Annotated in this window: 46 protein-coding genes and 1 tRNA gene (1 of these 47 running past the window's edge); 22 read left to right on the forward strand and 25 right to left on the reverse strand. The window is 63.2% G+C overall.

Annotated features, from left to right (window positions below; all coding sequences use genetic code 11):
• Positions 1-139: 139 nt before the first annotated feature.
• Positions 140-967, reverse strand: coding sequence for a MurR/RpiR family transcriptional regulator (locus AC0L2M_RS21975; RefSeq protein WP_287343868.1), 828 nt, complete (start codon positions 965-967; stop codon positions 140-142).
• A 153-nt stretch (positions 968-1,120) separates the two neighbouring features.
• On the opposite strand from AC0L2M_RS21975, the gene AC0L2M_RS21980 reads away from it, so the two are divergent.
• The 12 genes from AC0L2M_RS21980 to AC0L2M_RS22035 all read left to right on the forward strand — a co-directional run bounded on the left by AC0L2M_RS21980 (position 1,121) and on the right by AC0L2M_RS22035 (position 15,576).
• Complete coding sequence (locus AC0L2M_RS21980; protein WP_473535875.1) at positions 1,121-1,942, forward strand: N-formylglutamate amidohydrolase; 822 nt, start codon at positions 1,121-1,123, stop codon at positions 1,940-1,942.
• A 21-nt stretch (positions 1,943-1,963) separates the two neighbouring features.
• Positions 1,964-3,478 carry an amino acid permease gene (locus AC0L2M_RS21985; RefSeq protein WP_473535876.1) on the forward strand — a complete coding sequence of 505 codons (1,515 nt, stop codon included), beginning with the start codon at positions 1,964-1,966 and terminating at the stop codon, positions 3,476-3,478.
• A 95-nt stretch (positions 3,479-3,573) separates the two neighbouring features.
• Positions 3,574-4,944, forward strand: a complete 1,371-nt coding sequence (locus AC0L2M_RS21990; RefSeq protein ID WP_473535877.1) for a glutamine synthetase family protein — start codon at positions 3,574-3,576, stop codon at positions 4,942-4,944.
• A gap of 87 nt (positions 4,945-5,031) precedes the next feature.
• Complete coding sequence (locus AC0L2M_RS21995) at positions 5,032-6,420, forward strand: aldehyde dehydrogenase family protein (RefSeq protein WP_473535878.1); 1,389 nt, start codon at positions 5,032-5,034, stop codon at positions 6,418-6,420.
• A gap of 18 nt (positions 6,421-6,438) precedes the next feature.
• A complete protein-coding gene (locus AC0L2M_RS22000; protein WP_473524638.1) occupies positions 6,439-7,611 on the forward strand; it encodes an iron-containing alcohol dehydrogenase in 1,173 nt (390 codons plus the stop codon).
• A 243-nt stretch (positions 7,612-7,854) separates the two neighbouring features.
• Positions 7,855-8,961 (forward strand): ABC transporter substrate-binding protein, encoded by a 1,107-nt coding sequence (locus AC0L2M_RS22005; RefSeq protein WP_023798107.1) that lies wholly within the window; start codon positions 7,855-7,857, stop codon positions 8,959-8,961.
• A 160-nt stretch (positions 8,962-9,121) separates the two neighbouring features.
• Positions 9,122-10,111: an ABC transporter permease gene (locus AC0L2M_RS22010; RefSeq protein ID WP_027153284.1), complete on the forward strand. Its 990-nt coding sequence runs from the start codon at positions 9,122-9,124 to the stop codon at positions 10,109-10,111.
• Positions 10,108-10,899 carry an ABC transporter permease gene (locus AC0L2M_RS22015; protein WP_023798105.1) on the forward strand — a complete coding sequence of 264 codons (792 nt, stop codon included), beginning with the start codon at positions 10,108-10,110 and terminating at the stop codon, positions 10,897-10,899. The genes AC0L2M_RS22010 and AC0L2M_RS22015 overlap by 4 nt, the downstream gene beginning before the upstream one ends.
• A 31-nt stretch (positions 10,900-10,930) precedes the next feature.
• Complete coding sequence (locus AC0L2M_RS22020) at positions 10,931-11,995, forward strand: ABC transporter ATP-binding protein (protein ID WP_473535879.1); 1,065 nt, start codon at positions 10,931-10,933, stop codon at positions 11,993-11,995.
• Positions 11,996-12,162: 167 nt separating this feature from the next.
• On the forward strand, positions 12,163-13,713 hold the full coding sequence (locus AC0L2M_RS22025) for a cation:proton antiporter (RefSeq protein ID WP_473535880.1): 1,551 nt from the start codon (positions 12,163-12,165) through the stop codon (positions 13,711-13,713).
• 95 nt (positions 13,714-13,808) lie between these two features.
• A complete protein-coding gene (locus tag AC0L2M_RS22030; RefSeq protein ID WP_473535881.1) occupies positions 13,809-14,723 on the forward strand; it encodes an endonuclease/exonuclease/phosphatase family protein in 915 nt (304 codons plus the stop codon).
• Between the two features lie 7 nt (positions 14,724-14,730).
• Positions 14,731-15,576, forward strand: a complete 846-nt coding sequence (locus AC0L2M_RS22035) for an EamA family transporter (RefSeq protein WP_473535882.1) — start codon at positions 14,731-14,733, stop codon at positions 15,574-15,576.
• 98 nt (positions 15,577-15,674) lie between these two features.
• Here AC0L2M_RS22035 and AC0L2M_RS22040 read toward each other — a convergent pair whose 3' ends face one another.
• From AC0L2M_RS22040 to AC0L2M_RS22100, 13 genes are all read right to left on the reverse strand, one after another.
• Positions 15,675-15,989 (reverse strand): Dabb family protein, encoded by a 315-nt coding sequence (locus AC0L2M_RS22040; RefSeq protein ID WP_473535883.1) that lies wholly within the window; start codon positions 15,987-15,989, stop codon positions 15,675-15,677.
• Positions 15,990-15,999: 10 nt separating this feature from the next.
• Complete coding sequence (locus AC0L2M_RS22045; RefSeq protein ID WP_473535884.1) at positions 16,000-17,628, reverse strand: GMC family oxidoreductase; 1,629 nt, start codon at positions 17,626-17,628, stop codon at positions 16,000-16,002.
• A 12-nt stretch (positions 17,629-17,640) separates the two neighbouring features.
• On the reverse strand, positions 17,641-18,402 hold the full coding sequence (locus tag AC0L2M_RS22050; protein ID WP_473535885.1) for a 3-ketoacyl-ACP reductase: 762 nt from the start codon (positions 18,400-18,402) through the stop codon (positions 17,641-17,643).
• Between the two features lie 208 nt (positions 18,403-18,610).
• A complete protein-coding gene (locus AC0L2M_RS22055; RefSeq protein WP_473535886.1) occupies positions 18,611-20,113 on the reverse strand; it encodes a GMC oxidoreductase in 1,503 nt (500 codons plus the stop codon).
• 5 nt (positions 20,114-20,118) lie between these two features.
• The gene (locus AC0L2M_RS22060; RefSeq protein ID WP_473535887.1) at positions 20,119-21,234 is read right to left on the reverse strand and encodes an ABC transporter ATP-binding protein; all 1,116 of its coding nucleotides are present in this window, start codon (positions 21,232-21,234) and stop codon (positions 20,119-20,121) included.
• A gap of 4 nt (positions 21,235-21,238) precedes the next feature.
• Complete coding sequence (locus tag AC0L2M_RS22065) at positions 21,239-22,183, reverse strand: carbohydrate ABC transporter permease (RefSeq protein ID WP_027153273.1); 945 nt, start codon at positions 22,181-22,183, stop codon at positions 21,239-21,241.
• On the reverse strand, positions 22,180-23,136 hold the full coding sequence (locus AC0L2M_RS22070) for a carbohydrate ABC transporter permease (protein WP_473535888.1): 957 nt from the start codon (positions 23,134-23,136) through the stop codon (positions 22,180-22,182). Before AC0L2M_RS22070 ends, AC0L2M_RS22065 begins: the two co-directional genes overlap by 4 nt.
• Before the next feature lie 164 nt (positions 23,137-23,300).
• Positions 23,301-24,554: an ABC transporter substrate-binding protein gene (locus AC0L2M_RS22075; RefSeq protein WP_036262246.1), complete on the reverse strand. Its 1,254-nt coding sequence runs from the start codon at positions 24,552-24,554 to the stop codon at positions 23,301-23,303.
• Between the two features lie 59 nt (positions 24,555-24,613).
• Positions 24,614-26,125, reverse strand: coding sequence for an aldehyde dehydrogenase family protein (locus tag AC0L2M_RS22080; RefSeq protein ID WP_473535889.1), 1,512 nt, complete (start codon positions 26,123-26,125; stop codon positions 24,614-24,616).
• A gap of 20 nt (positions 26,126-26,145) precedes the next feature.
• Positions 26,146-26,922: an enoyl-CoA hydratase/isomerase family protein gene (locus AC0L2M_RS22085; RefSeq protein ID WP_473535890.1), complete on the reverse strand. Its 777-nt coding sequence runs from the start codon at positions 26,920-26,922 to the stop codon at positions 26,146-26,148.
• A complete protein-coding gene (locus AC0L2M_RS22090; protein ID WP_473535891.1) occupies positions 26,915-28,516 on the reverse strand; it encodes an acyl CoA:acetate/3-ketoacid CoA transferase in 1,602 nt (533 codons plus the stop codon). Before AC0L2M_RS22090 ends, AC0L2M_RS22085 begins: the two co-directional genes overlap by 8 nt.
• Entirely contained in the window at positions 28,513-29,529 is a 1,017-nt protein-coding gene (locus AC0L2M_RS22095) for a Gfo/Idh/MocA family protein (protein ID WP_473535892.1), read from the reverse strand. The genes AC0L2M_RS22090 and AC0L2M_RS22095 overlap by 4 nt, the downstream gene beginning before the upstream one ends.
• On the reverse strand, positions 29,526-30,569 hold the full coding sequence (locus AC0L2M_RS22100; RefSeq protein ID WP_023798089.1) for a LacI family DNA-binding transcriptional regulator: 1,044 nt from the start codon (positions 30,567-30,569) through the stop codon (positions 29,526-29,528). Before AC0L2M_RS22100 ends, AC0L2M_RS22095 begins: the two co-directional genes overlap by 4 nt.
• A 240-nt stretch (positions 30,570-30,809) precedes the next feature.
• On the opposite strand from AC0L2M_RS22100, the gene AC0L2M_RS22105 reads away from it, so the two are divergent.
• On the forward strand, positions 30,810-31,955 hold the full coding sequence (locus AC0L2M_RS22105; RefSeq protein WP_473535893.1) for a dihydrodipicolinate synthase family protein: 1,146 nt from the start codon (positions 30,810-30,812) through the stop codon (positions 31,953-31,955).
• A 143-nt stretch (positions 31,956-32,098) separates the two neighbouring features.
• A complete protein-coding gene (gene fcl / locus AC0L2M_RS22110) occupies positions 32,099-33,061 on the forward strand; it encodes a GDP-L-fucose synthase (protein ID WP_473535894.1) in 963 nt (320 codons plus the stop codon).
• 303 nt (positions 33,062-33,364) lie between these two features.
• On the opposite strand, the gene AC0L2M_RS22115 is transcribed toward fcl, so the two are convergent.
• Both AC0L2M_RS22115 and cpdR read right to left on the reverse strand, forming a co-directional pair.
• Positions 33,365-33,439: transfer RNA gene (locus AC0L2M_RS22115), tRNA-Val, on the reverse strand.
• Positions 33,440-33,557: 118 nt separating this feature from the next.
• On the reverse strand, positions 33,558-33,920 hold the full coding sequence (gene cpdR / locus AC0L2M_RS22120) for a cell cycle two-component system response regulator CpdR (protein ID WP_006199474.1): 363 nt from the start codon (positions 33,918-33,920) through the stop codon (positions 33,558-33,560).
• Between the two features lie 160 nt (positions 33,921-34,080).
• Between cpdR and AC0L2M_RS22125 the strand changes: the two genes are divergently transcribed.
• From AC0L2M_RS22125 to AC0L2M_RS22135, 3 genes are all read left to right on the forward strand, one after another.
• Positions 34,081-35,022 (forward strand): N-formylglutamate amidohydrolase, encoded by a 942-nt coding sequence (locus AC0L2M_RS22125; RefSeq protein WP_128173778.1) that lies wholly within the window; start codon positions 34,081-34,083, stop codon positions 35,020-35,022.
• A gap of 468 nt (positions 35,023-35,490) precedes the next feature.
• Positions 35,491-36,264: a histidinol-phosphatase gene (gene hisN, locus AC0L2M_RS22130; RefSeq protein WP_473535895.1), complete on the forward strand. Its 774-nt coding sequence runs from the start codon at positions 35,491-35,493 to the stop codon at positions 36,262-36,264.
• Positions 36,265-36,384: 120 nt separating this feature from the next.
• The gene (locus AC0L2M_RS22135; RefSeq protein ID WP_128187916.1) at positions 36,385-36,927 is read left to right on the forward strand and encodes a DUF1579 family protein; all 543 of its coding nucleotides are present in this window, start codon (positions 36,385-36,387) and stop codon (positions 36,925-36,927) included.
• A gap of 116 nt (positions 36,928-37,043) precedes the next feature.
• Here the strand turns inward: AC0L2M_RS22135 and AC0L2M_RS22140 are convergent, their stop codons facing one another.
• On the reverse strand, positions 37,044-38,018 hold the full coding sequence (locus AC0L2M_RS22140) for an alpha/beta fold hydrolase (RefSeq protein WP_473535896.1): 975 nt from the start codon (positions 38,016-38,018) through the stop codon (positions 37,044-37,046).
• Between the two features lie 550 nt (positions 38,019-38,568).
• Between AC0L2M_RS22140 and AC0L2M_RS22145 the strand changes: the two genes are divergently transcribed.
• The gene (locus AC0L2M_RS22145; protein ID WP_473535897.1) at positions 38,569-39,033 is read left to right on the forward strand and encodes an Hsp20 family protein; all 465 of its coding nucleotides are present in this window, start codon (positions 38,569-38,571) and stop codon (positions 39,031-39,033) included.
• Positions 39,034-39,103: 70 nt separating this feature from the next.
• On the opposite strand, the gene AC0L2M_RS22150 is transcribed toward AC0L2M_RS22145, so the two are convergent.
• Positions 39,104-40,156: a threonine aldolase family protein gene (locus AC0L2M_RS22150; RefSeq protein WP_473535898.1), complete on the reverse strand. Its 1,053-nt coding sequence runs from the start codon at positions 40,154-40,156 to the stop codon at positions 39,104-39,106.
• 573 nt (positions 40,157-40,729) lie between these two features.
• On the opposite strand from AC0L2M_RS22150, the gene gltB reads away from it, so the two are divergent.
• Together gltB and AC0L2M_RS22160 are read left to right on the forward strand one after the other, a co-directional pair.
• Positions 40,730-45,478 (forward strand): glutamate synthase large subunit, encoded by a 4,749-nt coding sequence (gene gltB, locus AC0L2M_RS22155; protein WP_473535899.1) that lies wholly within the window; start codon positions 40,730-40,732, stop codon positions 45,476-45,478.
• Positions 45,479-45,621: 143 nt separating this feature from the next.
• A complete protein-coding gene (locus tag AC0L2M_RS22160) occupies positions 45,622-47,076 on the forward strand; it encodes a glutamate synthase subunit beta (protein WP_473535900.1) in 1,455 nt (484 codons plus the stop codon).
• A 170-nt stretch (positions 47,077-47,246) separates the two neighbouring features.
• On the opposite strand, the gene AC0L2M_RS22165 is transcribed toward AC0L2M_RS22160, so the two are convergent.
• A complete protein-coding gene (locus AC0L2M_RS22165; RefSeq protein ID WP_473535901.1) occupies positions 47,247-48,482 on the reverse strand; it encodes an SGNH/GDSL hydrolase family protein in 1,236 nt (411 codons plus the stop codon).
• Between the two features lie 127 nt (positions 48,483-48,609).
• On the reverse strand, positions 48,610-49,833 hold the full coding sequence (locus tag AC0L2M_RS22170; RefSeq protein ID WP_473535902.1) for a lytic murein transglycosylase: 1,224 nt from the start codon (positions 49,831-49,833) through the stop codon (positions 48,610-48,612).
• Between the two features lie 212 nt (positions 49,834-50,045).
• Here AC0L2M_RS22170 and galU point away from each other — a divergent pair, with 212 nt between their 5' ends.
• Complete coding sequence (galU, locus tag AC0L2M_RS22175) at positions 50,046-50,951, forward strand: UTP--glucose-1-phosphate uridylyltransferase GalU (RefSeq protein WP_023798070.1); 906 nt, start codon at positions 50,046-50,048, stop codon at positions 50,949-50,951.
• 69 nt (positions 50,952-51,020) lie between these two features.
• Here the strand turns inward: galU and AC0L2M_RS22180 are convergent, their stop codons facing one another.
• Positions 51,021-52,751: an outer membrane beta-barrel protein gene (locus tag AC0L2M_RS22180; protein WP_128247071.1), complete on the reverse strand. Its 1,731-nt coding sequence runs from the start codon at positions 52,749-52,751 to the stop codon at positions 51,021-51,023.
• Between the two features lie 162 nt (positions 52,752-52,913).
• On the opposite strand from AC0L2M_RS22180, the gene AC0L2M_RS22185 reads away from it, so the two are divergent.
• Positions 52,914-53,915: a KpsF/GutQ family sugar-phosphate isomerase gene (locus AC0L2M_RS22185; protein WP_023798068.1), complete on the forward strand. Its 1,002-nt coding sequence runs from the start codon at positions 52,914-52,916 to the stop codon at positions 53,913-53,915.
• A gap of 76 nt (positions 53,916-53,991) precedes the next feature.
• Here the strand turns inward: AC0L2M_RS22185 and AC0L2M_RS22190 are convergent, their stop codons facing one another.
• From AC0L2M_RS22190 to AC0L2M_RS22205, 4 genes are all read right to left on the reverse strand, one after another.
• On the reverse strand, positions 53,992-54,462 hold the full coding sequence (locus AC0L2M_RS22190) for an NfeD family protein (protein ID WP_128170927.1): 471 nt from the start codon (positions 54,460-54,462) through the stop codon (positions 53,992-53,994).
• 4 nt (positions 54,463-54,466) lie between these two features.
• Positions 54,467-55,417, reverse strand: coding sequence for an SPFH domain-containing protein (locus AC0L2M_RS22195; RefSeq protein WP_027153246.1), 951 nt, complete (start codon positions 55,415-55,417; stop codon positions 54,467-54,469).
• Positions 55,418-55,566: 149 nt separating this feature from the next.
• Complete coding sequence (gene hemH / locus AC0L2M_RS22200; RefSeq protein WP_128170928.1) at positions 55,567-56,631, reverse strand: ferrochelatase; 1,065 nt, start codon at positions 56,629-56,631, stop codon at positions 55,567-55,569.
• A 136-nt stretch (positions 56,632-56,767) separates the two neighbouring features.
• Positions 56,768-57,671, reverse strand: the end of a protein-coding gene (locus tag AC0L2M_RS22205) for a 5'-nucleotidase C-terminal domain-containing protein (protein ID WP_473535903.1). It continues 1,124 nt past the right edge of the window; only the last 904 of its 2,028 coding nucleotides appear in the window; the start codon falls outside the window, past its right edge; the stop codon is at positions 56,768-56,770.

Consider the following 57,671-nt stretch of genomic DNA (forward strand, 5'->3'; position numbering starts at 1 on the left):
TCACAGGTTCAAATCCTGTCCCCGCAACCAAACAAAAACGGCCCGCATCACGCGGGCCGTTTTGCGTTTGCAGCCTGCTGGCCGCCTTCTCCGGCATGGAAGTGATCATGCGGTCGAGTTCAGGCCGCGTCCCTATTCCCTACCGCAGGCTTTCCAACTCGCGGATGCGTTTGGCGCCGTCGGCCTCGAGCTGCCGGGTGACGGCGCCGATCAGCGTTTCGGCCACGACGAAAAGGGCCGCCGAAGAATCCCAGGCCGAGGGCACGGCGGTGCGCCCGGCGATGACATGGCGGGCAAAGCGGGCGATTGGCGACAGCCACTGGTCGGTGAACAGCACGATCTGCACGCCGCGCTGGTGTGCCGTCTCGGCGAAGCGGACCAGGCTGTCCTGGTAGCGCCTGATGTCGAAGATCACCAGCACGTCGCGCTTGCCCATGTCGATCAGCCGGTCGCGCCAGACGCTTTCCTGTCCGGCGAGGTGAAAGACATTGGGCTGGATGATGGCGAGGTGAGCGGCCATGTAGCGCGCCAGCGGATCGGTGAAGCGGCCGCCAATCAGGAAGGTTTTGCCGCGCCGGTCGGCAAGCTTTGCGACGATGTCGGCAAGTTGCTTGTCGGACAGGTGCCTGAACGTCTCGCGCATGTTGTCGAGCGTCGCCTCCAGCATCGGCGACACCGCGCCGCCGTTCGGCGATGGCGGGTTGAGTGCGCGCGACGCCGGCGACTGCAGTTGCGCCGCCAGTTCGTCCTGCAGCGCCGACTGGAATTCCGGGTAGTTCTGGAAGCCGAGACGGGCGACGAAACGCAGGATCGTCGGCGAGGAGACGCCAGCGGCAGCTGAGAATTCGGCGACCGTCTTCAGGCCGATCAGCGGATAGCTGGCGATCAGCGTCTGCGCTGCGCGGCGCTCGCCCGCCGGCATCGTGCCGATGCGGTCCGAGATCAGTTCGGCAATGCTCGAAATCATCTTTTCCCCATGCCCGGCCGTTTTGCCGAAATCGCATTTGACCCGAAATCGCGTTTGACAAAGCCGGACAAACTGTATGAAATCATCCACAGGGACGCAATGAGGCAAAATACGTAACATACGATACAGCGCTCCCCGGGGACGACAGGATAAATGGAGACAGCACGGCCCGCCAGCCTTGCATCGCCTGAAACCGTAGGGGTGACGAACCCCGGCGGATTGAGCCCTTTCGTGCTGACCTGCGACCACGCCTCCAATTTCCTGCCGCCGGAATTCGGAACGCTCGGCCTTGCTGCCGAAGAACTCTCCCGCCACATCGCCTGGGATCCCGGCGCGCTGCCGGTCGCCCGCCGCATGGCCGCGGCGTTTGACGCGACCCTGGTCGAGACCTGCATTTCGCGCCTTGTCATTGACTGCAACCGGCCACTGGATGCGCCGGACCTGGTGCCCCTGGTCAGCGAGACCACAACCATTCCGGGCAATGCCGGCCTGTCGCAAAAGCAGCGCGCCGCGCGCATCGCCCTGTCCTGGCAACCCTTCCATGATGCGGTCGCTGACATCATCGACAAAAGGCTGGCGCGCGGGCTCGAGACGCGGCTGGTTTCAATCCATTCCTTCAACCCGGTCTACAACGGCAAGAGCCGGCCCTGGCACATCGGCGTCATCCATGACGAGGACCGTCGGCTGGCAGCGCCGCTTGTCACCGCGCTGCAGCGGCTCGCCGGCGTCACGGTCGGCGTCAACGAGCCCTATTCGCCGGCCGACCGCGTCTATTTCACGCTGGAACGGCACGCGCGCCCGCGGGAGCTACCCTGCGCGATGATCGAAATCCGCAACGACGAAATATCCGACGAAGCCGGGCAGCGAAAATGGGCGGATCTGCTCACGGGGATTTTTTCCGATCTCGAGCCGTCATCCGGATCCCAGGGATCTGGCCGGCGCGGGCTCGGCCATCCGGTGGAACCGGTCAACTGACAAGAAGAAGGGGACTTTCAAATGGCAGGCGGTAATACGAAGCAAGTTGGCAGCGTCGCATACGCGAAGCGCGACAAATCTTATTTCGAGGACCGGCAACTGGTGCGTCACGCCAATGTCTGGCATCTGTGGGCGCTCGGCGTCGGCGCCGTCATATCCGGGCATTTTTCGGGCTGGAATTTCGGATTCGGGACAGGCGGCTGGGGCGGCATGCTGGTGGCCGGCATCATCATCGCCATCATGTATGTCGGCCTCGTCTTCTCGATCGCCGAGATGAGCCCGGCTTTGCCGCACACCGGCGCTGCCTACTCCTTCGCCCGGACGGCGATGGGGCCGTGGGGCGGCTTCATCACCGGGCTTTGCGAAAACGTCGAGTATGTGGTGACGCCCGCGGTCATCGCCTTCTTCATCGGCTCCTATATGGGAGGCATCTGGTCGGTCGCCTTTCCCGACTCCAGCGTCTGGCCGCCGCTCTGGTGGCTGGTGACCTATGGGGTGTTCCTGGCGTTGAATATTTTCGGCGTCGCGCTGTCCTTCCGCGTCACGCTGATCGTCACGCTGCTGTCGCTGGCCGTGCTGATTGTCTTCTGGATCAGCGCTATCCCGAGCATGGACTTTTCGCGCTGGGCGTTGAACATCGGCGTCGGTCCGGACGGAGCGGCGATGGAGCTTCCCGAAGGCAATGGCTCGATGTTCCCGTTCGGTTTCTCGGGCGTGCTGGCAACGTTGCCTTTTGCGGTTTGGCTGTTCCTGGCGATCGAGCAGCTTCCGCTGGCGGCGGAAGAATCGGTCGATCCCAAGCGCGACATGCCGCGCGGTATTATCGCCGGCATGCTGACGCTGATGGTCTCGGCCTTCATGATCGTGCTGCTCAACCCGTCGGTCGTCGGCGTTGGTTCGTTCAAGCTCGCGACTTCCGGCGAGCCTCTGCTTGACGGGTTCCGGGCGATTTATGGCGACTCGGGCGCAGTGCTGCTTGGCGTCATCGCGCTGATTGGATTGATCGCAAGCTTCCACACCATCATCTTCGCCATGGGCCGCCAGGTCTATTCGCTGAGCCGCGCCGGCTATTTCCCGTCGGCGCTGTCGGTCACCCACAAATCGTATAAGACGCCGTATGTGGCGATGTTTGCGGGCGCCATCGTCGGCTTCGGCATCATGCTGATCATGTGGTTCGCGCTGGGCGGCGCTACGGCCGGTTCGCTCATCGGCTCGGTGTTGCTGAACATGGCGGTGTTCGGCGCGATGTTCTCCTACATCCTGCAGGCGGTGTCCTTCATCCTGCTGCGCCAGAACCAGCCGAACATGGAACGTCCCTATCGCAGCCCGCTCGGCGTCCCGGGCGCCGTGCTGACGATCATCATCGGCGTGGTCACCCTGCTCTACCAGATTCAGGACGCGAACTTCACCAAGGGCGTGGTCTGGGTGGCGCTGTGGTTCGCCATCGCGATCGTCTATTTCGGGCTGGTCGGCCGTCACAAGCTGATCCTGTCGCCGGAAGAAGAGTTCGCGCTGGAGCACGCGCAGAAAGCCTAACCTGCCTCGGACCTCAAGAAACACCCGGCCGCTTCCTGCGGCCGGGTCCAGAGTTGAACTCTCGAAGCGCCACAAAGGCGGCGGAGCTTGCAAGAATGGCCGGAAATTTCTCGTTAGATCAGTTGAAAAAGGCGGTCTCCAGCGGTGAGGTCGATACGGTGCTGGCGTGCATTGTCGACATGCAGGGGCGGCTGGCGGGAAAGCGATTCCTGGCGCAGTATTTCGTCGATTCCGCGCATGACGAGACGCATGGCTGCAACTATCTCCTGGCCGCCGACATCGATATGGAACCGGTGCCCGGCTACAAGGCGGCGAGCTGGTCGAAGGGTTACGGCGACTTCGTCATGAAGCCCGACCTGTCGACGCTGCGGCGCATTCCATGGCTGGAAAAGACGGCGCTGGTGATCTGCGACGTGCTCGACCACCACACCCATGACGACCTGCCGCATTCGCCGCGCGCCATCCTGAAGAAGCAGGTCAAGCGGCTGAGCGAACGCGGCTATCTCGGCTATTTCGCCTCCGAGCTCGAATTCTATCTGTTCAGCGAAACCTACGATTCCGCCCGCAAGAAGCACTGGCAGGGCCTCGACACAGCCTCGCCCTATATCGGCGACTACCAGATCGGCATCACCACCAAGGAAGAAGGCGTCATGCGCCGGCTGCGCAACGAGATGCAGGCGGCCGGCATTCCGATCGAGAACTCCAAGGGCGAGTGGGGTCCGGGCCAGGAAGAAATCAATGTCCGCTATGCCGAGGCGCTCGAGATGGCCGACCGCCACGTCATCCTGAAGAACGGCGCCAAGGAAATCGCCGAGTCCGAAGGCAAGGCGGTCTCGTTCATGGCCAAGTACAATTACGGGCTGGCCGGCAATTCCAGCCACATCCACAATTCGCTGTGGAGCGCCGACGGCGAGACGCCGCTTTTTTACGACAGAAAGGCCGAATGGACACTGTCGACGCTCGGCCAGCAATGGGCGGCGGGCCAGCTCAAATATGCCAGGGAATTCACCTGGTTCCTGGCGCCCTACGTCAACTCCTACAAGCGCTTCCAGGCCGGCACCTTCGCGCCGACCAAGATCATGTGGAGCGAGGACAACCGCACCGCCGGTTTCCGCCTGTGCGGCGAGGGCACCAAGGGCATCCGCATGGAATGCCGCATCGGCGGCGCCGATCTCAACCCCTATCTCGCCTTCGCCGCGCTGATCGCGGCCGGCCTGGCCGGCATCGACGAAAAGCTTGAACTGCAAAAACCCTTCGTCGGCGATGCCTATCAAGCCTCGCAGCTGCCGGAAATTCCGAAGACCCTGCGTGACGCCACCGAGACGCTGGCAAAATCGGAGATGCTGAAGCAGGCGCTCGGCGACGGCGTGCTCGAGCATTATGTCCATACGGCGCACTGGGAGCAGTTCGAATACGACCGCCGCATTACCGATTGGGAACTGCACAGGGGGTTTGAGCGGTACTAAACTACGCCAGCGTCGCCGTTCAGCTTTGCTGCCGGACGGGCGGGCGGCTCAAAACTGAGATTGTCGTAAATTGCGAGGACCCAAGGAATGACCGAAACGGTCAAGATAAAATCTCCCGTCGATGGTTCGATCTATGCCGAGCGGCCTGTGGCCACGGACCAGGCGATCAATGCGGCGGTCGAGCGGGCCAAGGCGGCGCAGGAGAAATGGGCTGAGACGCCGATCGTCGAGCGCGGCAAGTACATGCTTGCCATGCTGGAAGCGCTGGTCGCCATGACCGACGAGATCGTGCCGGAGATCGCCTGGCAGATGGGCCGCCCGGTGCGCTTTGGCGGCGAGTTCGGCGGCGTCAGGGAACGCACCAGCTACATGGTCGAGATCGCCGAAGCGGCACTCAAGCCGGTGATGGCCTCCAATCCGAAGGACGGGTTTCGCCGCTATGTGAAGAAGGTGCCGCTCGGCGTGGTCCTGGTGATCGCGCCGTGGAACTATCCCTATCTCACCGCCGTCAACACCATCGTGCCGGCGCTGATGGCCGGCAGCGCCGTCATCCTCAAGCATGCGGCGCAGACGCTGCTGGTCGGGGAACGTTTTCAACAGGCGTTCGACAAGGCAGGCCTGCCCAAGGGTCTGTTCCAGAACCTCGTCATGAACCATGCGCAGACCGAAAAACTGCTCGGCTCGGGCAAGATCGACCATGTCAATTTCACCGGCTCGGTTGCCGGCGGCCGCGCCATCGAAAAGGCCGCAGCGGGCACCTTCATGACGCTCGGCCTTGAACTCGGCGGCAAGGATCCGGCCTATGTCCTGGCCGATGCCAAGATGGACCATGCCGTCGCCAACCTGGTCGACGGCGCCTTCTACAATTCCGGCCAGTGCTGCTGCGGCATCGAGCGCGTCTATGTCCACGAGAAGGTCTATGACGAATTCGTCGAAGGCTTCATCGCTGAAACCAGGAACTACGTCGTCGGCAACCCGCTCGACCAGGCGACGACGATGGGGCCGATGGCACAGGCGCGCTTCGCCGACCTGATCCGCGAGCAGAAGGCCGAGGCGCTGCGCAAGGGCGCCAGGGCGCATATCAACATGAAGGTGGCCAATGACGAGCCGGGCTCGCCCTATCTGGCGCCGGAAGTGCTGACCGGGGTCGATCACCAGATGAGCGTCATGCGCGAGGAGAGCTTTGGGCCAATCGTCGGCATCATGAAGGTGCGCAACGACGAGGACGCGATCGCGCTGATGAACGACAGCCCCTACGGTCTGACGGCCTCGATTTGGACCAGCGACACCGAGCATGCGGCGGCGATCGGTGATCGCGTCGAGACCGGCACCGTGTTCATGAACCGCTGCGACTATCTCGATCCGGCGCTGGTCTGGACCGGCGTCAAGGACACCGGCAAGGGCGCGGCGCTGTCGGCCATCGGCTACGACAATCTGACGAGGCCGAAGTCATATCATCTGCGTGAAGCCATCTGATTTTTTTGAAAGACAGAAATGACAAAATTGATTTCCAAATGGAACTATCCGACGACCGTGCGCTTCGGCGCGGGGCGCATCAAGGAATTGCCTGATGTGCTTGAAGCCACCGGCATCAAGCGGCCGCTCTTCGTCACCGATCCGGGGCTGGCCAAACTTCCGGTCGTCGCTTCGACGTTGAAGATCCTCGACGATGCCAAGGTACCCTATGGCGTATTTTCCGAGGTCAAGCCGAACCCGGTGGACTCCAACCTGACCGCCGGCATTGCGGTGTTCAAGAAGGGCAAGCATGACGGCGTCATCGCCTTCGGCGGCGGCTCGGCGCTCGACCTCGGCAAGCTGATCGCCTTCCAGGCCGGCCAGACGCGGCCGGTCTGGGATTTCGAGGATATCGGGGACTGGTGGACGCGCGCCAACTCCGACGCGATCGCACCGATCATCGCCGTGCCGACCACGGCCGGCACCGGCTCGGAGGTCGGCCGCGCCGGCGTCATCACCAATGAAGCGACCCACACCAAGAAGGTGATCTTCCATCCGAAACTTTTGCCGGCCATCGTCATCGCCGATCCGGAACTGTCGGTCGGCATGCCCGGCTTCATCACCGCCGGCACCGGCATGGATGCGCTCGCCCATTGCCTCGAAGCCTATTGCGCGCCGGGCTATCATCCGATGGCCGACGGCATCGCCGTCGAAGGCGTGCGGCTCGTCTTCGAGAACCTGCCGAAGGCCTTCGCCAACGGCAAGGATCTCGTCGCCCGCGCCCACATGATGAGTGCGGCCGCGATGGGCGCTGCCGCCTTCCAGAAGGGGCTGGGCGCCATCCACTCGCTGTCGCATCCGATCGGCGCGCTTTACGACACCCATCACGGCATGACCAACGCCGTGTTCATGCCTTATGTGCTGACCTTCAACCGCGACGCCATCGAGGCGCGCATCGCCCGGCTCGCGGCTTATTGCGGCATCAAGGGCGGCTTCGACGGTTTCGCCAAGACCGTCATCAAGCTGCGCAAGGAATTGGAGGTGCCGCACGCGCTGCCGGGCCTGATCAAGGGGCTCGACATGGACAAGAAGCGCAAGGGCCTGATCGCCGACATGGCAGTGGTCGATCCGACCGCCGGCGGCAACCCTGTCAAGCTGACCAGGAAGGCGGCGCTGACGCTGCTCGAAAATGCCATTGCCGGCACCGCCTGACACAGTATTCGCGCCGGAAACTGATCCGGGAAATTGAGGGCAAAGAAAGGGGGAAAGATGAAAGGTAAGACGGAAACTCGTTAGCCGGAAAAATAGTTGCGAGGCGATTGCTACAGCCGGTTAAAAAGAGTTTACTTTTTCGTACTGCAGGGCATCGCTTTCACAAACCATTCATCGGGCTGTCACACGAAAACGATACCGCATCGCAGGCGTCCAACGGCGTCAGTTCAACGGAGAGAACACATGTTCAAATTCACGGGAAAAGTACTTTCCCTTACGGCCGTCGCCCTGATGGCGACCTCTGCTATCTCGTCGGCGCAGTCAATGGATGAACTGGTCGCCGCCGCCAAGGCGGAAGGCCAACTCACCACCATCGCGCTGCCGCATGACTGGTGCGGCTATGGCGCGGTGATCGCCGGCTTCAAGGCGAAATATCCGGAAATCACCGTCAACGAGCTCAACCCCGATGCCGGCTCCGGAGACGAGATCGAGGCGATCAAGGCCAACAAGGACAATAAGGGCCCGCAGGCGCCCGACGTCATCGACGTCGGCCTGTCCTTCGGCCCGACCGCCAAGGCCGACGGCCTGATCCAACCCTACAAGGTGTCGACCTGGGACACGATCCCCGACAGCGCCAAGGATCCCGAAGGCTACTGGACCGGCGACTATTACGGCGTGCTGGCGATGATGGTGAACAAGGATCTGGTCAAGGAAGTGCCGACTGATTGGGCCGATCTTCTTAAGCCGGAATACGCCAACGCCGTCGCGCTCGCCGGTGATCCACGCGCCTCGAATCAGGCAATCCAGGCGGTCTACGCCGCTGGTCTTTCAAGCGGCGCCGCGGCCGGTGAAGCCGCAGGTACTGCCGGCCTCGAGTTCTTCAAGAAGCTCAATGCCGCCGGCAATTTCGTGCCGGTCATCGGCAAGCCGGCGACGCTTGCACAGGGTCAGACACCGATCCTGATCAACTGGGACTACAACGCGCTTGCCGGCCGCGACACGCTGAAAGGCAATCCGCCGGTCGACGTCGTTGTGCCGAAGACCGGTGTCGTCGCGGGCGTCTACGTGCAGGCGATCAGCGCCTACGCGCCGCATCCGAACGCTGCCAAGCTCTGGCTGGAATATCTCTATTCCGACGAAGGCCAGATCGGCTGGCTGAAGGGCTATTGCCACCCGATCCGCTTCAACGATCTCGCCAAGAACGGCAAAATCCCGGAGGACGTGATGGCCAAGCTGCCGCCGGCCGCATCCTATGAGGCCGCGGTGTTCCCGTCGCTCGATGAGCAGGGCAAGGCCAAGGAAGTCATCACCAAGAACTGGGACGCCGTCGTCGGCGCCAACGTTCAGTAAGGTTGAAAACCGCCGGGCGGCTTCACCGCCGCCCGGTATTCCCGCTAGAGCGACGTGCGTCGGACGCACAAAGTACGCTCTAGAACTCAAGTTTCCGCATCGTGCTTTCCGAAAATCGAGTTCGATTTTCGGGCCGATGCGATAAGACGGTAGCCGGCGCATGACCGATCTCTCGCTTTCCGATCACGCGATTGCCGGGAAGACGGCGCCGCCCAGCGAGGCGCGCGCGTTTCGGCTGCCGACGCAATGGCTGGGCGTGGCGCCGTTCTTCATCTTCGCCATCATGTTCCTGGTCCTGCCCACACTCTATCTGGTGCTTGGCGCCTTCCAGAACGCTGCCGGCACGTTCACCTTCGACAACATTGTCGGTATCTTCGACCCACCCAATCTGTCGAACTACATACAGTGCCAATATGATTCCTGGATCTCCTGGGTCGACGGAAACTGCAGGCTGCCCACTATCCTTGCCGCCTACTGGATCTCGATCAAGATCAGCCTCGCTTCGTCGCTCATCGGGGCATTTGCCGGTCTGGCCATTGCCATTGCCATCGTGCGCGGCGGCCTGCCGAACTGGATACGTTCGGCGACGCTGACCTTTTCCGGCGTGGCTTCGAATTTCGCCGGCGTGCCGCTGGCCTTTGCGTTCCTCGCTACGCTCGGCCGGCTCGGCCTCGCGACGGTGATCCTGAACACCGTGTTCGGCCTCAACATTTACGCCCACGGCTTCAACATCCTGTCGTTCTGGGGCCTGACGCTGACCTATGTCTATTTCCAGATCCCGCTGATGGTGGTCATCATCACGCCGGCGATCGACGGACTGAAGAAGGAATGGGGCGAGGCGGCCGCGACGCTTGGCGCCACCACGGCGCAATACTGGCGCATGGTCGTCATCCCAGTGATATGGCCGAGTTTTCTCGGCACCGTCATCCTGCTGTTTGCCAACGCCTTCGGCGCTATCGCCACCGCCTATGCGCTGACCGGCTCGTCGCTCAACATAATTCCCATCGTGCTTTACGCACAGATCCGCGGCGACGTGCTGCACAACCCGCATCTCGGCTATGCCATTGCCTTCGGCATGATCGTCATCACCGGCCTCGCCAACGTCTTCTACATCTGGTTCCGGACGCGCAGCGAAAGGTGGCTCAAATGAAGAGCGGACGTTTCTGGGCCTGGCTCGTCTTCGCGCTGGGTGCGGCCTATTTCTTCATTCCGCTGATCGCGACCGTGGAATTCTCGATGCGCATGCGGCGCGGGGTCTATTCCTTCGACGCCTACGAGGTCGTGCTAGGCGACCCCCGCTTCCAGGCGACCTTCGGCTATTCGGTGCTTGCCGCCATCTTCACCATCATCCTCGGCGTGCTCATTGTTGTGCCCACCGCCTACTGGATCCGGCTACGGCTGCCGCAACTGAGACCGGTCGTCGAGTTCATCACTCTGCTGCCGCTGGTCATCCCCGCCATCGTCATCGTCTTCGGCTACATCAGAATGTACGGATCGAACTCGCCGCTGCCGTTCCTGGCGAGCGACACGGGCACCAACGCCTTGCTGGTCATCGGCTATGCGACGCTGGCGCTGCCCTATATGTACCGCGCCGTCGACACCGGGCTTCGCACTATCGACGTGCGCACGCTGACGGAAGCGGCGCAGATCCTCGGCGCCGGCTGGGGCACGATCATCGCCCGTGTCATTCTGCCCAATGTGCTGATCGCGGTATTGTCGGGCGCCTTCCTTACCTTCGCTATCGTCCTCGGCGAATTCACCATGGCCAGTCTGCTCAATCGGCCGGCCTTCGGTCCCTACCTGCAGAACATCGGCGCCAATCGCGCCTATGAGCCGGCGGCACTTGCCATCATCGCCTTCGCCATTACCTGGGCGTGCATGTCGCTGATCCAGATCCTGTCGCGTTTTGCGCCGCGATCGGCGAACCGGCCAAACTGACCGAAAAGTACTGACCGAAAGAAAAAAAGCCATGGCCGAGCCATTCCTCTCCATCCAGCATGTGCGAAAATCCTTCGGCGCCACCACCGTCGTCCAGGATTTCAACCTCGACGTCGAGCCGGGCGAATTCGTCTCCTTCCTCGGGCCATCGGGCTGCGGCAAGACGACGGTGCTGCGTATGGTCGCCGGCTTCGAGGAGCCGAGCGCCGGCAAGATCGTCGTCGCCGGCAAGGATATCACCCGGCTCAAACCCAACCAGCGCAATGTCGGCATGGTGTTCCAGGCCTATGCGCTGTTTCCCAACCTGACCGTGGCGCAAAACATCGGCTTCGGGCTGAAGGTCGCCGGCATGCCCAAGGCCGATGCCGACAGGCGCGTTGCCGAGATGCTCGACCTCATCAAGCTGCCGCAGATGGGCGACCGCTATCCCTATCAGCTCTCCGGCGGCCAGCAGCAGCGCATCGCGCTGGCGCGGGCGATTGCGCCAAAGCCGAAGCTGCTGCTGCTCGACGAGCCGTTGTCGGCGCTCGACGCCAAGGTGCGCGTGTCGCTGCGCGAGGAAATCCGCTCGATCCAGAAGAGGCTCGGCATCACCACCATCTTCGTCACCCACGACCAGGAAGAGGCGCTGTCGATCTCCGACCGCATCGCCGTCATGTATGGCGGCAAGGCCGAGCAGGTCGGCACGCCGTTCGAGATCTACAACCGGCCGGCGACCAAGTTCGTCGCCAATTTCGTCGGCACGCTGAACGTGCTCGAAGGCACCGTCACCGATGCAGCCTCGGGCAAGGTGCGCGTCAATTCGCAAGAGGTCTCGCTGCAGGGAAAGCTAAACGGCTCCAAGTCCGGCGACACGCTGTCGTTGGCGCTGCGGCCCGAGGCGATTTCGCTCGGCCGCCATCCCGGCCGCGACTCCAGTCTTTCGGGCGAGATCACCGAAGTGCACTTCCTCGGCTCGGTCATCCGGGTTCGCGTCGGCATCGGCGGCAGCACGGTGTCGCTCGACACGTTCAACAGCCCGGCCTCGCCGCCGCCCGCTGTCGGCGAGAAGGCCGAGATTTCGTTTTCGTCGGGCGACATGCTTGTGCTGCATTAGGGGCGGAGTGAATGGTGAATATTGAATAGCAAGAAGGCGCTTTACGCGCCGAGATTTCTCTGCAAGCGACCATTCACCATTCACCATTCACCATTCACCATTCACCAGCCAAAGCCGTCGCCGTTTTTTTGCCTGCCAATCGCCCGGCTTCACCGCTACGATGAGGCATGGCGCTTTTCGAGCTGACCCTTGTTCTCCTGCTGATCGCCGTCGCGCTGACGGCGTTGTCGCGGCGTCTCCAGGTTCCCTATCCGTCGTTGCTGGCGCTGGCAGGCGCGGGCATCGCCTTCCTGCCGTTTGCGCCGACCATCGAGATCGATCCCGAACTGGCGCTCGCCTTGTTCATCGCGCCGGTGCTTCTCGACGCGGCCTACGACACGTCGCTGCGCGATCTCAATCGCTACAGGCTGCCGCTTGTCCTGCTGGCACTGGGCGCCGTCGTTTTCACCACCGCTGTCGTGGCGTTCGTCGGATGGACAATGGCAAGCCTGCCGATCGCTGCGGCCATTGCCCTTGGCGCGATCGTGGCGCCGCCCGATGCCGTGGCGGCGTCGGCCGTGCTTGTACAGTTCAAGGTGCCGCACCGCGTCACCACGATCCTGCAAGGCGAAAGCCTGCTCAACGACGCCACGGCACTGCTGATATACCGCATGGCGGTTTCCGCAACTGCCGGCTCCATCCTGCTGAGCAGCGCGGTTCCGATGATCTTGCTGTCGACAGTCGGCAGCCTCGCCGCGGGCTATGTGCTCGGCCGATTGTCTCTCGTCACCCTCAGTCGCATCAGAGATCCGGCAAGTGGCACGGTGCTGCAATTTGCCGGGACGTTCGGCGTCTGGATCCTGGCCGACAGGATCGGGCTCTCCGCCATCATAACGATCGTCGTCTATGCCATGACCATCGCACGTACCGCGCCGCGCCGCATGCCGGCCAGAAATCGCGTCAGCTCCTACTCGGTCTGGGAGACGGCGGTGTTCGTGCTCAACGTGCTGGCCTTCGTCCTGATGGGACTTCAGGCACGGTCGATCGTCGGCCGGCTTGCCGAGCAGGGGCAGATCGAAGCGTTCGTCTTCGCCGCAGCCGTGCTGGCTGTCGTCGTCGTCTCGCGCCTCGTTTGGGTGCTGGGATGCGGTGCGATCATGAGGTGGCTTGCCAGCTTCGGTGACGCGGACCGGCAGGCCGAGGCGCCGTCGTTTCGCGGCGGCGTGCTGATCGGCTGGTGCGGCATGCGCGGTCTGGTTACGCTTGCGGCAGCGTTTGCCTTGCCGGCTGACTTTCCCGGCCGCGACCCGATTGTGCTCGCCGCTTTCTCGGTCGTGCTCGGCACCCTGGTGCTGCAAGGCATCAGCCTGAAGCCGCTGCTGCGCTTGCTTCGTCTCGATCCGGACGAAACTGTCGACCGCGAGGTCGCGCAAGCACGCGTCGCCATCATGCAGGCAGCGCTGGACGTGTTGAGCGGCAAGACATCGAATGCCGCGGCCGTGGTCCGCGAGCAATTTGCCGCGCAGCGCGTGATCGCCGAAAATCCTGACGACGCCCAGGCTGCAACCGAGTACGACAGGTTGCGCCTCTATGCCATCAAGAGCCAGCGTGACGCGCTGGAGCAATTGCGCATCGACGGAACGATCGGCGACGAAGCATATCATCGCCTGGAGGAGGAAATCGACTGGTCGGAACTGGCCGCCTCTCCGCCGGGACGTTTCCAGCCGTTGACGACCTAGCTGCGCTATCTGGCCCAAGCGCTCTGCATCCGGCTGCACATTGCAGCCGATCAGCCCAACGGCTACTGCTTTCAGGGAATTGAGCCGGATAAGCAATGAAGCTGGTCAGCTACAACATCCAGTACGGGTTCGGCGGCGACGGTCGCTACGATCTCTCGCGCTGCGCCAAGATCGTGGCTGGCGCCGACATCATCGCCTTGCAGGAGGTGGAACGGCACTGGCTGCGCAGCAACGAGGACGACCAGCCGGAACTTCTTTCGCGACTGCTGCCCGAACATTATTGGGTTTATGGGCCGGCCTTCGACATGGACGCCAGCGAACGGCGTGACGGCCGCATCGTCAACCGTCGGCGGCAATTCGGCACCATGCTCCTGTCCAGGCGGCCGATCGTCTGGTCGCGCCTGCACACGCTGCCGCTGCGCCGCACCGTGCGTCCGCTCAACACCCGCAACGCAGCGCTGGAATGCATGATCCACACCCCTGCCGGTCCGGTGCGGGTGCTATCGCTGCATCTGGCGCATATCGCCGCCGAAGAGCGGCTGGAGCAGATCGACTATCTGCTCGCCGAGCATCGCCGCGCGCCGTCCGACGGCGGCCCGTGGAGCGGTGCCGACGATGAGCCCGTCCGCAACTGGAGCAATGGCGAGCCGGAGCCGGAAAACCCGCTGGCGGCGATCTGGATGGGCGATTTCAACATGCAGCCGGGCAGCGCCGAGTACCGGCGCATCGTCGGCAGCACGCCGTACCATCGCGATGCTGCCTATCTCAACGGTTTTGTCGATGCCGCCGCCGTCGCCAGCGAACCGACGGCGGATTTCCATACCCATGTGAAGACCATCGACGGCATGCTGGCAAAGCGACGGCTCGACCACTGCTTCGTCGGCGGCATGTTGGCGGGACGGGTGCGCTCGGCCAGTGCCGATATCGGCGAAATCGCCTCCGACCATTTTCCGCTGCGGGTCGACATCGACCTGGAAACGCCGTTCGCGACGGGGGCCGAAGGCGCATGAGCCGCCGATGACCTTGTTCGTCTTCTTCGCGGTGCTTGCCGCCGCCGCCATGCACGCGATCTGGAACGCGCTGGTCAAGGTTCATCTCGACCGCTTTTTGTCGATCACGCTGATGACGCTCGGCATGGGCGCCGTGGCGCTTCTGGCGCTGCCTTTCGTCGAGGTGCCGAAAGCGGAAGTGTGGCCGTACATCATCGCCTCGGTGATCTTCCACATGGGTTACAGGACGTTCCTGATAGGCGCCTACAAGGCCGGCGATTTCGCCCAGACCTATCCGCTGGCGCGCGGCACGGCACCGCTGCTGGCTGCACTTGGCGGCATTGTGGTCGTCGCTGAAGTTCCGGCGCCGCTCGCCATTCTCGGCATTGTTCTCTTGTCGGCCGGGACGCTGGTGCTGTCGTTTCGCGGCGGCGCGCATCTGGAAAGGCTGAACCTGCGCGCCGTCGGCTTTGCGCTGGGCACCTCGATCTTCATCGCCGGCTATACGCTGTCCGACGGTAGCGGCGCGCGGCTGGCCGCGACGGCGTCGAGCTATGCCGCATGGCTGTTCGTCTGCGATGCGCTGTGGGCGCTGGTGCTGTGCCTGATCTTCCGCGGACCAAAGGCGCTGCCGGTCCTGGCGCGCGACTGGAAGGCGGGCGTGTACACCGGCGCGCTCAGCGGCGCCGCCTACTGGATCGTGATGTGGGCGATGACCAAGGCGCCGATCGCCTCGGTCGCGGCGCTGCGCGAAACCTCGATCCTGTTCGCCATGATGATCTCGGTGTTTGCGCTCGGCGAGAAGATGACTGCCTGGCGGGGTGCCGCCGTGCTCAGCATCGTTGCCGGCGTCGTCGCGCTGAGGCTTGGATAGGCTAAAGCGCGTCGCGTTCGACCGACCTCACGCGACGCGCTTTAGATTGTTGTTTTATGCATGTCGTAAAACCGCTGCACACTTTTGCGCGACATGCATTAAGCGCCTATCTCGAGGTCGAACACCATCAGCCCGTCGGTTCCGCCTTCAAGCGCCGCGACCAGCCGAGCGCCGGCTCGGCTGTGGGCCTCATGCACCAGATAGGCGTCGCGTGCGGCGGCATCGCTGAAGTCGATGGTGAAGCCGTGCGTGAAGCCGCGCGCGAACGGCTCTGGGCTGGTGTTGGCGCTGAATTCGACCTTGGCCATGCCGTCGATCACCGACCGCAGCGCCTCAAGATCGGCATGGATTGCCGCGCGCTCGTCGTCGGTGACGTCATTGCGGAATCGAACGAAAACACAGTGCCTGATCATTCTTGGAATCTCATGCCGCTTGGTTGGTGGAAAACACGGCCGGCGGCAGCGGGTCGCGGCCAAGGATCAGATCGGCGCCCTTTTCGCCGACCATGATGGTTGGCGCATTGGTGTTGGAGGAGGGGATGCGCGGCATCACCGAAGCGTCGCAGACGCGCAGGCCCTCGATACCACGCAGCCTGAGATCCGGCGTCACCACGCTCATCGCATCATGGCCCATGCGGCAGGTGCCGACAGGGTGGTGGTCGGTCTTGGAACTGCGGCAGGCATAGTCGAACAGCTCGTCGTCGCTGGTGAGTGCCGGTCCCGGCAGCACCTCGCGCAGCACGTAGGGGGCCAGCGCTTTCTGCCGCATGATCTCGCGCGCCAGCCTGAGCCCCTTGATCGACATGTCGCGATCGTAGGGATCGGACCAGTAATTCGGGTCGATCAGCGGGTGGTCGGCCGGGTCGGCGCTGTTCAGCCGCACCGTGCCGCGCGATCGAGGGCGCAGGAAGGCCGAGTTCAGCGTCACGCCCGGATTTTTCAGTTTTTCGACACCGGCCTCGATGCCGGAGCCGAGGCCGAGATGCAGCTGGATATCGGGCGAGGCGGCGGTCGGGTCGGCGTACCAGAAGCCGCCGGTCTCGAACAGGCTGGAGGCAACCGGGCCTTTTTTCAACAGCAGGTATTGCAGGCCGGCCCACACCGTCCGGTGCAGCTTGGCGTAGTTGTCGTAGGTGTGGTCGCCGGTGCATTCGGCAATGACGAACAGGTCGAGATGATCCTGCAGGTTGGAACCGACGCCGGGCAGATCGTGCACCGGCGTCACGCCCACCGACTTCAGATGGTCGGCCGGGCCGATGCCCGACTGCATCAGCAGCTTCGGCGAGCCGATGGCGCCGGACGAGACGATGACTTCGCGCTCGGCGCGCAAGATTTTCTTCTCGCCGCCCGGCCTGTCGACGATCTCGACACCAGTGGCGCGGCCCTTGTCGATGACGATGCGCGTCACCAGCACATCGGTCCTGACGGTCAGGTTTTTTCGCGCGCGGATCGGCCTGAGATAGGCGACCGAGGCGGAGGAGCGTCTCGCGTCCTTCTGCGTCAATTGGTAATAACCGACGCCTTCCTGGGCTACCCCGTTGAAGTCCGGATTGAAGGGAATGCCCATCTCCTGCCCAGCGCGGAAATAAGCCTCGCAGATCGGCAGCGGCGCAATCGGGTTCGACACGCCGAGCGGACCCTGGTCGCCGTGAAAATCGTTGGCGTAGCGCTGGTTGTTCTCGGCCCGCTTGAAATAGGGCAGCACGTCGCGATAGCCCCAGCCGGCAAGGCCCTCTTCGTTCTCCCAGGCGTCGTAGTCGCGGGCATTGCCGCGTGTGTAGATCTGGGCGTTGATGGAGGAGCCGCCGCCGATCACCTTGGCCTGCGTGTATCGGAAGACGCGGTCCTTCATGTGCTTTTGCGGCACGGTCGACCAGCCCCAGGCGGCGATGCCCTTGGTCATCTTGGCGAAACCGGCCGGCATGTGGATCAGCGGGTGCCAGTCCTTGCCGCCCGCTTCGAGCAGCAGCACTGAATTCGATGGCTCTTCGCTCAGCCGGTTAGCCAGCACGCAGCCGGCCGGGCCGGCGCCGACGATGATGTAGTCGGTCATGGCGTCACCTGTTCACAGCCTCGGCACCGACAGCGCACCGTCGACATTGATGATCGAGCCGGTCGAAAAGCCGAGCTTGCCGCCGGCGAGTGCCACTACGGCGGCGCCGACATTGGCGGCTTCGCCCCAGCGCTTTGCCGGCACCAGACCGCCGTCGATCAGCGCGTCGTATTTGGCGGTTACCCCTGCAGTCATGTCGGTGCGGATGATGCCTGGCCGCACCTCGAACACGCCGATATTTTCTGCGGCAAGCCGCAGCGCCAGGGTCTTCACCCACATCGAAAGCCCGGCTTTGGAGATGCAATAGTCGGCACGTTCCGGCGAGGCCATTTCGGCGCTGACCGAGGTGATGGTGATGATCGTTTTTGGAAAATCACCCGGCGCCGCAAGCATCGCCCTGGCAACGGCCTGGCTGAGGAAGACGGTGCCGCGCAGATTGATGGCGACGATCCGGTCGAAGTCTTCCGGTTTCAATTCCAGCAGGTCGCCACGTACCACGGCGCCGATGCCGGCATTGTTGACCAGGCAGTCGATGCGGCCGAAGGCGCTCGTCGCGGCATCGACCAATGCGGCATGGTCGTCGAGGTCGGCAATGTCGCCGCAATGATAGGCGAATTTCGCGCCGCGGGCGGTGATGTCAGCGGCAACCCCGTCGCCGGCTTTTTCGGCAAGGTCCACGACAAGGATATCGAAGCCGGCATCGGCCAGCGCCTCGGCGCTGGCAAGGCCGATGCCGCGCGCGCCGCCGGTGATGATGGCTGCCGGACGGCTCATGTGAAGATGTTCCTTTGGACGTCAGCGCCGCCCCTCATCGCCCTGCCGGGCACTTCTCCCCGTATAGTGACGGGGAGAAGGACGCCTTCATCGCCTGCTTCGCCAATCGCCAGCGTTGCAAAAAAGGCGCCGAGGTTGCGGCCAGCGGGCTTCTCCCCGTTCACGGGGAGAAGGTGCCGGCAGGCGGATGAGGGGCGGCGCAGACCGATCATAGGACAAGCTCGCTCTTGCGGATGTGGTCGGCGACGCGCAGCGCTTGTGCGGCGATCGACAGCGCCGGATTGACCGCGGCCGAGTTCGGCAGGAAGCCAGCGTCGACGACAAACAGGTTCTTGTGGTCGAACGAGCGGCAGAACGGGTCGAGCGGCGAGGTTGCCGGATCGTCGCCCATCTTGACCGTGCCGCACTGGTGCGACGGCGTGCGCTTGTCGAAAGGCCGCGACAGGACGATCGGATAGCCGCAGGCGCGGAAGTTCTCGCGCATCACCTTGGTCAGCCCGTCGAGCGACTGCATGTTGGAGCGCCGCCACTGCATGACGATGTCCTTGCCGTCGACCATGATGCGGCTTTCGGGGTCTGGCAGGTCCTCGCACATCAGGTACCAGTCGACGGCGTGGCCGGCCATGAAGTCCAGCGCGAATTTGGGTGCAAGCTTGACGTTGGCCCTCAGGATATGACTGTCGATTTTGCCGAGAAGCTGGACGTTACCGAGCGGCTTGCCGCCCTTGCCGTCGGATAGATAGTAGTCGTTGAGCATCAGCGTCTTCTGGTAGACGGAGGTGTTCCTGCGGCGCGGATCGATCGCCAGCATGGCGCTCGAATTGTGGTTCATGAAGTTGCGGCCGACCTGGTCGGAGCGGTTGGCAAGGCCGTTTCCGTTCGGGGACGGCGAACGCAGCAGGATGGCGGCGGAATTGACCGCTCCGGCCGAGAGGATGACCAGTTTCGGCGTTACTTTCTTCAGTATGCCGTCCTGGCGATAGTGAACGGCGGCGATCGTCCTGCCATCCGATGAGGCTTCGAGGTATTCGACATGAGCACCGGTCTCGAGCCTGATGTTCCGGTCGGCAAGTGCCGCTGTCAGCGGCCCCGATTGGGCGTCGACCTTACCGGTCCCGGTGTTGGGAAACGCGTCCCAGCCCGTCTTGCCGTCCTTTAGCCAGGCATCGATGTCGACGCCGAGCGGCAGCGATGCCGGATGCAGGCCGAGGCCCATGAGTTCGGCGCGGGCGCGGGCGATCGGCGGCTCGTCCGGCACCGGCCCGAAGGGGTAGGGGATCGAGTGGAACGGTTCGGTCGGGTCTTCGCCGAGTGCGCCTCGCACGCGAAAAAGCTGCTCGGCCCTGGAGTACCAGGGCTCGAATTCCTCATAGGAGAACGGCCAGGCCGGCGAGACGCCGCCATAGTGCTCCATCTCCGAAAAGTCTTCCTTGCGGTAGCGGATCAGCACCGCGCCATAGAATTTCGAATTGCCGCCGACATAGTAATAATTGCCGGGATTGAACGCAGCACCCCCGGCCTCGCGCCACATCTCCTTCGGCCGGTAGTGGCCGCCGACGAAGATGGCGCGCGTGTCGCGCGTGTGCGGCGTCGCCGGCAGCGGTTCGCCGCGCTCCAGCATCAGGATCGAGGCGCCACTGCCGGCAAGGCCGGAAGCGATCGTGGCGCCGCCGATGCCGGAGCCGATGATGACGATGTCCGGGTTTGTCATGGCTGTCAGAGGATGCGGTTCTCGGTCGCCGGATCGAAGAACACCGCCTTGGTCAGGTTGAAGGCGAGCGGCGTGACCGTGCCCGGCTGGATGTTGGCGTCGGCGCGCAGACGCGCCACCACCGCCTTGCCGCCGAGATTGGTGACGGCGAAGGTGTCGGAGCCGGCCGGCTCCACGACCTCGATGTGACAATCGGCGGTGGCGATGTTCGATGCGTTGCGTTCGGCTCCTTCAGGATCGGTCAGGGCCTCGGGGCGGACGCCGAAGATTATCGGCTTGCTGTGGAATGCCGACAGGCCCGTCGGCGCATCGGCCAGCGGCAGCGAGATCGGCTCGCGCGCCTCGCGCTGCAGCACCACGGAAAGCGCATTGCCATTGCCGCCGATCGTCGCCGGGATCAGGTTCATCGCCGGCGAGCCCATGAAGTCGGCGACGAACAGATTGGTCGGGTTGTTGTAGATTTCGGCAGGCGTGCCGAATTGCTGCACCTCGCCGTCGCGCATCACCGCGATCTTGGTGGCCAGCGTCATCGCTTCGATCTGGTCGTGAGTGACGTAGACGATCGTGGTGCCGGTGGTTGCGTGCAGCCGCTTGATCTCGATGCGCATGTCGACGCGCAGCTTGGCGTCGAGATTGGAGAGCGGCTCGTCGAAGAGAAACAGCTTGGGGTCGCGCACCAGCGCCCGGCCCATGGCGACGCGCTGACGCTGGCCGCCGGAAAGCTGGCTCGGCTTGCGCTGCAGGAGGTGGCCGATCTGCAGCACCTTCGCCACCTTGTCGATCGCCTTCTGGCGCTCGTGGGCCGGCACGCCGCGCATCTCCATGCCGAAGGCAATGTTTCCCGCGACGGTCATGTTCGGATAGAGCGCATAGCTCTGGAACACCATGGCGATGTCGCGCTTCGAGGGGTGGAGATCGTTGATCGTGCGTCCGTCGACACGGATTTCGCCTTCGGTGATAGTTTCCAGGCCGGCGATGGTGTTGAGCAAGGTCGACTTGCCGCAGCCGGACGGGCCGACCAGCACGAGGAAGCCGCCCTTTTCGAGATCAACGTCGATGCCCTTCAGGATCTCGACCGATCCGAACCGCTTCCTCAGCCCATCAATTTCGAGAAAAGCCATTCGATTATCCTTTGACGGCGCCGGCCATCAGGCCGCGCACGAAATAGCGGCCAGCGACCACATAGACGAGAAGGGTCGGCAGTGCGGCGATCATCGCCGCCGCCATGTTGACGTTGTATTCGACGACACCGGTCGAGGTGTTGACGACGTTGTTCAGCGCCACGGTCATCGGCATCGCGTCGCCGGTGCCCGCATAGGCCGAGGCGAACAGGAAGTCGTTCCAGATGTTGGTGAACTGGTAGATGACGGTGACGACGAAGATCGGCATCGAATTCGGCAGCATGATGCGCCGGAAAATCTGGAAGAAGCTGGCTCCGTCGACCTGTGCCGCCTTGACCAGTTCGGTCGGGAACGCCTCGTAATAATTGCGGAAGAACAAAGTGGTGAAGCCGAGCCCGTAGACGACGTGGACAAAGACCAGATTGACCGTCGGATTGCCCAAGCCGAATGAAAATCCCGTTGCGTTTCGCAGCGTCACGCCGAAGCGGCCGAGGCTGCCGAGGATCGTCGCCATCGGCAACAGCACCGACTGGAAAGGGATGAAGCAGGCAAACAGCATCAGCCCGAAAACCAGCGTGTGGCCGCGGAAACGCCATTTGGTCAGGACATAGCCGTTGAGCGCGCCGAGCAGCGTCGAGATCAGCACCGCCGGAACCACCATCTTGATGGAATTCCAGAAATAGCCCTTGATGCCGGCGCAGGTCAGGCCGACGCAGGTCTCGCCCCACGCCTTCAGCCACGGCTCGAAGGTCGGCGCCTGCGGCAGCGCCAGCATGTTGCCGTTCTGGATCTCGTCCATGGTCTTGAACGAGGTCACCAGCATGACGAACAGCGGCATCAGGTAGAACAGCGCGAACAGCGCCAGCAGGCCGTAGATGACGATGCGGTTGACGGTCCTGGCGCTGATGCCGCCAGTGCTCTGGCGAGCGGGCGTGGCAATGACGCTCATCGCGGCCGCTCCCTGAGCTCGGAATAGAGATAGGGCACGATGATCGCGGTGATGGTCATCAGCATGATCACGGCGCTGGCCGAGCCGACGGCCATTTCGTTGCGCTTGAAAGTGTACTCATACATGAAGTTCGACGGCAGCCAGGCCGAGCCGCCCGGCCCGCCGCTGGTCAGTGCTACGACCAGATCGTAGGACTTGATGGCGAGGTGAGCGAGCACGATGAAGGCCGAGAGAAACACCGGCCGCAGCAGCGGGATGACGATGCGGCGATAGAGCTGGAACGTGGTGGCGCCGTCGATCTGCGCCGCCTTCATGATCTCGCCGTCGATGCCGCGCAGGCCGGCCAGGAACATCGCCATGATGAAACCCGAGGCCTGCCAGACGCCGGCGATCACCACGGTGTAGATGACGAAATCCTTGTTCTTGATCCAGTCGAAATGGAAGCTCGTCCAGCCCCATTGATGCAGCGTCTGCTCGAGGCCGAGGCCGGGATCGAGGAACCATTTCCAGGCCACGCCGGTGACGATGAAGGACAGCGCCATCGGATAAAGATAGATCGGCCGCAAGATGCCTTCGCCGCGGATTTTCTGGTCGAGCAGGATCGCCAGGAAAAGGCCGAGCGCCAGGCAGATGAAGATGTAGAGAAAGCCGAAAATCCCCATATTGGTGATCGACGTATACCAGCTCGACGGCGGGTCGCTTTCGAAAGTCCAGCGCCATAGCCTCTGATAGGCACGCGGCCCAGTCAGCGCATAGGACGGGAAGGTCTTGGAGTTGGTGAAGGACAGATAGACCGTCCACAGGATGAAGCCGTAGACGAAGACGATGGTGATCGCAAAGCTTGGCGCCAGCACGATCTTCGGCAGCGCGTCCTGCAGGCGCGAACGCACCGACGCGCCCGGGCGCGCATTATGCTCCGGCGTCAGCTTGATCTGGGTCGCGACCGTTGTCATGGGCTCCTCCCTCGCGGGTCCCTTCACCGCCAGGCGGGGAAGGATAGCCCCGTCGAGACGGGGCGTGTTGGTTGATCGCCGGCGCCATTCCGACCAGAAGCCGACCATCCTGGCTTGGTGGAACCTTCCCCACCGGAGCGGGGAAGGTCCTTTCATGCCGGTTCTTATTTGGCGTCTTCGATTGCGTTGACCAATTGGGTCACGGCCTCGTCCGAGGTCTTGATCTGGCCGTGGACGAATTTCGAGACGACGTCCTTGTAGGCATTGGCGACGGCCGGCGGCGCGCCATAGCCTTGCGCCAGCGAACCGAACAGCGTGCCGCCTTCGTTGGCGGCCTTCAGGTCGGCCATGCCCTTCTTGCCGCAAGCGTCGAAGTCGGTGTCGGGCACGTCGGTGCGGGCCGGGACGGAGCCCTTGACGACGTTGAAGGCCGACTGGAAGCTCTTCGACAAAGTTGCGGTGGCCAAGGCGACCTGCGCGGCCTTTCGGTCCTCCGGAACGTCGAACATGCCGAACATGTCGGAGTTGTAGACCACGCTGCCGTCGGTGCCCGGGAAGCGATAGCACAGGAAGTCGGTGCCCGGGGTCTTCTTGGCGGCGTTGAATTCGCCCTTGGCCCAGTCGCCCATCACCTGCACCAGCGCATCGCCCTTGATGACCATGGCGGTGGCGAGGTTCCAGTCGCGGCCGGAGAAGTTCGGGTCGACATAGGTGACGAGCTTGGCAAGGTTGTCGAACGACTTCTTCATCGTGTCGGATTTCAGCTGCTCCTCGTCGAGGTCGTTGAAGGCCTTTTTATAGAACTCAGGTCCGCCGGTCGACAGCACGACGGAATCGAACATGGTGGCTTCCTGCCAGTTCTGGCCGCCAAGCGCGAGCGGGATGACGCCCGCCGCCTTGGCCTTGTCGAGCAGCGCGATGAATTCGTCGAAGGTCTTGGGCTCGGTGCCGCCGATCTTGTCCATCACCGCCTTGTTGATCCACAGCCAGTTGACCGAGTGGACGTTGACCGGAGCCGCGACCCACTTGCCGTCATAGACCGAGAATTTCTGCAGGGCGGCCGGCACGGATTTGTCCCAGCCTTCCTTTACCGCCGTCTCCGTCAGGTCGCCCATTACGCCCGCCGCGGCGTAATCGAGCACGGTATAGCCGAGCATCTGCGAGGCGGTCGGGTAGTTGCCCGCCGCGACCATCGCCTTCAGCGCGGTCATGGCGGCGTCGCCGCCGCCGCCGGCCACGGGCACGTCCTTCCAGGCAAAGCCTTGCTTGGCCAGATCCTCCTTGAGCACGTTCAAGGCAGCCGCTTCGCCGCCAGACGTCCACCAATGCAGCATCTCGACTTCCTTGACGTCCTGGGCATGGGCTGCGAACGCAAGACCCGAGCCGAGAGCCGTTCCGATAAGCAGTTTGCGCAACATGTACTTCCTCCCTTGTTGCAGCTACACGACCGGCGGCTGTCCGCCGGGTTCTTCACAGCTCAGCCGACCCACCATCCGGTGCGCTGGCCGCGATGAAACTGGATTGTCTTTTCCTCGGTATAATCCTCGACGGCGCGCTTGCCGAGTTCGCGTCCGAGACCGGATTGCTTGTAGCCTCCGAAAGGCAGCTCGGGATAACCTTCCATGAACGTGTTCACCCAAACGGTTCCCGAACGCACACTCCGCGCCACCGACATGCAGGTGTCGATGCTGGCGCTCCACACACCCGCCGATAGACCATAGGGCGTGTTGTTGGCGATGCGCAACGCCTCTTCAATCGATCCAAACGTCAGCACCGACAGCACTGGGCCGAACACTTCCTCACGTGCAATGGCCATGTCTTCGGTGACGCCGCGAAGGATGGTCGGATCGAGATACTGACCGGCATTGGAGGCGATTTGCTTGCCGCCGCTATAGACGCTGCTGCCGTCGTTTGCCGCCGCCGCCACGTAGCCGGTGACCTTGGAAAGGTGCTCGGAAGAGATCATCGCGCCGATTTTGGTGCTGTCGTCTAGCGGATCGCCGACGGTGACCCTGGGGGTGAGCGCCTTCACCGCGCCGAGGAAGTCGTCGGCGATCGCCTCATGGACGATTAGCCGGCTGCCGGCGTTGCAGCATTCGCCGGCGTTGAAGAAGCCGCCGAACACCGCCGCGTCGGCGGCGGCTTCGAGGTCGGCATCTGGAAAGACGATCTGGCCGTTTTTGCCGCCGAGCTCCATCGAGACCTTCTTCAGCGCGTTCGCAGCCGATGCCATGGTCACCTTGCCGACCCGGGTGGAACCGGTGAACGACACCATCTCGACCAGCGGATGGGCGACCATCGGCGCGCCGACATCGGCGCCCAGGCCAGCGAGGATGTTAACGACGCCGTCCGGCAAGCCGGCCCGCATCAGGATGTCGCCGAGCACGAAGGTCGAGGCCGAGGTCATCTCGCTCGGCTTAACCACAGCCGTGCAGCCGGCGGCGAGCGCGAACGGCAGTTTCTGGCTGACGATGAGGAACGGAAAATTCCATGGCGTGATGATCGAGACGACGCCGATCGGTTCACGCAGCACGACGCCCAGCATGGCGTCGCCGAGATTGGCGTAGCTCTCGCCATGGAGCGTGCGGGCAAGCGCCGCGGCATAGCGCCAGATGTCGACGGCGCCGCCGATCTCGCCACGCGCCTGGGTGATCGGCTTGCCGGATTCCAGCGCGTCGAGCCGGGCAATCGCCTCGAGCCGCGCTTCGATCAGGTCCGCCGCCTTGAGCAGGATCGCGGCGCGCTCGCCGGCCTTCATGCGCGGCCAGGGGCCGGTCTCGAAGGCCTTGTGCGCGGCCTGTACCGCCGCCTCGACTTCCTCTTCGCCGGCTTGCGCATAGCGCGAAACGGTGAAGCCGTGGCCGGGGCTGTTGCGCTCCAGCGTGCGGCCGTCGCGGGCATCGACGAACTTGCCGTCGATCAGCAGCCGGTAGGTCTTCGGTGCTGCGGATGCCTCGGCGGGCATGGCGATGGTGAGGGGCAAGTTCATGTGAGCTTCCGTTTGCATTCTCATGATCTTGAAAACGCTGGTTTCTGCTTGGTCTTGAAAGCGTCGACACCGGCCTTGAGATCGCCGGTCAGCGCGATGAAGCCGCTGGCCAGCGCCTCGGTTGCGGCGGCACTGTCCTCGCCTTCGGCGATCGCGATCATCAGCTTGGCGGCTTCGGTTGCCAGCGGGCCGCGCTCGGCGATCTTGCCGGCCCAGGCCCTGGCCTCGGTGAATGCGTTGCCCGTTTCGACCACCCGGTCGACGATGCCCAGAACGAGTGCTTCGGCAGCCACGAACAGTTCTCCGCCAAGCGCCATGCGCCGCACCGTCTGGGCGCCGAAGCGGCGCACCGCGCGCTGCGTGCCGGACCAGCCGGGCACCACGCCGATCGAGGTTTCCGGAAAACCTAATTTCACCTGCGCCTCGGCGACGCGGAAGTCGCAGGCGACCGCCAGTTCCAGCCCGCCACCCAGTGCATGGCCGGACAGCACGGCGATCGTCGGCTGCCGCAGCCGCGCCAGCCGGTCGAAGACGCGGTGGCCGTAGCGAACCCATTGCACCTGGAAATCGGCGGCGCTCATTTGCGACCAGGCTTCGACGTCGCCGCCGGCGCAAAAACCCTTGCCTTCGCCGCACAGCAGCACGACGCGAACGCCGTCCGCGGCCTCGGCCGTATCGAGTGCGGCTTCCAGCGCGCGCAGCATCGCGATGTCGAGCGCGTTGAATTTCTCCGGTCGGCGCATCGTGACGATGCCGATGGCACCGTCTGTTTCAAAGCTGACGAGACGCTCAGCCATGCGCGCCTCCAAGCGAGGCGCCGCCATTGAGCGACAGTCCAATCGGCCGGTCACGGTAGAGCGCGTCCGGCGTGACCTTCAGGTCGTTGGCGACGGCGAGCGGGATCTCGGCCTGCGCCAGCACGTCGCGCTCGAGGTCGATGCCCGGTGCCAACTCAGTCACCATCAGCCCATCCGGCGTCAGCTTCATGACGCAGCGCTCGGTGACATAGGTGATGTCCTGTCCTTGCGCGACAGCGCGCTTGCCGGAGAAGGAGATGTGCTCGACCTCGCCGACCAATTTCTTGACCTTGCCTTCCCCGTCGATACGGATGCCGCCATCGGCGAGCGACAGTTTGGCGCCGGCATTGAAGAAACCGGAAAAGACGATCTTCTTGGCCCGCGCGGTGATGTCGACAAAACCGCCGGCGCCGGCGGTGACATGCGGCCGCGCCGAAAGCTTCGACACGTTGACCGAGCCGTGGCGGTCGATCTGCAGGAAGGACAACAGCGACGCGTCGAAACCGCCGCCCTGGAAGTAGATGAACTGGTGTGGCGAAGGCATAAACGCGTCGGCGTTCGACGAGCAGCCGAACTTGAAATCGAGCAGCGGCACGCCGCCGACCGCGCCCTGTTCGATCACCCAGGTGACCTTGCCGTGCTGGCCCTCCTCGATAAGGATGCGCGGCACGTTGGCCGAGATGCCGAAGCCAATGTTGACGGCCATGCCGTCGGCAAGCTCCATGGCGACGCGTCGCGCGATGACCTTCTGGACGCTCATCTCGGCGTTGCGGAAAGTCGACAGCGGGCGGAAGATCTCGCCGGAGATGGCCGGGTCGTAGGATGTCAGCGTCGTCTGCAACTGGTCGGGCGCCGCCACGATATGGTCGACCAGCACACCGGGCACGCGCACGTCATGCGGCTTCAGCGTGCCGTTCTCGACGACGCGCTTGACCTGCGCGATGACGATACCGCCATTGTTGCGGGCGGCGAGCGCCTGCTCCAGCCCGCCGAGATAGGCGCCCTCGTGCTCGTAGGTGAGGTTGCCGCGCTCGTCGGCGGTGGTGGCGCGGATGATGGAGACATCAGGCACGATCGAGCGGAAATAGAGCCATTCCTCGCCGTCGAACTGCTGCACCGAAACGATCGGCTCGCTGGCCGCCGCATTCATGGCGCAGCCCTGATGACGCGGGTCGGCGAAGGTGTCGAGGCCGACCTTGGTCAGCACGCCGGGGCGCTTGGCAGCGGCCTCGCGGTGCATGTCGAATAATATGCCTGAGGGCACGTTGTAGGCGGCGACGGAATTGTCACCGATCATCTTCCAGATCTGCGGCGGTTCAGAGGATGAAGGGCCGGACGGATAGGAGCCGCACAGCGTGCGCTTCAGCAGGCCGGGCTTGGCCAGGTGGTCGATACCCCTGATGCCGTACATGTCGCCGGCGGCGATCGGGTGCAGCGTTGTGATGTCCTTCGGATGGCCTTGCGCGTCGAAGCGCTCGCCGATCGCGGCAAGCACCGCATCCGGGCAGCCGAGGCCGCTCGACGACGACACCGAAACGACCATGCCGTCGCCGATCAGGCTGGCGGCTTGCGCTGCGGAGACGAGTTTGCTCACGCTGCGCCCCCGAGATTCGGATCGATCGCGACCGATCTGCCGGACTTCGCTGATTGCAACGCCGCCTCGGCTGATGTCAGAGACCAGACGCCGTCCTCGCCGGTGGCCGACGGCTGGCCTTCGCCACCGATCGCCGCATGGAACTGGCGCAGGGAACGGACATAGAGATCTTCGCGGTCGAAGCTCAATTCCTCCTCGCCCTTTGCCGTGCGCAGCAGCACGGAGCCGATCGGCTTCTGCGTCATCACATCTTTCGCGATCAGGGAGCCTTCGCTGCCATGCACCTCGAAGCCGGTGCCGGCGAATTTGGTGGTGAAGCCCTCATGCGACTGGGCGATGACGCCCGATCTGAAGCGCCAGATGCACATGGCGCCGTCCTCCAGCCCGCCGCTGGCCATGCCTGCGGCCTGGGTGAACGCCGAAACCTCGAGCGGATCGTCGCCGAGCACGAAGCGCAGCGTGTCGGCATCGTGCACGGTGATATCGAGCACCACGCCGCCACCGGCTTCCGGCCTGGTGATGCGCCAGCCCTGCAGATTTTCGGGCAGATAGACCGAGTGGAAGACGCGCGCGGCAATCGGCTTGCCGATGCGGCCGGCGGCAATGGCTTCGCGCATCGCCCGGTGCGAGCCGGCATTGCGCAGATGATGGTTGGTGCCGAGCACGAGACCGGCCGCCTTGGCGGCGGCGACCATTTTGCGCGCATCGGCGCTGGTCAGCGCCAGCGGCTTTTCGCACAACACATGTTTTCCCGCGGTGATGGCGGCCAGTGCCTGTTCGAGATGCAGTTCGTTGGTGGTCGAGATGTAGACCGCGTCGATGTCGGAGCCGAGCAATGCATCGAGCGTCGAGACGGCGAGCGCAATGCCGTTCTCCTTGGCATAGGCAGCGGCGCGCTCCGGGCTGGAACTCATCACCGCCGTGATCTCGCTGTTCGGTTGCGCGCGGATGGCGTTGATCACGAATTGCCTGGCGATCGTGCTTGCGCCGATCAGTCCCCATCTGACGGTCATGCCGCGTCTCCCATTCCGGCACGGCGATCAGGACCGCAACTGTCCCTGACGACGAGGTTGACGGCGCCGATATGATCCTCGGCGCGCGTGGTGCGCGACTGGATCATCTTCAGCATGACATGGGCGGCGCGCTCGCCGAGGCCCGCCGAATCCACCGCGACACTGGTCAGCGCCGGCATGTAGTGCTGGGCTTCGATCACGTCGTCGAAGCCGACAACGGCGAAATCCGCGCCGGGCTCGAGGCCGCGCTTGCGCAGCGCCAGCATGACGCCGAAGGCAACCGCATCGTTGAAGCACAGCGCCGCGGTCGGCGGCTCGGCCATGGCGAGGGCCGTCTCCAGGCAGGCAATGCCGCCCTTGCGGCTGGTTTCGCCTTCGACGACCAGTGTATCGCGCTTGGCGATGCCGAGCCCCTCGCAGGCCTCGCGAAAACCGCCCAGCCGCTCGTGATAGACTACCAGATCCGATGAGCCGCCGAAGAACGCCAGCCGGCGATGCCCTTTGCCGATCAGATGGGCGGTGGCGAGCCAGGCGCCGCGGTGATTGTCGGGCGCGATCACCGGGATGCGGCTTTCAGGAAGGCGGCGCATGGTGAAGACGATCGGAAGGCCCGCCATCTCGATGCGGCGGAACGCACCGGGAGTCGTGCCGCGCGCCGGCGACACGATCAGCCCGGCGACACCTTGCTCCATCAGCGATTTCAGCACCTCTTCCTGGCGCACCGGGTTTTCCGCCGTGTTGGCGATGAACGGCACGATGCCCGCCGACTGGAACACACGCTCCATGCCGACCGCCATTTCGGCGAAGAACGGGTTGGTAAGGTCGTTGATGACCATGCCGATGACGTTGGAATGGGCCTTGCGCAGATTGGCGGCGCCGCGGTTGTAGACATAGCCGACATCCTCGATCGCCTTGCGAACCTTCAGCGCAGTCTCAGGTCGGATCAGCCCGCTGCCCTGCAGCACCAGCGACACCGTCGACTTGGACACGCCCGCCTCACGGGCAATGTCGAGTATCGTCGCCTTGGGCCTGCTGGCCATTCAGATACGTCCTCCGGTGTTTTCCGGCCGAATTTTATTGGAACGTTCTAATTCTGGGCTGGATTTGAGTCAATCAGGATTTTCCAGAATTCGAAAAATCCGGCAGTCGGCGCTTAAATGCCGCTCTTAGACGGCCTTCTTCGCTGCGATGCAGCATTCTGGGGTATGGATCGAGAATCGACAAAAGGTCCTTGATTTGTTGGAACGTTCCATTTAATAGCGCGACGAAGGGAGAGATCGATGGACATTGCCTTGCCCGGGGAGGGCGGTCGCTACCGCCTTGTCGGCCAGCCGGCACAGCCGGTGATCGGCGCGCGGTTTTCGCGCATCGCCTATGCCGCCGCTCATGTCGTTGCCGATCCCCTCGCGATGACCGATCCGTGGTCTCATCCTGCGGTCGACTGGGAGCGCACGATGGCGTTCCGCCATCATCTGTGGCGGCTCGGCTTCCGCATCGCCGAGGCGATGGATACCGCGCAGCGCGGCATGGGTTTCGACTGGACAAACGCCAGGGAATTGATCCGCCGCTCGATCGCCGAGGCGCGCACCATCGAGGGCGCCGATCTCGCCTCAGGCGCCGGGACAGACCATCTGGCGCCAGGCGCCGCCCGGACGCTCGACGATGTCATCGCGGCCTATGAGGAGCAGTTCGGTTTCATCGATGGCCTGGGCGGCAAGGCGATCATGATGGCCAGCCGGGCGCTGGCGGCTGTCGCAAAGGGTCCCGAAGACTATGCCAGCGTCTATGACCGCATCCTTCGCCAAGCCTCCGGCAAGGTCATCCTGCACTGGCTGGGCGACATGTTCGATCCGGCGCTGAAGAATTATTGGGGCAGCCATGATTTCGACACCGCGCTCGACACGGTCGTCGCCATCATCGAACGCCACGCCGGCAAGGTCGAGGGGATCAAGATATCGCTGCTCGATGCCGGCAAAGAGGTTGCCCTGCGCAACCGGCTGCCGGAAGGGGTGGTCATGTTCACCGGCGACGATTTCAACTATCCCGAGCTGATCGCCGGCGATGGCGAAAGACACTCGCATGCGCTGCTCGGGATTTTCGACGCTATCGCGCCGGTCGCCAATGCCGCGCTGGCGAGGCTGGCCGACGACGATCGCGCCGGCTATGACGCGCTGATGGCGCCGACGGTATCGCTGTCGCGGAAAATCTTCGAGGCGCCAACCGAGTACTACAAGGCCGGTATCGTCTTGCTGGCGTGGCTGAACGGCCACCAGGACCATTTTTCGATGGTCGGCGGCATGCAGTCGGCACGCGGCATTTGCCACTATGCCGATGTGTTCCGCCTCGCCGACCAGGCCGGATTGCTGGCCGACCCGGAGCTTGCCGTCGCCAGAATGAAGAGCCTGTGCGCCGTGGCGGGGGTCTGACCGCCATACCACAAGAAGAGCTCGCCCGAATCTCCGATTTGGCTTGTCTCGGCAAATCTGTATGCGCTATGCGTCCGAAGCAGGTTCATCCGGCGCGCCGACGCCAGATGGTCAAAGCGGCCGTTCTGCATAGGAATACGCCAATGGATTTCGACCTAAGGGGCAAGCGCGTTTTCGTGGCCGGGCATCGTGGCATGGTCGGCTCGGCCATATTGCGCAGGCTGGCGGACGAGGACTGCGAGGTCCTGACCGCATCCCGCGATGAACTCGACCTGATGGACCAGGCCGGCGTGCGGCGCTGGATGGCTGGCCACAGGCCGGACGCGGTGGTGATGGCGGCGGCCAAGGTCGGCGGTATCCTGGCAAACAACAGGTTGCCGGTCGATTTTCTGCAGGACAATCTCATCATGCAGACCAATGTCATCGAGAGCGCCTTCCGCAACGAAGTGCAGAAATTGCTGTTTCTCGGTTCGTCCTGCATCTATCCGAAGTTTGCGGCGCAGCCGATCTCCGAGGATGCCTTGCTGACCGGTCCGCTCGAACCGACCAACGAATGGTATGCGATCGCCAAGATCGCCGGGCTGAAACTGTGCCAGGCCTATCGGCGCCAATACGGTGTCGAGTACATCTCGGCGATGCCGACCAACCTCTATGGCCCCGGCGACAATTTCGACCTCTCCACCAGCCATGTCGTACCAGCCCTGATGCGCAAGGCACACAAGGCCAAGCGCGCCGGCGACAAAACCCTGGAGGTCTGGGGATCGGGCGCGCCGATGCGCGAGTTCCTGCATGTCGACGACGCCGCCGACGCTCTGGTCTGGCTGCTGAAAAACTATGCCGGCGACAGCCACGTCAATGTCGGCTCGGGCGAAGACATCACCATTGCCGAACTGGCCCGCACCATGCTCTCCGTCGTCGGCGCCGAGGCGGTGCTCACATTCGATGCGACGAAGCCGGACGGCACGCCGCGCAAGCTGATGGACGTGTCGCGCCTGTTTGCCACGGGCTGGCGCCCGCGGTACTCGCTTCAGAGTGGCTTGGAGCAGACCTATGCCTGGTTTCTCCAGCATATCGAGACGGGCGATCTCCGCCTCGGCGCGGCTTGATCTCAATCGACGCTGATTGCTGCCACCAGACATGACGGCTTGGGCGGCCGTCTGTTGGCCGTGTCCAATGCAAAGCCGCTCGCCGACATGTTGGATGCCGTTTCGGATGCACCTGGAAGAGCGATGCCTCCAACGGACACCAGATTTCATATCGTCGATGTAGCCGAAAAGATATTCTCAGCCGACTTGAATTGAGAAGCTTGGCTGGGGCCAGCTTGGCATTCTCAAAAATACGGCATTCACGCGGTCCAGCCTGGACGCACCCGTAAATCTGCGGGTACGAGAGACGGCGGATTGTCTGGATGGTGGGCGTGACAGGGATTGAACCTGTGACCCCTGCAATGTCAATGCAGTGCTCTCCCGCTGAGCTACACGCCCATCCGAAGCCGCGCATACACCATTTTTGCCACGGCGCGTCAATAGCAGGAAAAGGGAAAGAACGGTTCGCCTTGCCGCACCGTCGAAGGCGCGCCGGAAGCCGGCGGCGGAAAGCGTGTCAGGCTGCCTGCAGCATCTTTTCGACCTCGTTGACGAGGTCGCGCAGATGGAACGGCTTCGACAGCACCTTGGCGTCTTTCGGCGCCTTGGAATCCGGATTGAGCGCAACGGCGGCGAAGCCGGTGATGAACATGACCTTGAGGTCGGGATCGATCTCGGTGGCGCGGCGGGCGAGTTCTATGCCATCCATCTCCGGCATAACGATATCGGTCAAGAGCAGCGAGAACGGCTCTTCGCGCAGCCGCTCATAGGCGCTGGCGCCATTGTCGAAATCGCTGACCTGGTAGCCGGCACGCTCCAGCGCCTTGACGAGGAACCGGCGCATGTCGTCGTCGTCTTCCGCCAGCAGAATGCGTGCCATCTTATCCCGTCCGAATCACCCGCCCGGGACTGCCGTGGGCAGCCCGTTAACCATCCTGTATATGAGGAGGTGAGGGTAAACATCAAGTGAACGATAAAGGCCCGATCCGGCTTTAACAAAGTGGTCCGCACGCCGAAACGCTGGACATGCGGCCGGCGAGGTGGCACTTTCCAATCATGATGCATTGGTGTTTCCGGGTTCGTTCAAATTGAAAACGGCAGCCGAGGATTTTTCGGTCGTTCCCCCCTTCGAAATCCGGTCGGGCGCCGAACAGCGCGTCCCCTTCCTCTTCAACTCACCGCATAGCGGCCGTCACTATCCGGACCGGTTCCTGGCGATGGCAAGGCTGGACCGAAACGCCATCCGCCGCTCCGAAGATTGCTATGTCGACGAATTGTTCGGCGGCGCCGTCGCGCTCGGCGCGCCGATGCTGGCGGCAAACTTCCCGCGCGCCTATCTCGACGTCAACCGGGAGCCGTGGGAACTCGATCCGCGCATGTTCGCCGAACCCGTGCCGTCGTTCTGCAATATCCGCTCGGCGCGCGTCGCCGGCGGGCTTGGCACCGTGCCCAAGCTGGTAGGAGAGGGGCTCGAAATCTATGCCGGCCGCTTGCCGTTGGCGGAAGCCGTCGGGCGCATCGAGGCTGTCTACAAGCCTTATCACGAGACGCTAAAACGGCTTTTGACCAGGACCCATGCGCGGTTCGGCTTTGCCGTGCTGATCGATTGCCACTCGATGCCGGCGAGCATCAGGGTCGGCGACAGCGGTGTCAGGCCCGACTTCATCGTCGGCGACCGTTTCGGCATCTCCGCCGCGGCAGCGTTGACCGAGACGGCGATCGGCCTGCTGATCGGCATGGGCTATACCGTCGCCCATAACAAGCCTTATGCCGGAGGCTTCATCACCGAGCACTATGGCCGCCCCGTGCGCCACCTCCATGCACTGCAGATCGAGGTCAATCGCGGGCTTTACATGAACGAGCGGACGTTCCAGAAATCCGCCGGCTTCGATGCGCTCGCCGACGATCTGGCGCAATTCTCGGCCGACCTGATGGCGATGCCCGACCACAATTTTATCGACCTGCCGCTTGCCGCCGAATGATTGCCGAAAAACGAAACGAGATCTGGCGCCGGATAAAGGCATCGGGGTGCGGGTCGGGACGCGCAATCGGCTGAGTGCCGCGCCGAAAAAAAGACCGCATCGTTTGCACGACACGGTCGAAGTCTAGGGAGGAAACGCCCAAGGAGGGCATGGACAGGAGAACCTGTCCGAGAACAAATCTATTGTGCGATGCACAAATGTCAAGCCGCCGTGCGGCGTTTTTAATTCACTATGATGTGGAAACTGCGTTTCGAGGGCGCCAGCGTTGCATTCGAGCAACAGTCGTCGATGCGCAAAAGTCCCGCACGCCCTTGTTTTGGCGGAAATCCACAGGCAGACGATGGTTCCAGCACGCTAAAGCGCCTCGCGTTTGACCGGACGACGCGCTTTAGGTTGTTGTTTTATGCATGTCGTTATCGCAAAACCGCTGCACACTTTTGCGCGACATGCATTACGCGGGAGAATCAGTTGGACATCAGCATCGATTTCATGCGGCGCATTGCGGATGCCGCCGCAGCCGAAACCTTGCCGCGCTTCCGCACCCAGGGCGCAGTCGCCAACAAGGAGCAAGGCAGCTTCGACCCGGTCACCGAGGCCGACCGCGAGGCCGAGCGGGTCATCCGGGCGCTTATTTCAGCGGAATATCCCGATCACGGCATCCTCGGCGAGGAGCATGGCAGCGAGAACATGTCCAGCAGGCATGTCTGGGTGATCGATCCGATCGACGGCACCCGTGCCTTCATTTCCGGCCTGCCGGTGTGGGGAACCTTGGTCGGGCTGACGGTCGACGGCGATGCCGTTGCCGGCATGATGTCGCAGCCCTTCACCGGCGAGCTTTTCTACGCCAACGCGTCCGGCGCCCATTATGAAGGCCCGGGCGGACCGCGAAGGCTGACCACACGCAAGACGACAAGCCTCGCCGAGGCGACGCTGTTCACCACCACGCCAGCACTGTTCAAGGGAGATGCGCGCCTGCGCTACGACCTGTTCGAGCGGCAGGTCCAGCTCGCCCGCTACGGTACCGACTGCTATGCCTTCGCCATGGTCGCGGCGGGAAGCGTCGACATCGTCGCCGACCCCGATTTGAAACCCTACGATATCGTCGCGCTGATCCCGATCATCGAGAAGGCCGGCGGCGTCGTCACCACCTTCGAAGGCGGACCGGCGGAAAGGGGCGGCGACATCCTGGCTGCGGCAACGCCGGAGCTTCATGCCGCCGCGATGGCGGCGTTGCGTGGCTGAACCGGCTGGGCAGCTGGCCATTACGCACTGAGGTGCCCACGGCGACGATAACCCAATGCTCCTGACGGCAGGGTGTCAGCAGCTCTCGGCTATGGAGACAATGCCACGGGAGGGAGTCTCATGCCGACGCAGTCAACAACCAGCCGTTCCGAAGATGCTCCAGTAGAAAATGCGCCGGCAGAAAATGCTCCATCAGATGGGCGGGCCGATTTCGATTTCTTCTTCGGACGCTGGAACGTCAGTCATCGAAGGTTGCAGGAGCGCCTGCAAGGCGACACGAACTGGGACGTGTTTGGCGGGACATGCGAGGTGCGCCCGATCCTTGGCGGGCTCGGCAATGTCGATGACAATGTGATTGAATTGCCCGGCGGCGCCTATCGCGCCGCCACGCTGCGGACCTTCGATCCGGCGACGAGACAATGGTCGATCTGGTGGATCGACGGCCGCAGCCCGGCGACCATCGATATTCCGATGCGCGGCGCCTTCGAAGCAGGTGTCGGCACGTTCCTATGTGAAGACGTCTTCGACGGACGCGATATCCAGGTTCGCTTCCTGTGGTCGCGGATTACTGAAAAATCGGCGCGCTGGGAGCAGGCTTTTTCACCGGATGGCGGCAAGACCTGGGAGACCAATTGGATCATGGATTTCGCCCGGCAAGTGTAGGCCGACGATCGACCTGGCAGACATTTTTTCAAGCCAAGTCATTCTTTCAAGCCAAATCATGGATTTTCAATGGTTTGGAGCGGTCTTTTGGCGTCCGGAGGGAGCGCGGCACTCAATCAGGCGTTGTCGTCGCTTCCCGGAATGAAGGCATCGAAGGCGGCAAAGAACTGCTCGCGATAGAAGTCGGTCTCCTGCAATATTTCATGGCGCGCACCATCGATCACCAGCAGCGAACCGAGACGCAGGCGTCTGGTGTAGGTTTCCACCGCTTTCGTCGAGACGACCTGGTCGGCGCCGGCGGCGACCACCAGCAAGGGAACCCGGATCCTGGCCATGAAGTCGGGATCGCTGATGACCTCGGAGGCCTGCGCCGCCGCTTTCAGCCAGCGGATCGTCGGGCCGCCGAGCGCCAGCTGCGGGTAGGTTTCGTAGAGCAGCGTGTTGCGCCGATACCGCTCGGGATCCGATGTCACCTTGTTGACGGCAAAGGGTATGGTTTTTCTGGGCCGCGGACCCCAGGCGGCATAAAGCTTGCCAAGACCCAGCAGACAGAACAGCGAGCAGAGGCGGCGAACGGTGGTTGTCGAGACCGGCAGGTCGGGTACCGCCAGGAAGGGCGCGATCAGCACCATGCGCCGTACGCGGTTCACCATCGACGGCCCGGCAAGCAGCGTGATCACCGCCCCGGCCGAATGGGCCAATATGTAATACGGCCCCCGGCAGTCGGGCAGCACGATCTCCTCGAAGAACTGTTCCAGGTCGCCGGTGTAGTCGAAGAAACTGCGGACATAGCCACGCTCGCGATCGCTGATCAGCCGGTCGGAACCGCCCTGACCGCGCCAGTCCAAGGTGGCGACGCCAAAACCGCGGTCGGCGAGGTTGCGGATGGTCTCGAAATACTTTTCGATGCACTCGTTGCGGCCGGTCAAGAGGACCACGGTGCCCTTCATCGGGCGGGCAACGGCGGCAAAGAGCCCATAACGGATCTTCTTGCCGTCGCGCGTGGTGAAGAAACCAGCGGCCGCATTTTCCGGTGGCGGATTGCCCGGAATTTCGCGGAAGAGGGGAATTTTGGCGAGGAGGTCCGTCATTCGGCGCTGCGTTTTATGTGTCGCTGCCTGCATGGCGCAAGCTTTGGTAGGCATAGACGCCCATGCAGCAAAAGCAAAGGAATTCCGGACGCGTTGGAAAGGCTGGAACGAGGCAGCCGGCGAGTGAGGCCGAAAGCAGCTTGCGGCGTGCTTCCGGCCCCCCGTCGATCCGGGAGGAAGGGACGTTACACCCGGTCGGCCTCGTTGCGGCATCTCGCGCATAACCGCGAAAACCGCAGCCGATCTCGCTGTGAATCATGCGCAATCAAAGTGTTACAGCTTCCTTTTGCGTGTCCGAGAGGACGCGCGACGCTGTAACCGCCGCCTGTTCCTTGATCCTGGAAGCAGATTAGCGCGACTTAGCTGAACGTTCGCCGAAGCCGCGGTTCATCTGCCGTTCATCGAGGCGGCAGAATCTTGAAATGCCTTCTCGTGCTCCCCAAATGTCTGCTGCGGCCGCCAATGTCGGGGCCGCTGGCCCATCCGGAACGCCGTCACGGGTTTCGTACCGGCCATACGCAAACCTTGTTGCTCGACAGGAGAACACACCATGCGTCACGTTGATTTTTCACCGCTTTATCGTTCGACCGTCGGTTTCGACCGGCTGTTCACCATGCTCGATTCGCTTGCGCAGCCGGAAGGTGCACAGACCTATCCGCCCTACAACATCGAGCGCACCGGTGAGGATTCCTATCGCATCTCGATGGCGGTCGCCGGCTTCTCGGACGATGAGCTCTCGATCGAGGCTCACCGCAACGTTCTGACTGTCAAGGGTGAGCGCAAGGAAGGCAATGGCGAAGGCTCCGAACTGCTCTATCGCGGTATCGCCAGCCGGGCCTTTGAGCGCCGCTTCCAGCTTGCCGACCATGTTGATGTCGTCGGCGCCTCGCTGAAGAACGGCCTGCTCTTCATCGACCTCAAGCGCAATATTCCCGAGGAGCTGAAGCCGCGCAAGATCGCGATCACCGCGTCTTCGGCGAAGGCCAAGCAGATCGAGGCCAAGACCACCGCGTAAGCTGCGTCACAAAGACGACCTAACAGACGAGGGCGGCGCCTGGCGCCGCCCTTTTGATGGATAGGTGCCGCTATCCAGCAATTAGCTCGCCAAAGCGGTCGACCTCTTCGGCCGTGGTCGCAAAGCTGGTGACGAAACGATAGAGCGCTTCGTCCTCGCCGATATGGCCATCAAAGTCGTGCGGCTTGTGCCAGTCGTAGAAGGCGGCACCGGCCAAATGCACCCGTTCAGCCTTGGCCTTTTTCATCACCGCGAACACTTCGTTGGCTTGCGGCAGCCAGGCCAGACGCGCCGACGCGGAATCCTCGATCAGTGCTGCGAGGCGTGCTGCCATGGCGTTGGCATGCCGGGCCGTGTCGAGCCACAGGTGGTCCTTGAAATAGGCTTCGAACTGCGCTGCGATGAAGCGCGATTTCGAGAACAATTGCGCCGCGCGCTTGCGCAGGAAGGCCAGTTCCCTGGCGCGGTCGAGGTCGAACAGCACGATAGCCTCGGCGCACCAGCAGCCGTTCTTGGTGGCGCCGAAAGAGAGGATGTCGACGCCGCCCTTCCAGGTCATCTGCGCCGGTGTTGTCTCGAGCGCGACCAGCGCATTGGCGAAGCGGGCACCATCCATGTGCAGCGGCAGTTTGTGATGCTTGGCGATCGCCGAAATCCTGGCAATTTCGTTTAGTGTGTAGATGGTGCCGACCTCGGTCGACTGGGTGATCGACACCGCCATCGGGCGCCCGGAATGGACGATTTCAGGCGCGAACCGGCCGACCGCCCTGTCCAGGTCGTTCGGATCGATCTTGCCCAGCGCACCGTCGACGGCATGGAGCCGTGAGCCGCCGGTAAAGTATTCCGGGGCGCCGCATTCATCCTCGATGACATGCGACTCTCGATGGCAGAAGGAAATGCCGCCCGATTTGTTGTAGGCGGTCAGCGACAGGGAATTGGCGGCGGTGCCGGTGGCCACGAAAAACACCGCGACCTCGCGCTCGAAGATTTCGTTGAAGCGCTGGTATGCGGCCTCGTCGAGGGCGCCGTCGCCATAGGCGGTGGAAAAGCCGCCGGCATGGGCCGACAGGCCCGCGGCGATGCTGGGATGGGCGCCTGCCCAATTGTCGGAAGCGAAATTCATGCGTTTGCCTGTGCTGGGAAAATCAAGGCGACCTTGGCCGCTTTCGCATGCCGCTCGCAAGTGCCAAGCGCCGGAAAAGCGGTAAAGCCAGCGAGAGGCCGGACCTAAAGCGCGTCGCGTTCGGCCGGCCTCATGCCACGCGCTTTAGGTTTTTGTTTTCATGCATGTCGTTATCGTAAAACCGCTGCACACTTTTGCGCGACATGCATTAAGGCGGACGACTGAAGGTTGCGTTTTGACGGGGTGGCGCGTAATTTTCTATCTCTAGATGCCCATGATTGTTGTGAATCGGTCTTGTGCGCATCCGCAATTTCTGTCATAAAAATTTAGGACAGTAGTGCTGTCTTATTTTGTCGCACAAAACAGGCTGGATTGGCGTATCATTGGGCCTCTCCGGCCATTGCCGCGAGCGACAGGTAGACAGCCCGGCTCTGGCCTGTACGATTGCCGGATGCGAACCAGGCCGCCTGGTTCTGCAAGGATTTCGCAAGACGTGCCGCAAGGATGAGAGGGAAGCTCATGTGCTTCCCAACGCAAACCAGCGCCCGAAGGGCTGGCATGGAGGACAGGACGATGACGGAAGTGACGCCATCTGCGACAAACGGCCCGGCCGCGCAGACGAAAGCGCCAGCCGTCAAAAATCCGTCCATCGCCACTGGCCTGTCTAAGTTCGGGCGGACCCATACCGGGTTCGCCGCCCACGGCCTTTACGATCCGCGCAACGAGCACGATGCCTGCGGCGTCGGCTTCATCGTCAATATGAAGGGCGTGAAGTCGCATCAGATCGTCATGGACGGCCTTGCGGTGCTCGAAAATCTGACGCATCGCGGCGCCGTCGGCGCCGACCCGCTGATGGGCGACGGCGCCGGCGTGCTGGTGCAGCTTCCCGACCGCTTCTTCCGCGAGGAGATGGCCAGCCAGGGCGTCGAACTGCCCAAGCTCGGCCATTACGCCGTCGGCCATGTGTTCATGCCGCGCGATCCTGAGCTTCAGGCGCATATCGAAGGCATCATCGCCGAAGTTGCGCAGCTCGAAGGCCAGCCGCTGCTCGGCTTTCGCGACGTGCCGGTCGACAATTCATCGCTGTCCAAGGCGCCTGATATCGCTGCTTCCGAACCGGTCCAGCGGCAGGTGTTTTTGGGTCGTGGCGCCGAGATCGAGAGCGACGACGATTACGAACGGCGGCTCTACATCCTGCGCAAGGTCATTTCCGGTCGTATCCACGAAGAGACCAAGGGCGTCGACAATGGCTTCTACGTCGTGTCGATGTCATCGCGGACCATCGTCTACAAGGGCATGTTCCTGGCCTATCAGGTCGGCGCCTATTACAAGGATCTGACCGATCCGCGTTTCGAGACGGCGCTGATCCTCGTCCACCAGCGTTTCTCGACCAACACCTTCCCGTCGTGGAAGCTGGCGCATCCCTATCGCATGGTCGCCCACAATGGCGAGATCAACACGCTGCGCGGCAACGTCAACTGGATGGCGGCGCGGCAGGCCTCGGTCGATTCCGAACTGTTCGGCAACGACATCTCCAAGCTGTGGCCGATCTCCTATGAGGGGCAGTCGGACACCGCCTGTTTCGACAATGCGCTCGAATTCCTGACGCAGGGCGGCTACTCGCTCGCTCACGCAATGATGATGCTGATCCCTGAGGCCTGGGCCGGCAACAAGCTGATGGATCAAGATCGCAAGGCCTTTTATGAATACCACGCCGCCCTGATGGAGCCGTGGGACGGGCCGGCGGCGGTGGCCTTCACCGACGGCCGCCAGATCGGCGCCACGCTCGACCGCAACGGGCTGCGCCCGGCGCGCTATATCGTCACCGACGACGATCGCGTCATCATGGCCTCGGAAGCCGGCGTGCTGCCGGTGACGGAGGAAAGGATCGTCAAGAAGTGGCGGCTGCAGCCCGGCCGCATGCTGCTGATCGACCTGGAGAAGGGCCGCATCGTTTCCGACGAGGAGATCAAGTCGGAGATCGCGACCAGGCATCCCTACAAGAGCTGGCTCGCCAACACCCAGCTCATCCTCGAAGACCTGAAGCGGGTCGAGCCGCGGGCGCTGCGCAGGGACGTCAGCCTGCTCGATCGTCAGCAGGCGTTCGGCTTTACCCAGGAAGACACCAAGCTGCTGATGTCGCCGATGGCGACCACCGGCCAGGAAGCGGTCGGCTCGATGGGCACCGACACGCCGATTTCGGCGATGTCGGACAGATCGAAGCTGCTCTACACCTATTTCAAGCAGAACTTCGCCCAGGTCACCAACCCGCCTATCGACCCGATCCGCGAGGAACTGGTGATGAGCCTGGTGTCGTTCATCGGGCCGAGGCCGAACATCTTCGACCTCGTCGGCAATTCGCGTCGCAAGCGGCTCGAAGTGCGCCAGCCGATCCTGACCAATGGCGATCTTGAGAAGATCCGCTCCATCGGTCACACCGAGGACCGTTTCGACACCAAGACGATCGACATCACCTATGCTTCGAACGAAGGCGCGGCCGGCATGCAGGGCGCCATCGACCGGCTGTGCGAGCGCGCCGAGGCGGCGGTCGCCGGCGGCTATAACATCATCATCCTGTCCGACCGTCAGCTCGGGCCGGACCGCATCGCCATCCCGGCATTGCTGGCGACGGCGGCGGTCCACCATCATTTGATCCGCAAGGGATTGCGCACGTCGGTGGGGCTGGTGGTCGAGTCCGGCGAACCGCGCGAGGTGCATCATTTCTGCTGCCTTGCGGGCTATGGCGCCGAGGCGATCAATCCCTATCTCGCCTTCGACACGCTGCTCGACATGCATAAGCGCGGCGAGCTGCCGGCCGAAGTCGACGCCAATGAGGTCGTCTCCCGCTACATCAAGTCGATCGGCAAGGGCATTCTCAAGGTGATGTCGAAGATGGGCATCTCGACCTACCAGTCCTATTGCGGCGCGCAGATCTTCGACGCCATCGGGCTGAAGACCGATTTCGTGCAAAAATATTTTACCGGCACCGCGACGCTGATCGAAGGCGTCGGGCTGGAAGAGATCGCGGCCGAAACGGTCAGCCGCCACGCCGACGGCTTCGGCAACGACCCGGTGCTGCGCAACAGCCTCGAGGTCGGCGGCGAATACATGTTCCGCATGCGCGGCGAAGCGCATATCTGGTCGCCCGATGCGGTGGCCACCCTGCAGCACGCCGTGCGCCAGGGATCGTGGCAGACGTTCAAGGACTATTCCGCTCAGATCGACAGCGAGACGGCGCGGGCGCAGAGCATTCGCGGCCTGTTCAAGATCAGGCTGGCCGAAGAAACCGGACGCAAGAAGGTCGCGCTCGACGAGGTCATGTCGGCTGCCGATATCGTCAAGCGGTTCTCGACCGGGGCGATGTCCTTCGGCTCGATCTCCAGGGAAGCGCACACCACGCTGGCGCGCGCCATGAACACGATCGGCGGCAAGTCGAACACCGGCGAGGGCGGCGAAGAGGCCGACCGTTACCTGCCGCTGCCGGACGGCGGCAAGAACCCCGAGCGTTCGGCGATCAAGCAGGTCGCTTCCGGGCGTTTCGGCGTGACGGCGGAGTATCTGGTGAACTCCGATGTGATGCAGATCAAGGTCGCGCAAGGCGCGAAGCCCGGCGAGGGCGGTCAGCTGCCCGGTCACAAGGTCGATGCCACCATTGCCAAGGTCAGGCATTCGACGCCCGGCGTCGGCCTGATCTCGCCGCCGCCGCATCACGACATCTACTCGATCGAGGATCTGGCGCAGCTCATCTACGACCTCAAGAACGTCAACCCGGCGGCTGATGTCTCGGTCAAGCTGGTCTCGGAAGTCGGTGTCGGCACGGTTGCGGCCGGCGTCGCCAAGGCGCGCGCCGACCACATCACCATTTCCGGCTATGACGGCGGCACCGGCGCATCGCCGCTGACCTCGCTCAAGCACGCCGGCAGCCCGTGGGAGATGGGCCTTGCCGAGACGCACCAGACGCTGGTGCTCAACGGCCTCAGGTCGCGCGTCGCGCTGCAGGTCGATGGCGGCCTGCGCACCGGCCGCGACGTCGTCATCGGCGCGCTGCTTGGCGCCGACGAATTCGGCTTCTCGACCGCGCCGCTGATCGCGGCCGGCTGCATCATGATGCGCAAGTGCCATCTCAACACCTGCCCGGTCGGCGTCGCGACGCAGGATCCGGTGTTGCGCAAGCGCTTCAAGGGCACGCCGGAACATGTCATCAACTTCTTCTTTTATGTGGCGGAAGAGGTCCGGGCGCTGCTCGCCGAGATGGGCTACACCCACCTCGACCAGATCATCGGCGACACCGACCTCTTGGAAAAGCGGGGGCTGATCCAGCACTGGAAGGCACGCGGGCTCGATTTCAGCAAGATGTTCTTCAAGCCGGATGCGCCGCATGAGGCGGTGCACTGGACCGAGCGGCAGAAGCATCCGATCGACGACGTGCTCGACCGCAAGCTGATCGAGTTGGCCAAGCCGGCGCTGGACGCCAGGCAGCCGGTCAGCATCGAGCTGCCGATCCGCAATGTCGACCGTTCGACCGGCGCCATGCTGTCGGGCGAAGTGGCAAAGCGCTTCAAGCACAAGGGCCTGCGCGAGGACACGATCTCGGTGAAGCTCACCGGCACCGCCGGCCAGTCCTTCGGCGCCTTCCTGGCGCGTGGGGTTTCGTTCGAGCTGGTCGGTGCGGCCAATGACTACGTCGGCAAGGGCCTGTCGGGCGGCCGCATCGTCATCCGCCCGCCGGAGAACACGAAGATCGTCGCCGCGGAGTCGATCATCGTCGGCAACACGGTGCTCTACGGCGCGACCGAGGGCGAGGCCTATTTCTGCGGCGTCGCCGGCGAGCGTTTTGCGGTTCGCAATTCGGGCGTCGCCGCCGTCGTCGAAGGCGTTGGCGACCATGGCTGCGAGTACATGACCGGCGGCATTGTCGTCGTCATCGGGCAGACCGGCCGCAACTTTGCCGCCGGCATGTCGGGCGGCGTCGCCTATGTGCTCGACGAGGTGGGTGATTTCGCCGAGCGCTGCAACATGGCGATGGTCGAACTGGAACCCGTTCCCGAAGAAGACGACCTGATGGAGAAACTGCTCCATCATGGCGGCGATCTCGACCACAAAGGCCGCGTCGACGTGTCCGGCGACATGACCAGCCATGATGAGGAGCGGCTCTATCAGCTGATCTCGAACCACGTCCATTACACGGGTTCGGTGCGCGGCCGCGAGATCCTCGACAACTGGGCGACTTTCCGGCCGAAATTCCGGAAGATCATGCCGGTCGAATACCGCCGCGCGCTGATCGAAATGGAACGCATGCGCATGGGCGTTGCGGCGGAATAGGTATTGGGATTGCCGGGAAGCAAAGCTTCCCGGGCGGCGCCTTCATCAACAATCCTGGCCTCGGACTGAAGGTTGCCATGGCTGCCTTATGAGGTTAACGGGTGCGTCGTCGAGCGCGCCATCTGGACAGCAGGGACTGGACTATGGGCAAGGTAACAGGGTTTCTCGAGATCGACCGGCAGGTGCACAAGTACCAGCCGGCTTCCGACCGCATCCGGCATTTTCGCGAGTTCACGCTGCCGATGTCGGACAAGGAGGTCGAGAAACAGGCCGCGCGCTGCATGGATTGCGGCATTCCGTACTGTCACGGGCCGACCGGCTGCCCGGTCCACAACCAGATCCCGGACTGGAACGATCTCGTCTACAATGGCGACTGGGCCAATGCGATCCGCAACCTGCATTCGACCAATAACTTCCCGGAATTCACCGGCCGCATCTGTCCGGCACCTTGCGAGGAAGCCTGCACGCTGAACCTCGAGGACATTCCGGTCGCCATCAAGACGATCGAGCAGGCGATCGCCGACAAGGCCTATGAAACCGGTCATATCCGGCCCTATCCGCCGGAAAGGAAGACCGGCAGGCGCGTCGCAATCATTGGCTCGGGGCCGGCCGGCATGGCGGCCGCCCAGCAGCTTGGCCGCGCCGGCCACGACGTTCACGTCTACGAGCGCGAGAGCCGGCCGGGCGGGCTGATGCGCTACGGCATCCCCGACTTCAAAATCGAGAAGCACTATATCGACCGGCGCATCGAGCAGATGCAAGGCGAGGGCGTGAGTTTTCATTGCGGGATCAATGTCGGCGTCGACAAGCCGGTGGCGGAGCTGCTCGCAGAATATGATGCGGTGCTCTATTGCGGCGGTTCGGAAACGCCGCGCCCGGCCAACATTCCCGGCGACGATCTCGACGGCGTGCATGACGCGATGCCTTACCTGGTGCAGCAGAACAAGCGCATCGGCGGCGAGCCGATCCAGTCGGTGGCGTGGCCCTCGCCGCCGATCGTCGCCGGCGGCCAGCATGTCGTCGTCGTCGGCGGCGGCGACACCGCGTCCGACTGCGTCGGCACTGCCTTCCGCCAGGGCGCCGTGCGTGTCACCCAGCTCGACATCCGGCCGCAGCCGCCGGAAAAGGAGGACAAGCTTTCGGTCTGGCCCTACTGGGCGACGAAGATGCGCACCTCGTCCTCGCAGGCGGAAGGCGCCGAGCGCGAGTTCCAGGTGGCGACGCTCGAATTCATCGGCGAGGACGGCGCGTTGACCGGCGTCAAATGCTGCGAGGTCGATGAAAAGCGCAAGCCGATCGCCGGCACGGAATTCGTCATCCGTGCGGATCTCGCCTTCATCGCTATCGGCTTTGCCGGGCCGGCCGCCGTCGGGCCGGTGTCGGAACTGGCTGGCCAGATGAAGATCGCCATCGACAGCCGCCGCTCGAACAACGTCGAGGCCAATGATCGCGACTACAAGACCAGCGTCGAAAAGCTCTATGCGGCGGGCGATGTGCGCCGCGGTCAATCGCTGGTCGTCTGGGCGATCCGCGAGGGCCGTCAGGCAGCGCGTTCGATCGACGAGGCGCTGATGGGATCGAGCGTGCTGCCGCGCTGAGACCGTTCGGAAACGCTACTCCCGCGGCCATCTGAGGGCGTTTTCTGCGCTTCCGGTGCCCGGAGCAGGTTTAATGCATGTCGCGCAAAAGTGTGCAGCGGTTTGCGATAACGACATGCTTAAAAAACAACCTGAAGCGCGTCGCATGGGGCCGGTCACAGCGACGCGCGTTAGGGAGTGATCGCCGTGGTCGTTTCGGGCACGGCCGCCGCCGCAGGCCGCTTCCTTGGCGGCCAGGAAAAATCGTCGGCGCGGCCGGGCGAAGCAGCTGATACCTTGCCCTCGACGAAGAGTTTTTCGCCAAGCCCGTCCGCCTTTGCCGGCGCTGCGGCGCCGAGAAGTTCCGTACCGCCGTCGAGTGCCGGATCGCTGAGCAGCATCGGCACGGTGCGATCGACGGCCATGGGTGTCGGCGCCGGCGCCCCGACCGGAGCGCCGGCTGGCGCATAAGCTGCCAGTGTGCCCGGAGGCGAGGTCATTCCAAGGATCTTCAGCAAGGGTTTTTCGGCATAGAAGGCGAGCTTGCGTTTGCCGGCTTTCGACACACGGATGCCGTCGTCGGTGCGCAGGCGCACCGGCTGGCCGTTGATGTCAGGCCCGCTGGTGACAAAGGCGCCTTCCTCGTCGACGAAACCGTCCCAGATGTCGACGAATTCGCCGCCGTGGCTCTCGGCCGTCGAGCGGTAGATGTCGTTGAAAGCCAGCATGTCGGAGGTCATCTTCGGCGCCTTGAAGGCCGGCATGCCGACCCACAGATACGGCACCTTGGCCGATGCAATGGCCTTGCCGAACGCATCGGTACGGCGTTCGTATTCCTCGGTCCACGCTTCGGTCCGTGGCTGTTCGCGTTCACCGTTCACGCGCATCTGCTGCCGATCGTTGGAACCCAGCATGACGATCACGGCCGCGGGCTTTTCGGTCTCGATCAGCGACTTGATCTGTTCGGGCCAGTTGTAGAAATCGTCACGCACAAAACCGGACGAACCATTGCTGCGGACGACGATCCTGACCTTGTTGTTTTCGGCAAAGGCGGTGTCGAGACCCTCGGCGAGGCCGGTCGCCATGAAATCGCCGACCACCAGAACGGTGCGGGCATCCGGCGCCTTCTGGACAATGGGGGCTGCCGGCTCAGCCGGCCGGCGCGGCGCGGCACGCGACTTTCTGACTTTTGGCTTGCGTGGCCCGATCCTCTGAATCCGTCGCGGCTCAATCAGTCGCGGCGGCTCCACCCGCTCGCTTCGGCGCAGAAACAACAGGTCGCGCAGCGACCAGCCACGCCTTTGTTCTTCCTGCGCCACGGCCGGCGTGTGAAAGACGGCGGCAGCGCCGACGGCCAGGACGGCAATAGCCAGAATCAGGATCGGCACGCGACGAAGGATCACACGGATACGCGCAGCCGAAACCAATTACCGTCTCCATCCCTAAAGAGCGCCGGACTCTGATACAACCGTGCCGCCGCTCTACCTTAAGTTGAGCATCGGATTTCCTCAAAACCGGTTTGGGTCCGATGCTCCAGGTCTGCCCTATGCGAGACTAGTTCTGCCTGAGCCATTTGAGCACTTCCATGCTCGGATGTCCGTCCTGGGTCAAGCCAGCCTTCGCCTGGAAGGCCATGATGGCGGCTTTCGATCCCTCGCCGATCTTGCCGTCGAACTTGCCGTCATAGTAGCCGTACTGGGAAAGCCGTTGCTGAAGCTCCTGCCTCTCCTCGAAGGAGAGCTTCGTGAAAGGCCGCTTCCAGTCCTGCACAAGCCCGCCATAACCGGCGATTTCGTCGGCAAGAAGGCCAACGGCAACCGCATATTTGTCGGCATTGTTGTAACGCTTGATGACCGAAAAATTCTTGACCATCAGGAAAGCCGGGCCGCCACGGCCGCCTGGCACCTTCAGCGTGGCCTTCTCCCCACTCTTGAACGGCTTGCCGTTGGCACGCGTGACACCCAGCGCTTGCCATTGCGACAACGACTTCGATCCGGCCGGGAACTTCTTTCCGTCGGGAAGGCTGACTTCATAGCCCCAGGTCTTGCCGGCCTGCCAGCCGTTCTTCCTGAGCAGATTGGCGGCCGTTGCCAATGCATCGGGAATCGAATTCCAGATGTCGCGCTTGCCGTCGCCGTCCATGTCGACCGCATAGGCCTGGTAGCTGGTGGGAATGAACTGGGTATGGCCCATGGCGCCGGCCCATGAGCCACTGAGGTGGCTTTTATCGATGTCGCCCCTTTGCAGGATTTTCAGCGCCGCGATCAACTGTGTGCGGGCAAACTTCGATCGTCTCGAATCAGCATAGCCAAGCGTTGCCAGTGAACGCACGACATTGCGCATGACATCGTCGCGCTTGAGGATTTCGCCGTAGTTCGATTCCATCGACCAGATCGCCAGCAGGATGTGACGGTCGACGCCGTATCTTGCCTCGATCCTGTCCAGCCACGGCTTCCACTTCCTGGCCATCTGCTTGCCAACAGCGACCGACTGGTCATGGACGCGGTTGTCGAAATAGTCCCAGGCGGGCGCGGTGAATTCGGGTTGATAACGCGCTTTTTCCAGCACGACCGGGTCGGCATCGCTGATGCCCTCGAATGCGCGGTCGTAAACGGCGCCGGAAACGCCGCTCCGCACCGCGGTGGCGCGGAAGCTCGCCACCCATTGCCGGAAACCGGTGTCGGCAAAAACCGATCCGGTGGGCATCAGCAAGGCAAGCGAAAGGCTGGCGGCCGCAACGATGCTGGTGAAGCGCTTTGCGGCGTCGCGAACGGACATCTTTTCCTCCTTCTTCATCACAGGAAGATCATTCATCGCCTAACCCGGTTAGCATTTAGTTTACCATAGGTGCCGTTGGGAACGAAAAGGCGGGTTGGTGCTTTACGGACTACAGATTTTTTCTGACCAGCCGTTCCATAATCCCAGATTCCGGCACGAAAATGTCTTGAAGCGGGATTGCCGAACAGCCTTAGAAGCGGATATTTGACAGCATGAAGAGAGTTCGCAAGGCAGTTTTCCCGGTCGCTGGCCTCGGCACGCGTTTCCTCCCGGCCACCAAGGCCATACCCAAGGAAATGCTGACCGTCGTCGACAGGCCTGTCATCCAGTATGTGGTCGACGAGGCACGCGAAGCCGGCATCGAGCATTTCATCTTCGTGACCGGACGCAACAAGGCGGTCATCGAGGACCATTTCGACGTTCAGTTCGAACTCTATGACACGCTTGCCCAACGCGGCAAGGACGACGAGCTCGCCCGCCTGCAGCGGCTGCAACCTTCGCCAGGGCAGACCAGCTTCACCCGCCAGCAGGTGCCGCTTGGCCTTGGCCATGCCGTCTGGTGTGCCCGCGAGCTGGTCGGCGACGAGCCCTTCGCGCTGCTTTTGCCCGATATGATCATGCAGTCCGAAAAAAGCTGCATGAAGGAGATGGTCGAGCTTTATGCCGAGACCGGCAACAACATCGTCGCGGTTCAGGAATGCGACCCCGCCGAGGCCCATAAATACGGCATCGTCGGCCGAGGCGAGGATACGCATCACGGTTTCCGCATTACCGGCATGGTGGAAAAGCCGAAGACCGGCACGGCACCCTCCAACCTATACATCAACGGGCGCTACATCCTGCAGCCGGAGATATTTGGGATACTCGAAGGCCAGGAGAAGGGCGCCGGCAACGAGATACAACTCACCGATGCGATGCTGAAGCTGGAGAAGCAGCAGCCCTTCTATGGCTGCCACTACCGAGGGCGCACCTTCGATTGCGGATCGCCGGAAGGCTTTGTCGAGGCCAACGTCGCCTTCGCGCTGTGGCGCAGCGACATGAACGGACGCATGGCGGGCGTTATCAGCAAGCTTCTCGACGAGATGAAACCGTCAGAGCAGCGGGGCGCGGCGTTCTAACCCCCGGGCTAATGCATGCGCGCAAAAGCATGCCCTCGGGCCTGAACCGAGGGTGCGCGGCGGCTTGGTTTACGGCTGCAGCGTCACCCCGACAAAGATGCTGTGGGCGGTGTAGTCGCGGCCCTCGATGTTGCTGGTCTGTTTTTCAGTTCTGGCGCGGGTGGTCAGTCCGGCATATCGGTTCAGCCACCATGTCAGTCCGGCCTCGGCGCTCAGCGTCAGATCCTGGCCGTCCGACCCGATGTAGTCGCGCCAGTCTACGCCGAGAGCTGCGTTGCCGATCAGGTTGGCACGGATTTCCCGTTCGGCGGTGAGGAGGCCGGAGTAAAGGATGGTGCCGCTTTCGTCGGCGGTTGTCGTGCCCTCGACGATCGTCTGCCCGGTGAGGCCGATCGTGGTGCCGCGTTGCGGCGACCATCTGAGGTCGGCGTTCACCGTGGCACCCGAAATTGCCGGCAGGCGGTCATCGTCGATCGCCTCGCGCAGCCAGCCGGCCGAGAACTCGCCGGCAAGCTTCTCGCCGAGGTCGAGCTCGGCGCCGGCCCGAACCCCAAGCCGCGTCGAGGATCGTTCGAAACCATTGCTGTCGACCCGCAAATCATAGACCCGGCGGCCGATTTCGACCTCGGTGAAAGGGGTGATGGCGGGCGAAATCTCATAGCCGGTGCGCAAGGTGGCGGTATAGAGCGTGGAATCGCGGTCTTTCTGCGACAGCGTTCCGCCCGTCGAAAGCCTGGCGTCGCCGTAGATGTCGTGTTCGACTGCGCCGGTCAGGGCGAAGCGCATCTTGCCGGCATCCTTCTCGACCGCCAGGCTGCCATCAATGGTCTGGCGCACCGGCTGCTCGGCGGTGCCTTCGATGACGACCGGCGAGGAAGCCGATTCCGGCGCCGCCTCGTAACCGAGCTTGGCGATAGCGCGCAGATCGTTGTCGAAGTCGACATTGAGCGTGCCTTCGACACGGCCGCGCGCCTCCTCAACCTCGTCGCCCGATAGGGTCTTGAGAAAGGTCCCGTAGCCGTCGACGATAGCCGAATTCTCCCGCCAGTCGGAGATCGCGTTGAAGCGCAGCGTCGTTTCCGACAGCAGGGCCGGCTTTCCTTCGCTGCTTGAATCGGCATTCGATGAGGCCTTCAGGCCTTGCTCGAGCGTCGGCCTGATCACGAAGGAGCCGAGTTTGATACCGGTGGCGGCGAACGGATCGTCCTCGGCCCTCCTGTCGCGGCCTTCGATGGCTTCGGCGCGCTCGGCGCCCGGATCGAGTTGCTGCCTGTCGGCGGAATCGATAGTCACGGCACGGGAATTGATTGGGTCCGTCTCGGCGGTGTCCTCGTCATCCGTCGGGGCCGTCGCCGCGGTGGCGGCCTGTGTCTCGGCGGCTTCGTCCTGATCGGCTGCGCCCTGGGTTGCGCTCGATGGCCGGCGCGGCGGGACGGGAACGGGGGCGTCCGCAAACGGATCGTCGGTTGCTTCCGGCGGATCAAAAATGCTGCCGGTCGCGGGTGCCGCGTCGTCGTCCTGCACGGCGCCCGGGCTGGCCGGCTGATAGGCGGGCGTCGGCGCAGTGCTCTGGGTGGTTGCACCGGCCTGCGCCGTCTGATCCTGGGCGATGCTCAATTGCCTGGTTTTGCGCTGCTGGTCGTCCAGAATCGCCGATTCCGAAACCTCGCCGCGCAGCTCGGTTACCTGGGCATAGGGCTGCGCAGGCCGCAGCAAGGCGAAGACGCTGGTCGCCAGCAGCAAGGCGCAGACCGCCTTGCCGTTTCGTCTTCTTTTCTTTTCAGGCGGGGCCCCGGACATCGCTACCACTGCTTGCGCGGCGCACGCGCGCCATACTTACCGAACCGTAAACGGGGATGGTTAACGTCGGGTTGAGGCGGCGGTCGATCAAAGCCCACTTGACGGCTGACGGATGGCAATTCCGTTGGACAGGCGCGCAGCAAAGCGCTAATCGCATCAGCCATGCATGCGGGATCCCCAGACAAGAAGCGGCTCGATGGGCAGGCTTCGATCGCCTCGGCGCTTAGAACGGTAGCGACCGAGCAGGCCGGTGTCGCGGCGCTGGCGGCCGCGCTCGAAAACGGATTGACCGAACCGTTCGCGCGCGCCGTCGATATTGTGTCGCATATCGCTGGCCGCGTCATCGTCACCGGCGTCGGCAAGAGCGGCCATATCGGCTCAAAGATCGCGGCGACGCTCGCCTCGACCGGCACGCCGGCTTTCTTCGTCCATTCTGCCGAAGCCAATCATGGCGACCTCGGCATGATCGCCAGGGACGACGCCATCATCGCCATATCGTGGTCGGGCGAGAGCCGCGAGCTCAAGGGCATCATCGCCTATTCCAGGCGCTTCTCGATTCCGCTGATCGCAGTCACTGCCGGAGAGCGATCGGCGCTGGCGCGGGCGGCCGATGTGGTGCTTTTGCTGCCGCGTGCGTCGGAAGCCTGCCCGCACGGCCTGGCGCCGACGACATCGACGCTGCTGCAACTGGTGATCGGCGATGCACTGGCCATCGCGCTGCTCGAAGCGCGCGGCTTCACGCCGGATCATTTCCGCACCTTCCATCCCGGCGGGCAACTTGGCGCCAATCTGACGCAGATCCGCGAGATCATGCATGTCGGCGACAGGCTGCCGCTGGTGCCTTCCGGCACTGGAATGCAAGAAGCGATCCTCGAATTGTCGCGCAAGGGGTTTGGCTGTGTGGCGATAACCGCTGCGGATGGTGCGCTGATCGGCATCATCACCGACGGCGACATCAGGCGCCACATCGGCAGCAATCTTCTGGCGATGAGCGTCGATCAGGTCATGACCAAGGAGCCGAAGACGGCCGGACCGGATACGCTGGTGGCGACCGCGCTGCAGACGATCAACAGTTCGACCATCTCCAGCCTGATGGTTGTCGAAGGCAGACGGCCGGTCGGACTTGTCCATCTGCACGATCTGCTGCGCATCGGCGCGGCCTGAGCTCGCCAGAGCGAATCGAAACAGTCTCTGAGAGACATCAGGCCTGTTTGAAAAGTCGCCCGCCGAGATGGTCGGATCAGTCCAGGACCGCCTCGACCGTCAGTTCCAGATCGGCGTCGGCCGCGCCCGTCACGCGCACCTGCGTGCCGGCCGGCAGGTCGGGGCCGGAGACGCGCCATAGCGTATCGCCCAGCTTTACGCGGCCGCGGCCGTCCCTGATCGGCTCGTCCAGGGTGGCCATCCTGCCGATCATCTGTGCGCCGCGGCGGTTGAGCAGTGGCTGATCGGTGCCATCATCGCGCCCACCCACCAGTCTCTTGCCGACATAGGTTGAAACCAGCGACATCGCCAGGAAGGCGAGAACCTGGATCTGCCAGGTCCAGAAGTCCGCGTCCCAGATGAGCAGGGACACCACGCCGATCAGCAGCGCGGCGATGCCGATCCACAGCATGAATATGCCCGGTGCGATGACCTCCATCACCAGGAGGACGAAGCCGAGAACCATCCAAACCCAGGGGCCGAGTTCGGAAATGATGCGTTCGAACATGGCCTCAGGTCTCGCTGGGACGAACCACGGGCGGGCGTGCAGCTTGCCGCGTGGTGCCGGCAGTGCCCTCGCTGCCGAAGACTTCCTTGGCAATCGCGCCGATGCCGCCGAGCGTGCCGATCAATGACGAAGCTTCCATAGGCATCAGCACGACCTTGCTGTTTGTGGCGGAGCCGATCCTGGTCAGTGCTTCGGTGTATTTCAGTGCAACGAAGTAGTTGAGCGCCTGCACGTCGCCCTTGGCGATCGCTTCCGACACCACTTGCGTGGCGCGGGCCTCGGCCTCGGCCGAGCGTTCGCGCGCCTCGGCGTCGCGGAAGGCGGCTTCCTTGCGGCCCTCGGCTTCCAGGATCTGCGACTGCTTGAGGCCTTCGGCGTCGAGGATCTGCGCGCGCTTGTTGCGCTCGGCCATCATCTGGCGCCCCATCGATTCGACGAGATTGGCCGGTGGATTGATGTCCTTGATCTCGACGCGGGTGATCTTGATGCCCCAGGGATGCGCCGCCTCGTCGACGACGCGCAGAAGGCGTTCGTTGATGGCGTCGCGGTTCGACAGCAGCTCGTCGAGGTCCATCGACCCCATCACGGTACGGATGTTGGTCATCGTCAGGTTGAGGATGGCGTTCTCCAGCCCGGCGACCTGGTAGGCGGCCTGCGCCGCGTTGAGCACCTGGTAGAAGGCGACGCCGTCGACGGCGACGGTGGCGTTGTCGCGGGTGATGATCTCCTGCGTCGGGACGTCGAGCACCTGCTCCATCATGTTCAATTTGGAGCCGATGCGGTCGACGAACGGCACGATGAGGTTGAGGCCGGGGCTCAATGTCCTGGTATAACGGCCAAAGCGTTCGACGGTGTAATTGTAGCCTTGCGGGATTGTCCGGATGCCTTTGAAAAGCACGAGCACGACAAGAGCGACAAGAACAAGAAGCGCGATATCGAAACCACTGAAATCCATTTGGCTCTCCCTCAGATGCCGGCCACGGAAATGTTTCAACGCGAGCGACTTCACCAAACACTTAAGTGTGTTTCAGGAACGTTACAATCAGGTGATAGTGGATTACCGGTGCATAGAAAGCCGGTTGGCGGCGCTCGATTGTATCGGCTTCACACCCAACCCGACAGTTCGCGCCGCACCATCGCCTCGATCACCGCCATGCCCTCGGCACTGTCGTTGAGGCAGGGAATATGCGCGAACTTTTCGCCGCCGGCATGATGGAAAGTCTCGGCCGCCTCCCTGCCGATCTCGTCCAGCGTCTCGATGCAGTCGACAGAAAAGCCCGGATTGACGATGGCGATCGATCTCACGCCTTCTCCGGGCAATTTCTCGACCATCTTGTCGGTGTAAGGCTGCAGCCACTCCTGCGCGCCGAAGCGCGACTGGAACGTGGTGATCAGCTTCTTCTCATCCCAGCCGAGCTTTTCCCGCAGCAGCCGGGTCGTCTCAAGGCAATGGGCCTGATAGGGGTCACCCTTGTCGGAATAGGGTTTCGGAATGCCGTGATAGGAGGCGATGACCATTTCCGGCTCGAAATCGAGGCTCGCCAGATGGCGCTCAATCGACGCGGCGAGCGCTTCGATATAGACCGGTTCGGCATAGTAGGGCGGCACGCTGCGGATCGCCGGAGCGCGGCGCATCTTCATCAGCGCGCGAAACAGCTGGTCGTTGGCGGTCGCGGTCGTGGTCGCGGAATATTGCGGATAAAGCGGAAAAGTCAGAATGCGGTCGCAGCCCTGCGCGACCAGCCCTTTGGCGACGCTCTCGGTCGAAGGATTGCCGTAACGCATTGCCCAGTCGACGCTGACGCCGGGCAGGTCGCGCAGCGCCTCGGTCAGCTTTTCGCTCTGAGCGCGGGTGTAGGTGCGCAGCGGCGACTCGTTGCGCTGCCGATTCCAGATTCTCGCATAGTTGGCGCCCGACTTCTTCGGCCGCGTGGTGAGTACCAGCCCGTAGAGGATCGGATACCAGATCGCCTTGTTGAGCTCGATGACGCGCGGATCGGACAGGAATTCCCTGAGATAGCGCCACATCGGCTTGAATTCGGTGCCGTCGGGCGTGCCGAGATTAACCAGCATGACGCCGATCCTGCCCGCCCCGACCGGCGGCTGTCCTGCCGGCAGTGGGCCGACGACCTTCGCGGCTTTTCGATCGGCAGGGTTGGAAAGCGTCATAACGGGTCTCCGGACACTGCGCGAAACTAGCGATGCCGCGCCGGTTTTCAATGCAGCGTCTGGCCGCACCTTATCAGCGAAAGCAGAAAAACCCGCCCAGTTAGCCGGACGGGTTTTCCAACGATGACCGAAGAATTCAGTTTGCGGCCGGGATGGTCAAGGTTGCGCCGACGGGAAGGCGGCGCGGCTCGTAGTCCTTGTTGGCATCGGAGATCGTTTTCCACCTGGCGCCATCGCCATAGGCCTTTTCCGCCAGGTCCCAATAGGTATCGCCGGCAACGATCACATGGCTGCTTTCGGCCGGCGTTGCCTCGGCCGGCTTTGCCGGTTCCGCCGCAGGCGCCGGTGCCGCCTCGGCTGGCTTGGCCGGCTCGGCAGGCGCCGGCGTTGCCGGGGCGGGTTCCGCCGGCACGGCTGGCGGTGTCGTGGCTATATCGTCCGAACCCGCCGGCGGTTCGGGCATCGCCGTGTCCGCAGCTGCGGCTGGAGCCGTTTCTGCTGGTTTTGCGGGCTCGGCCGGAGCGGGAGCCTCGGCCGGTTCCGCGGCGGCGGCGGCCGTGATTTCGGTGATGCGGCCATCGAGCTTCGGCGTATAGGGCCGATGCGCGCCGAGATAATCGGCGACCACCTGTTCGAGGCCCGGACCGTAATCGTAGGCGTTCTTGGCCTTGTCGGCGAAGACCCTATAGCCGTCGCCGCCCTGGCGCACAAAGTTGTTGGTGGCGACCAGGTAATCCTTATCCGGATTGATCGTGGTCCACGCGCCGCCTTGCATGACTTCGACCGACTTGACGCGCCCGGCATTCGGGGCGGCCGATTTGTCGAATGAATACTTCAGGCCGGCAACCTGCGGGAAGCGTCCGGCGCCGTCCTCGATCTGGCTGAGACCGTTCTCCAGCCCGGCAACCAGATCCCTGCCGGAAATCTGGAAGGTCGCCACTGTGTTCTGGAACGGCAGCACGTTCAGCACCTCGCCCATAGTGACGGTGCCCTGGTCGATCGAAGCGCGCAGGCCGCCGCCATTCGTGACGACGATCTGC

The sequence above is a fragment of the Mesorhizobium sp. WSM4806 genome (assembly GCF_055811635.1).

What these genes read in the sequence shown, in the direction of transcription:
- AC0L2M_RS21975 (WP_287343868.1), bottom strand. Translation starts at nt 967, where the DNA reads ATGATTTCGAGCATTGCCGAACTGATCTCGGACCGCATCGGCACGATG.
- AC0L2M_RS21980 (WP_473535875.1), top strand. Translation starts at nt 1,121, where the DNA reads ATGGAGACAGCACGGCCCGCCAGCCTTGCATCGCCTGAAACCGTAGGG.
- AC0L2M_RS21985 (WP_473535876.1), top strand. Translation starts at nt 1,964, where the DNA reads ATGGCAGGCGGTAATACGAAGCAAGTTGGCAGCGTCGCATACGCGAAG.
- AC0L2M_RS21990 (WP_473535877.1), top strand. Translation starts at nt 3,574, where the DNA reads ATGGCCGGAAATTTCTCGTTAGATCAGTTGAAAAAGGCGGTCTCCAGC.
- AC0L2M_RS21995 (WP_473535878.1), top strand. Translation starts at nt 5,032, where the DNA reads ATGACCGAAACGGTCAAGATAAAATCTCCCGTCGATGGTTCGATCTAT.
- AC0L2M_RS22000 (WP_473524638.1), top strand. Translation starts at nt 6,439, where the DNA reads ATGACAAAATTGATTTCCAAATGGAACTATCCGACGACCGTGCGCTTC.
- AC0L2M_RS22005 (WP_023798107.1), top strand. Translation starts at nt 7,855, where the DNA reads ATGTTCAAATTCACGGGAAAAGTACTTTCCCTTACGGCCGTCGCCCTG.
- AC0L2M_RS22010 (WP_027153284.1), top strand. Translation starts at nt 9,122, where the DNA reads ATGACCGATCTCTCGCTTTCCGATCACGCGATTGCCGGGAAGACGGCG.
- AC0L2M_RS22015 (WP_023798105.1), top strand. Translation starts at nt 10,108, where the DNA reads ATGAAGAGCGGACGTTTCTGGGCCTGGCTCGTCTTCGCGCTGGGTGCG.
- AC0L2M_RS22020 (WP_473535879.1), top strand. Translation starts at nt 10,931, where the DNA reads ATGGCCGAGCCATTCCTCTCCATCCAGCATGTGCGAAAATCCTTCGGC.
- AC0L2M_RS22025 (WP_473535880.1), top strand. Translation starts at nt 12,163, where the DNA reads ATGGCGCTTTTCGAGCTGACCCTTGTTCTCCTGCTGATCGCCGTCGCG.
- AC0L2M_RS22030 (WP_473535881.1), top strand. Translation starts at nt 13,809, where the DNA reads ATGAAGCTGGTCAGCTACAACATCCAGTACGGGTTCGGCGGCGACGGT.
- AC0L2M_RS22035 (WP_473535882.1), top strand. Translation starts at nt 14,731, where the DNA reads ATGACCTTGTTCGTCTTCTTCGCGGTGCTTGCCGCCGCCGCCATGCAC.
- AC0L2M_RS22040 (WP_473535883.1), bottom strand. Translation starts at nt 15,989, where the DNA reads ATGATCAGGCACTGTGTTTTCGTTCGATTCCGCAATGACGTCACCGAC.
- AC0L2M_RS22045 (WP_473535884.1), bottom strand. Translation starts at nt 17,628, where the DNA reads ATGACCGACTACATCATCGTCGGCGCCGGCCCGGCCGGCTGCGTGCTG.
- AC0L2M_RS22050 (WP_473535885.1), bottom strand. Translation starts at nt 18,402, where the DNA reads ATGAGCCGTCCGGCAGCCATCATCACCGGCGGCGCGCGCGGCATCGGC.
- AC0L2M_RS22055 (WP_473535886.1), bottom strand. Translation starts at nt 20,113, where the DNA reads ATGACAAACCCGGACATCGTCATCATCGGCTCCGGCATCGGCGGCGCC.
- AC0L2M_RS22060 (WP_473535887.1), bottom strand. Translation starts at nt 21,234, where the DNA reads ATGGCTTTTCTCGAAATTGATGGGCTGAGGAAGCGGTTCGGATCGGTC.
- AC0L2M_RS22065 (WP_027153273.1), bottom strand. Translation starts at nt 22,183, where the DNA reads ATGAGCGTCATTGCCACGCCCGCTCGCCAGAGCACTGGCGGCATCAGC.
- AC0L2M_RS22070 (WP_473535888.1), bottom strand. Translation starts at nt 23,136, where the DNA reads ATGACAACGGTCGCGACCCAGATCAAGCTGACGCCGGAGCATAATGCG.
- AC0L2M_RS22075 (WP_036262246.1), bottom strand. Translation starts at nt 24,554, where the DNA reads ATGTTGCGCAAACTGCTTATCGGAACGGCTCTCGGCTCGGGTCTTGCG.
- AC0L2M_RS22080 (WP_473535889.1), bottom strand. Translation starts at nt 26,125, where the DNA reads ATGAACTTGCCCCTCACCATCGCCATGCCCGCCGAGGCATCCGCAGCA.
- AC0L2M_RS22085 (WP_473535890.1), bottom strand. Translation starts at nt 26,922, where the DNA reads ATGGCTGAGCGTCTCGTCAGCTTTGAAACAGACGGTGCCATCGGCATC.
- AC0L2M_RS22095 (WP_473535892.1), bottom strand. Translation starts at nt 29,529, where the DNA reads ATGACCGTCAGATGGGGACTGATCGGCGCAAGCACGATCGCCAGGCAA.
- AC0L2M_RS22100 (WP_023798089.1), bottom strand. Translation starts at nt 30,569, where the DNA reads ATGGCCAGCAGGCCCAAGGCGACGATACTCGACATTGCCCGTGAGGCG.
- AC0L2M_RS22105 (WP_473535893.1), top strand. Translation starts at nt 30,810, where the DNA reads ATGGACATTGCCTTGCCCGGGGAGGGCGGTCGCTACCGCCTTGTCGGC.
- fcl (WP_473535894.1), top strand. Translation starts at nt 32,099, where the DNA reads ATGGATTTCGACCTAAGGGGCAAGCGCGTTTTCGTGGCCGGGCATCGT.
- cpdR (WP_006199474.1), bottom strand. Translation starts at nt 33,920, where the DNA reads ATGGCACGCATTCTGCTGGCGGAAGACGACGACGACATGCGCCGGTTC.
- AC0L2M_RS22135 (WP_128187916.1), top strand. Translation starts at nt 36,385, where the DNA reads ATGCCGACGCAGTCAACAACCAGCCGTTCCGAAGATGCTCCAGTAGAA.
- AC0L2M_RS22140 (WP_473535896.1), bottom strand. Translation starts at nt 38,018, where the DNA reads ATGACGGACCTCCTCGCCAAAATTCCCCTCTTCCGCGAAATTCCGGGC.
- AC0L2M_RS22145 (WP_473535897.1), top strand. Translation starts at nt 38,569, where the DNA reads ATGCGTCACGTTGATTTTTCACCGCTTTATCGTTCGACCGTCGGTTTC.
- AC0L2M_RS22150 (WP_473535898.1), bottom strand. Translation starts at nt 40,156, where the DNA reads ATGAATTTCGCTTCCGACAATTGGGCAGGCGCCCATCCCAGCATCGCC.
- gltB (WP_473535899.1), top strand. Translation starts at nt 40,730, where the DNA reads ATGACGGAAGTGACGCCATCTGCGACAAACGGCCCGGCCGCGCAGACG.
- AC0L2M_RS22160 (WP_473535900.1), top strand. Translation starts at nt 45,622, where the DNA reads ATGGGCAAGGTAACAGGGTTTCTCGAGATCGACCGGCAGGTGCACAAG.
- AC0L2M_RS22170 (WP_473535902.1), bottom strand. Translation starts at nt 49,833, where the DNA reads ATGTCCGTTCGCGACGCCGCAAAGCGCTTCACCAGCATCGTTGCGGCC.
- galU (WP_023798070.1), top strand. Translation starts at nt 50,046, where the DNA reads ATGAAGAGAGTTCGCAAGGCAGTTTTCCCGGTCGCTGGCCTCGGCACG.
- AC0L2M_RS22180 (WP_128247071.1), bottom strand. Translation starts at nt 52,751, where the DNA reads ATGTCCGGGGCCCCGCCTGAAAAGAAAAGAAGACGAAACGGCAAGGCG.
- AC0L2M_RS22185 (WP_023798068.1), top strand. Translation starts at nt 52,914, where the DNA reads ATGCATGCGGGATCCCCAGACAAGAAGCGGCTCGATGGGCAGGCTTCG.
- AC0L2M_RS22190 (WP_128170927.1), bottom strand. Translation starts at nt 54,462, where the DNA reads ATGTTCGAACGCATCATTTCCGAACTCGGCCCCTGGGTTTGGATGGTT.
- AC0L2M_RS22195 (WP_027153246.1), bottom strand. Translation starts at nt 55,417, where the DNA reads ATGGATTTCAGTGGTTTCGATATCGCGCTTCTTGTTCTTGTCGCTCTT.
- hemH (WP_128170928.1), bottom strand. Translation starts at nt 56,631, where the DNA reads ATGACGCTTTCCAACCCTGCCGATCGAAAAGCCGCGAAGGTCGTCGGC.